Annotated in this window: 44 protein-coding genes; 15 read left to right on the top strand and 29 right to left on the bottom strand. The window is 40.3% G+C overall.

From position 1 onward, the window contains the following. The first annotated feature begins 203 nt into the window (after window positions 1-203). The 3 genes from HWQ37_RS21095 (at window position 204) to HWQ37_RS21105 (ending at window position 2,242) form a co-directional block, all read left to right on the top strand. Window positions 204-1,322, top strand: coding sequence for a phosphotransferase enzyme family protein (locus HWQ37_RS21095; protein WP_292750511.1), 1,119 nt, complete (start codon window positions 204-206; stop codon window positions 1,320-1,322). Continuing rightward, window positions 1,319-1,858: a DOMON-like domain-containing protein gene (locus HWQ37_RS21100; RefSeq protein ID WP_292750513.1), complete on the top strand. Its 540-nt coding sequence runs from the start codon at window positions 1,319-1,321 to the stop codon at window positions 1,856-1,858. Before HWQ37_RS21095 ends, HWQ37_RS21100 begins: the two co-directional genes overlap by 4 nt. 198 nt (window positions 1,859-2,056) lie before the next feature. Further along, on the top strand, window positions 2,057-2,242 hold the full coding sequence (locus HWQ37_RS21105) for a DUF1902 domain-containing protein (protein ID WP_292750515.1): 186 nt from the start codon (window positions 2,057-2,059) through the stop codon (window positions 2,240-2,242). Between the two features lie 352 nt (window positions 2,243-2,594). On the opposite strand, the gene HWQ37_RS21110 is transcribed toward HWQ37_RS21105, so the two are convergent. The 22 genes from HWQ37_RS21110 to HWQ37_RS21215 form a co-directional block, all read right to left on the bottom strand. Further along, entirely contained in the window at window positions 2,595-4,244 is a 1,650-nt protein-coding gene (locus tag HWQ37_RS21110) for a GMC oxidoreductase (protein ID WP_292750516.1), read from the bottom strand. Window positions 4,245-4,427: 183 nt separating this feature from the next. Further along, on the bottom strand, window positions 4,428-5,561 hold the full coding sequence (locus HWQ37_RS21115) for a glycosyltransferase family 4 protein (protein ID WP_292750517.1): 1,134 nt from the start codon (window positions 5,559-5,561) through the stop codon (window positions 4,428-4,430). 144 nt (window positions 5,562-5,705) lie between these two features. Then, complete coding sequence (locus HWQ37_RS21120) at window positions 5,706-7,187, bottom strand: O-antigen ligase domain-containing protein (RefSeq protein WP_292750518.1); 1,482 nt, start codon at window positions 7,185-7,187, stop codon at window positions 5,706-5,708. Between the two features lie 80 nt (window positions 7,188-7,267). Continuing rightward, window positions 7,268-8,200, bottom strand: coding sequence for a glycosyltransferase family 2 protein (locus HWQ37_RS21125; protein ID WP_292750520.1), 933 nt, complete (start codon window positions 8,198-8,200; stop codon window positions 7,268-7,270). Continuing rightward, the gene (locus HWQ37_RS21130; protein WP_292750522.1) at window positions 8,118-9,320 is read right to left on the bottom strand and encodes a glycosyltransferase family 4 protein; all 1,203 of its coding nucleotides are present in this window, start codon (window positions 9,318-9,320) and stop codon (window positions 8,118-8,120) included. The genes HWQ37_RS21125 and HWQ37_RS21130 overlap by 83 nt, the downstream gene beginning before the upstream one ends. Before the next feature lie 301 nt (window positions 9,321-9,621). Further along, window positions 9,622-10,614: a glycosyltransferase family 2 protein gene (locus HWQ37_RS21135; RefSeq protein WP_292750524.1), complete on the bottom strand. Its 993-nt coding sequence runs from the start codon at window positions 10,612-10,614 to the stop codon at window positions 9,622-9,624. A 42-nt stretch (window positions 10,615-10,656) separates the two neighbouring features. Beyond that, the gene (locus tag HWQ37_RS21140) at window positions 10,657-11,817 is read right to left on the bottom strand and encodes a glycosyltransferase family 4 protein (protein ID WP_292750526.1); all 1,161 of its coding nucleotides are present in this window, start codon (window positions 11,815-11,817) and stop codon (window positions 10,657-10,659) included. 252 nt (window positions 11,818-12,069) lie between these two features. Beyond that, on the bottom strand, window positions 12,070-13,920 hold the full coding sequence (gene hepA, locus HWQ37_RS21145) for a heterocyst formation ABC transporter subunit HepA (protein WP_292750528.1): 1,851 nt from the start codon (window positions 13,918-13,920) through the stop codon (window positions 12,070-12,072). A gap of 127 nt (window positions 13,921-14,047) precedes the next feature. Next, window positions 14,048-14,752 (bottom strand): heterocyst development glycosyltransferase HepC, encoded by a 705-nt coding sequence (hepC, locus tag HWQ37_RS21150; protein ID WP_363318166.1) that lies wholly within the window; start codon window positions 14,750-14,752, stop codon window positions 14,048-14,050. A 940-nt stretch (window positions 14,753-15,692) separates the two neighbouring features. Then, complete coding sequence (locus tag HWQ37_RS21155) at window positions 15,693-17,924, bottom strand: GumC family protein (protein WP_292750530.1); 2,232 nt, start codon at window positions 17,922-17,924, stop codon at window positions 15,693-15,695. 123 nt (window positions 17,925-18,047) lie between these two features. Then, window positions 18,048-19,148 carry a glycosyltransferase gene (locus HWQ37_RS21160; RefSeq protein ID WP_292750532.1) on the bottom strand — a complete coding sequence of 367 codons (1,101 nt, stop codon included), beginning with the start codon at window positions 19,146-19,148 and terminating at the stop codon, window positions 18,048-18,050. A 192-nt stretch (window positions 19,149-19,340) separates the two neighbouring features. Next, the gene (locus tag HWQ37_RS21165; RefSeq protein WP_292750534.1) at window positions 19,341-20,654 is read right to left on the bottom strand and encodes an NAD(P)H-dependent oxidoreductase; all 1,314 of its coding nucleotides are present in this window, start codon (window positions 20,652-20,654) and stop codon (window positions 19,341-19,343) included. A 175-nt stretch (window positions 20,655-20,829) separates the two neighbouring features. Beyond that, on the bottom strand, window positions 20,830-21,387 hold the full coding sequence (rfbC, locus tag HWQ37_RS21170; RefSeq protein ID WP_196519716.1) for a dTDP-4-dehydrorhamnose 3,5-epimerase: 558 nt from the start codon (window positions 21,385-21,387) through the stop codon (window positions 20,830-20,832). Between the two features lie 209 nt (window positions 21,388-21,596). After that, complete coding sequence (locus HWQ37_RS21175) at window positions 21,597-22,469, bottom strand: phytanoyl-CoA dioxygenase family protein (protein WP_292750538.1); 873 nt, start codon at window positions 22,467-22,469, stop codon at window positions 21,597-21,599. Window positions 22,470-22,519: 50 nt separating this feature from the next. Continuing rightward, on the bottom strand, window positions 22,520-23,527 hold the full coding sequence (locus HWQ37_RS21180; RefSeq protein WP_292750540.1) for a glycosyltransferase family 2 protein: 1,008 nt from the start codon (window positions 23,525-23,527) through the stop codon (window positions 22,520-22,522). 211 nt (window positions 23,528-23,738) lie between these two features. Beyond that, the gene (locus HWQ37_RS21185) at window positions 23,739-24,692 is read right to left on the bottom strand and encodes a glycosyltransferase family 2 protein (protein ID WP_292750542.1); all 954 of its coding nucleotides are present in this window, start codon (window positions 24,690-24,692) and stop codon (window positions 23,739-23,741) included. Window positions 24,693-24,917: 225 nt separating this feature from the next. Beyond that, entirely contained in the window at window positions 24,918-25,946 is a 1,029-nt protein-coding gene (locus tag HWQ37_RS21190; protein ID WP_292750543.1) for an NAD-dependent epimerase/dehydratase family protein, read from the bottom strand. 284 nt (window positions 25,947-26,230) lie between these two features. Beyond that, a complete protein-coding gene (gene lhgO / locus HWQ37_RS21195; protein WP_292750545.1) occupies window positions 26,231-27,445 on the bottom strand; it encodes an L-2-hydroxyglutarate oxidase in 1,215 nt (404 codons plus the stop codon). 119 nt (window positions 27,446-27,564) lie between these two features. Then, on the bottom strand, window positions 27,565-28,338 hold the full coding sequence (gene rfbF / locus HWQ37_RS21200; protein WP_292750547.1) for a glucose-1-phosphate cytidylyltransferase: 774 nt from the start codon (window positions 28,336-28,338) through the stop codon (window positions 27,565-27,567). 326 nt (window positions 28,339-28,664) lie between these two features. Next, window positions 28,665-30,833: a tetratricopeptide repeat protein gene (locus HWQ37_RS21205; RefSeq protein ID WP_292750549.1), complete on the bottom strand. Its 2,169-nt coding sequence runs from the start codon at window positions 30,831-30,833 to the stop codon at window positions 28,665-28,667. Window positions 30,834-30,889: 56 nt separating this feature from the next. After that, the gene (locus HWQ37_RS21210) at window positions 30,890-31,672 is read right to left on the bottom strand and encodes a PP2C family serine/threonine-protein phosphatase (RefSeq protein ID WP_292750550.1); all 783 of its coding nucleotides are present in this window, start codon (window positions 31,670-31,672) and stop codon (window positions 30,890-30,892) included. Window positions 31,673-32,118: 446 nt separating this feature from the next. After that, the gene (locus tag HWQ37_RS21215) at window positions 32,119-32,793 is read right to left on the bottom strand and encodes a vWA domain-containing protein (RefSeq protein ID WP_292750552.1); all 675 of its coding nucleotides are present in this window, start codon (window positions 32,791-32,793) and stop codon (window positions 32,119-32,121) included. A 746-nt stretch (window positions 32,794-33,539) separates the two neighbouring features. Between HWQ37_RS21215 and HWQ37_RS21220 the strand changes: the two genes are divergently transcribed. Further along, window positions 33,540-34,946 (top strand): response regulator, encoded by a 1,407-nt coding sequence (locus HWQ37_RS21220; RefSeq protein WP_292750554.1) that lies wholly within the window; start codon window positions 33,540-33,542, stop codon window positions 34,944-34,946. A 42-nt stretch (window positions 34,947-34,988) separates the two neighbouring features. Here the strand turns inward: HWQ37_RS21220 and HWQ37_RS21225 are convergent, their stop codons facing one another. Continuing rightward, window positions 34,989-35,390 carry a type II toxin-antitoxin system VapC family toxin gene (locus tag HWQ37_RS21225; RefSeq protein ID WP_292750556.1) on the bottom strand — a complete coding sequence of 134 codons (402 nt, stop codon included), beginning with the start codon at window positions 35,388-35,390 and terminating at the stop codon, window positions 34,989-34,991. After that, window positions 35,387-35,626 carry a type II toxin-antitoxin system Phd/YefM family antitoxin gene (locus HWQ37_RS21230; protein ID WP_292750558.1) on the bottom strand — a complete coding sequence of 80 codons (240 nt, stop codon included), beginning with the start codon at window positions 35,624-35,626 and terminating at the stop codon, window positions 35,387-35,389. Before HWQ37_RS21230 ends, HWQ37_RS21225 begins: the two co-directional genes overlap by 4 nt. Before the next feature lie 419 nt (window positions 35,627-36,045). Between HWQ37_RS21230 and pheT the strand changes: the two genes are divergently transcribed. From pheT to mazE, 7 genes are all read left to right on the top strand, one after another. Beyond that, a complete protein-coding gene (pheT, locus tag HWQ37_RS21235) occupies window positions 36,046-38,496 on the top strand; it encodes a phenylalanine--tRNA ligase subunit beta (protein ID WP_292750560.1) in 2,451 nt (816 codons plus the stop codon). Window positions 38,497-38,869: 373 nt separating this feature from the next. Continuing rightward, on the top strand, window positions 38,870-40,435 hold the full coding sequence (locus HWQ37_RS21240) for an AAA family ATPase (protein WP_292750562.1): 1,566 nt from the start codon (window positions 38,870-38,872) through the stop codon (window positions 40,433-40,435). A 1-nt stretch (window position 40,436) separates the two neighbouring features. Then, window positions 40,437-42,311, top strand: coding sequence for a beta-propeller domain-containing protein (locus HWQ37_RS21245; RefSeq protein ID WP_292750564.1), 1,875 nt, complete (start codon window positions 40,437-40,439; stop codon window positions 42,309-42,311). Between the two features lie 4 nt (window positions 42,312-42,315). Continuing rightward, a complete protein-coding gene (locus tag HWQ37_RS21250) occupies window positions 42,316-43,446 on the top strand; it encodes an ATP-binding protein (protein ID WP_292750566.1) in 1,131 nt (376 codons plus the stop codon). Window positions 43,447-43,511: 65 nt separating this feature from the next. Beyond that, window positions 43,512-43,781 carry a YciI family protein gene (locus HWQ37_RS21255; RefSeq protein WP_229493914.1) on the top strand — a complete coding sequence of 90 codons (270 nt, stop codon included), beginning with the start codon at window positions 43,512-43,514 and terminating at the stop codon, window positions 43,779-43,781. Window positions 43,782-43,999: 218 nt separating this feature from the next. Further along, a complete protein-coding gene (locus tag HWQ37_RS21260) occupies window positions 44,000-44,794 on the top strand; it encodes a Tab2/Atab2 family RNA-binding protein (RefSeq protein ID WP_292750569.1) in 795 nt (264 codons plus the stop codon). 42 nt (window positions 44,795-44,836) lie between these two features. Then, the gene (gene mazE / locus HWQ37_RS21265) at window positions 44,837-45,067 is read left to right on the top strand and encodes a type II toxin-antitoxin system MazE family antitoxin (RefSeq protein ID WP_292750571.1); all 231 of its coding nucleotides are present in this window, start codon (window positions 44,837-44,839) and stop codon (window positions 45,065-45,067) included. A 1-nt stretch (window position 45,068) separates the two neighbouring features. On the opposite strand, the gene dcm is transcribed toward mazE, so the two are convergent. Beyond that, window positions 45,069-46,388, bottom strand: a complete 1,320-nt coding sequence (gene dcm, locus HWQ37_RS21270) for a DNA (cytosine-5-)-methyltransferase (RefSeq protein ID WP_292750573.1) — start codon at window positions 46,386-46,388, stop codon at window positions 45,069-45,071. A 57-nt stretch (window positions 46,389-46,445) separates the two neighbouring features. Continuing rightward, a complete protein-coding gene (locus HWQ37_RS21275; RefSeq protein WP_292750575.1) occupies window positions 46,446-47,480 on the bottom strand; it encodes a restriction endonuclease in 1,035 nt (344 codons plus the stop codon). 537 nt (window positions 47,481-48,017) lie between these two features. Between HWQ37_RS21275 and HWQ37_RS21280 the strand changes: the two genes are divergently transcribed. Beyond that, the gene (locus HWQ37_RS21280; RefSeq protein WP_292750577.1) at window positions 48,018-48,773 is read left to right on the top strand and encodes a metallophosphoesterase family protein; all 756 of its coding nucleotides are present in this window, start codon (window positions 48,018-48,020) and stop codon (window positions 48,771-48,773) included. A 160-nt stretch (window positions 48,774-48,933) separates the two neighbouring features. Here the strand turns inward: HWQ37_RS21280 and HWQ37_RS21285 are convergent, their stop codons facing one another. Continuing rightward, window positions 48,934-49,797: a M48 family metallopeptidase gene (locus tag HWQ37_RS21285; RefSeq protein ID WP_292750579.1), complete on the bottom strand. Its 864-nt coding sequence runs from the start codon at window positions 49,795-49,797 to the stop codon at window positions 48,934-48,936. A 499-nt stretch (window positions 49,798-50,296) separates the two neighbouring features. On the opposite strand from HWQ37_RS21285, the gene HWQ37_RS21290 reads away from it, so the two are divergent. Then, window positions 50,297-50,830: a DUF4330 domain-containing protein gene (locus tag HWQ37_RS21290; RefSeq protein ID WP_292750581.1), complete on the top strand. Its 534-nt coding sequence runs from the start codon at window positions 50,297-50,299 to the stop codon at window positions 50,828-50,830. An 85-nt stretch (window positions 50,831-50,915) separates the two neighbouring features. On the opposite strand, the gene HWQ37_RS21295 is transcribed toward HWQ37_RS21290, so the two are convergent. Then, entirely contained in the window at window positions 50,916-51,812 is an 897-nt protein-coding gene (locus HWQ37_RS21295; protein WP_292750583.1) for an alpha/beta fold hydrolase, read from the bottom strand. Window positions 51,813-52,198: 386 nt separating this feature from the next. Here HWQ37_RS21295 and HWQ37_RS21300 point away from each other — a divergent pair, with 386 nt between their 5' ends. Continuing rightward, window positions 52,199-52,783 carry a hypothetical protein gene (locus tag HWQ37_RS21300; protein WP_292750585.1) on the top strand — a complete coding sequence of 195 codons (585 nt, stop codon included), beginning with the start codon at window positions 52,199-52,201 and terminating at the stop codon, window positions 52,781-52,783. A gap of 185 nt (window positions 52,784-52,968) precedes the next feature. Beyond that, entirely contained in the window at window positions 52,969-53,742 is a 774-nt protein-coding gene (locus tag HWQ37_RS21305; RefSeq protein WP_292750587.1) for an armadillo-type fold-containing protein, read from the top strand. Window positions 53,743-53,875: 133 nt separating this feature from the next. Here HWQ37_RS21305 and ftsE read toward each other — a convergent pair whose 3' ends face one another. Further along, entirely contained in the window at window positions 53,876-54,622 is a 747-nt protein-coding gene (gene ftsE / locus HWQ37_RS21310; RefSeq protein ID WP_292750589.1) for a cell division ATP-binding protein FtsE, read from the bottom strand. Window positions 54,623-55,189 lie beyond the last annotated feature (567 nt).

The following is a 55,189-nucleotide window of genomic DNA, read 5'->3' on the forward strand; positions in this document are numbered from 1 at the left end:
GATAGCGATGAGATTTCCTAACTGTTGAATTGCAACCCGCAGATCCCCGACTTCTCAAAGAAGTCGGGGATCTTGTTTTTCATATCTACCAATTACGAATTACGAATTACGAATTACGAATTACGAATTATATTAATAGTTGCGCTACGATATCCCCTATTGCTTTCATGCAATGTACGTGAGGAGTAGTGCAGGTTAAACAGATGATAGAAGAATTCAATACACAGGATGCTGAGAATCTGGTGGCGATCGCTAACCAATTTGCCCAACAAGGGAAGGTTACAGGCGTTAAAGCATTTGGCAGTGGTAATATAAATGACACCTTTTTAGTAACTCTAGATTCCTCAAAAGAACAACGTTTTGTCCTGCAACGCATCAACACGCAAGTTTTTCGTCAGCCAAAACTAATTATGCAGAATATGCGTACCTTCACTGATCATGTTCGCAATCGGTTGCAGGATACACCCCTTAATCGTCGCTGGGAAGTTCCCCGCGTACTATTGACCAAAGATGCTCAAGACCACTGTAGGGGTCTAGATGGCTCCTTTTGGCGGGCAATCAGCTTTATTGAAGGCTCCCAGTCATTTGATACAATGGGCGATCGCTCACACGCCAAAGAAATCGGTTATGCGTTGGGAATGTTCCACAATCTAATCAGCGATTTGCCACCAGAAAAACTTGCTGACACCCTCGCAGGGTTCCATATTACACCGCTTTATCTCCAGCATTATGAGGAAGTTTTGCCAAAAACTAGTGTGCGTAAATCTGCTGAAGTTAATTATTGCTTACAATTTGTTAGCGATCGCCAAGCCTTTGCACATATCCTAGAAAATGCCAAATCGGAAGGCAAGCTACCTCTACGTCTGATGCACGGCGATCCAAAGATCAATAACGTGATGTTTGATATTGTTACCCAGCAAGCCGTCAGCGTCATCGACCTCGACACCGTAAAACCTGGTTTGGTACATTACGATATTGGTGATTGTCTGCGATCGGGTTGCAATCCTGCTGGTGAAGAAACCGAGAATTGGGAAAGTATTTATTTCGATACCGATCTGTGTCAAGAAATCCTACAAGGTTATCTCGCTGTGGCTAAGGCATTTCTGACTGAGAATGATTATGCATATATATATGATGCCATCCGTCTAATTACTTTTGAACTAGGGCTAAGATTTTTTGCTGATTATTTAGCAGGGAATGTCTACTTCAAAGTTAAACACCCAGAACATAATCTTACCAGAGCGATCGTTCAGTTTAAACTTACAGAAAGTATTGAATCTCAAGAGACGCAGATTCGCAAAATTATCCAAGATATGAAATGAACAACCAGACATTTTCCCTGCAACCTTTCCCTTCTAGCGAGTCCTTTGGTAATTTTAAAATTACAGGCAATATCTCCCGAAATTCTAATCAACTTACCATCTGCTACAACCTGGGAGGCGACTTAAAAGAAATTGCAATTCCTCCACCATTAAATTTACCATCACGCAAGTACGAATTATGGGAAGACACTTGCTTTGAGTTCTTCCTTGGTATCAAAGATTCTCAACGATATTGGGAATTTAACCTCTCTCCCGCCGAACATTGGAATGTCTATCGCTTTAATGGGTATCGTCAAGGAATGCAAGAGGAAACAGCTTTTGAAAAGCTACCGTTTAGCGTTCAGAATCAAGCCGATGCTTTGGTACTTGTGTTAGATGTCGATTTGGATAAAATTATTTCGGCAAACCAAGCCATTGAAGTTAGCATTACTACTGTTATTAAATATAAAAACGGTGAGGTGACTTACTGGGCGTTAACTCATCAAGGTGCAGAGGCTGACTTTCATCTGCGAGATAGTTTTATTGTTAAGTTGTGAGTTATATCTTACTGAAATTTGGATTGGAAAAATTACGCAATCTACACAATCATTATGAAGTAAGGCGATTGGTTATACTTCATGGAATGAGCCTGTTCAACTGAGTTTATTTGACAGAAGCTAGAGGAACGTCTTTGAATGGCAGTTTATTGCTTTAAACTTGAATTACCGTCGTAAATTTGTGTGTAGCGATCGCTCATGACACAAAACACATTAAAGGTTGATGCATTTTGGGATAAAGATGCAGAAGTTTGGGTAGCAACTAGTGAAGACATACCGGGATTGGTAACAGAAGCTTCTACGATTCAGTCTCTTACAGAAAAACTCAGAGAAATGATTCCAGAACTCCTTATTCTGAATCAAATTGTGCCATTCGACAATTGAGCGATCGCAATCCTATCTGAGTTGTGAAAATTAAAACTTAGGAACGTGAATTAAATAAAATGCAAAACTTTATCTTGTATCTAGCTTCCCTCTCCTTTATAAGGCTACCGTGTATACACAAGTCTTGAAATAGCTGATTAACCAAGGTTTTACCCCACCCTAACCCTCCCCTTGCAAAGGGGAGGGAACTAGATTTTCTTGTTTCCCCCCTTTACAAGGGGGGATTAAGGGGGGTAAAACCCGGATCTCAAAGTAACTCCGATTTGTGTATACATGGTAGCCTTTATAAGGAGAGGGATTGAGGGTGAGGTAAGCCAGGGACATAAATTGTATGTTATTTAATTCTTATTCCTTAGTGAGACAATTGTGCTTTCAGATGGTCTGCCAATCGGATTGCCAAAGCGATAATAGTGAGCGTAGGATTAGCATAGCCTCCTGTAGGGAAAACAGAGCTACCTGCCATGAATAAATTAGAGATGCCGTGAACTTGACAATTTGCATTTACTACTCCTTGTTTTGGGTCATGATGCATACGTGTTGTTCCCATATTATGATGGGTACTAAGAGAAGCAACAGGACGATCTTGATCCAATTCAATCTGCAACTCACCCAGACCGGCATTAGCAAATTCTTGTGCAAATACTAACTGCGATCGCTTCACACTGCAAATATCTATTTCGCCCCAATGATTAGTTAATTTTGCTTGAGGACAACCAAGCTTATCTAGTTGATTACTGAGTGTTACCCGATTATCTGGATTTGGAGTTTGTTCAGTTTGGCTAAGAACTTCAAACTTGGTATATTTCTGTTCATTACCTTCATGTTCAGACCATCCTCCATGACTCAAATCAGGAAACAAATATTCTTTTTTGACATTATACTTATACCAATCAGCTACTAAATCATCAATATTCGTAATAACATTTTGTAAATGTTGAAAAACATTCTTAGGTAACTGTTTCTGTTTAACTGAAGAGAATAAAATTTTTGCAGAAGCCTTTGCTGGCGATCTAAATCTTTCATCTCTGGGATATAACAACGCAGTCATATTTAGCAATTTATCGCGGCGCATCACTTGTTCTGTCAGGGCAAATTTCCCCATCACTGTGACATTATTCACCCGGCGTAAGTCATACAAAGCCATCGAATTAAATATTTTGCGATTTTGCGGAATAAGCATACCACAACGAATAAAAGGATGATCCATAAAGAACCTACCCACTAAATCATGTTGATTGCCTAATCCATTCTTTTGAATTCGGTTTGATAGCAACAATAAACGTGCATTTTCAATACCACCTGTGGCTAAAATAAATACTTTTGCAGCTACCCAAAATTTATTCCCAGATAAACAAGCAACTTGTACACGTTTTACTGTCTGAGCTACTTCATCGGCCTCAATTTCTACCACGTTGGCGTTAAGGAATGTGGTAATATTAGGAGATTGATTAATTTGATGCCGATATTCATTGGTGAAAATATCGCGCGGGCCAAACTGAAACATACTGGTAGTAACTCGGTCACTTGTGAAATGTGTGCGCGGAGATTGAGCATTTTCCCAAGCCTCAGCTTCATAAGCAAAGGAACCGAGTTTACAGACTGCTTGAGCGCGCTGATAAAATGGATTCAGGTGAGATTTACTAAAAGGCCAGCCACTATATGGTATCCAATCTCTTTTTTCAAAATCTATTTCATCTAACGGCACGTGCCTCAAACCAAGTTGATTTTTATTAATTTCAATATTCCAGACATTAGCCATTCCACCAAATTGACGATGACGCATATCTTGAAGTCGTGGAAAAGGATCTCCAACCGTTTCACCTTCACCAAGAGAAGCAGTCTCTTGATTAAATTCAATGTCACCACTTTCTAGTAAGCAAACTCGAAAATCTTGCCCAATTAGTTCTCGTGCAAGTGTAATTCCTGCTGGGCCAGCACCAACTATACAAACTTCGGTATTGATAATTTCATCTATTGGTACTTTGCGACTATCAATCAACATTAATTTAGTTCCTTTTGTATAAATATTTTTTTACCCCACCCTAACCCTCCCCTTATAAAGGGGAGGGAACTGGATTTTCTAGTTTCCCCCCAATACATCGGGGGGATTAAGGGGGGTGATTAAAATCACAGTCAAACACTTTTCAAACATCCTCTAAGCACTAAAGTGCTTACTACAAACCTCTCAAAACTTTTGCGATAGACTACTAGGCATTGCAGAACGAATTGTATTGATAAAATTTTGGGCGTAATTCTGCGTTGAGAAATCGAGGGCGCGTTGTCTAGCAGCCATTCCCGCACTTTGGGCAAATTCTTGCTCGTCAAGATAACGGAGAATTGCGATCGCTAATTTATCCGCATCGCCGTAAGGTGTTAATAGTCCATTCATGCCATCGGTAATAATCTCTGTCGGACCACCCGCACTGCCGGCAATTACAGGTTTACCCAGCGCCATCGCCTCAATAATCACAATCCCAAAGGGTTCTTTATCTGATGCATGAACGAATACATCCATTGCCTGTACCCACTCCGGGATATTACGCTGTAGCCCAGCCATAATTACTTGGTCTTTTAAGCCTAAAGCGGTGATTTCTGCTTTTAAGAAGTCTTCATAATCTGGTTCCAAATCGTGCTTACCGCCAACCACCACACAATGAGCATCGGGATACTTCTGTAAAATTTTGGGCATCGCTTGCACCAATACGTGCATTCCCTTCCATCGTTGCAATCGTCCGACAATTCCAATCAAGGGCCCGTGTAAAGGTAAGCCCAGTTTCCGCCGTGCTTCTTCTGGAGTTGGTAAGGCATTTGGCTCAAATCGGTCTAATGCGACACCAGGATAAACCAGAGGTGTTGGTCTGTGAGGCCAAATCTCTGCCTGTGCTTGCTTACCATCCTGCGAAAGAGTGATAATTGCCCGTGCTGGGATTAAAGTAGCAATTCGCACCAACCAAGTTTTATCGCTAGGTACTTCTAGTTGATACCATACAGCAGGTAAGCCCGCCAGCATCGCCGCCAAACCTCCAGATATATGTGTGATCCACATCCAATTGACAATTATATCTGCACGTTCGCGGCGTGCGATCGCAGCTATCCGAAAAACAGCGCCAATAAAACGGTGGATTTGGCGTAAACGTCCACTTTCCACAACTCGCGCATCAATACCAAGGGATTTCACTTGTTCTACCATCGGGCCGGATTCTAAAAATATCACCAGCCACTCGACACCAGCATTACGCCCTTGCTGCACCAAATCCCAAAGCATCATTTCACCGCCGCCTCGTTGCTCGGCCAGTGGCATTACAATAATTACTTTCATAATCTATAAGAGTCCTATTTAAGTTGTAAGATTTATCAGATTCTCGACTTCTTAGGAACTTCCAAATAAAAAAATACTCAAAAAACTGGCGAAAAAACTCTCTCCTCCTTATTCCTCTGTGTTCTCTGTGTCTCTGTGGTTCGTTTATTTGGATAATTTATTTCTTGGAAGTCCCTTAGAGAAGTTAGGAATGTTGGAGAGCATCTGAGGATTGCTATAGTATTTATGTCCTGCCATCGCCATCGCTAAAAATCCCCAAAGAATCATCCCGGCGACACTCAACATACCGCTACCAATAACTAGCTGTGAAGCGGAACTGATCCCAATGGCGCGGGCAGCACTGATAAAACTATCAAAACGACCTTCGCCATAGCTACTAACACTAACAATTAACAAAATTAATCCACCCATATAAAAGATGGCTCCAAACCAACCAAGGGTGAAAAACATATCTAAGATGCCACTATCAATTACTACTACTTCAATTTGACCAGTTTTTTCGTTAACTTTCCAAATATTTCCTAAACCGTTACCTAGACCATTAGAAAGGGCTAAACCAAGGTTTTTGTCATAACTTCCCGATCTATCTTTAAAGCTGCCATCTTCTTGAAGATTAGAAAAAGTTTCCAAACGGGTTGCTACCACGCCAGCAATTGGCTCGATAGTTGTCAATGGCACAACACAAATTGCCATAACTACAATTATGGTAATTAAACGCATTTGAATTTTAGCTTTGACTGAACCCATAATCATAATTATTCCAAATAACCAGCCTCCCCAATTAGTACGTGCTTGTGTCAATAGAAAAGATAAGTAACCAACAGCTGAAGCCGGAAAAATTAAGTTACCTGAACTAGTAAATAACAACAGTAACCCAGCTTGCATAACAGAACCAAAGGGTCCGACTGAGTGTAATGTACTCCAGACCCGCATCCCGAAAGGTACAGGATTTCCCGAACTCATGAATAATTTTGATTGTATTAGCCAGTACCTATCCCACTCAGGAGCTACCACAAATTGATATACGCCATAACTTCCTAAAATCAACACACACCAGAGAAATGTTCGCTGAATGTTCTGGCGATAGCTGGGATAATCTCGCCAGTTGATAAATAAATGAAAAGCGAAAATGATTGGACTGAGCCAATCCATCAATCCGCGAGCTACAGGGATAGGTGGGTTGTAAATTAGACCAATGAGAAAGCCATAGAACACCCCAATAAAAGCCAAAACAAACGGCAAACCCCCTTGGCGAGAAGCGCGGGGAAAATGTCGCAAGAATGTTGCTATAGTTACAAATACCACCAAGTAGGGTGCGATGAGCATTTGACGGCTAGGGTCCCAACCCACCCGATAGTCAACTAAGCGAGTAGCTAAGGGTGTGAGAAACCAAATCCACCAGGTAAAGCTGATATACAGAATGGGATGCCGCAAGTATAAAAATACAGCTACTGCTAAAGCTGTCACCGGATAAATTAGGCGCAATCCGGCAGTAACACCAGCAAAATAGCAAACTACAGTTAGTAATATAAAACCTGCGATCGCCATCCAACCCTGTAGCGATCGCTCTTCAGGAGAATAGTTTTCTTGTAAAAAACTATTGAAAAGTATCTGCTTAGAATTCATTCAATTTTAGATGTACATATAAATAAGTTCAACTCGTTCCCAGGCTCTCGCCTGGGAATGAAATCATTCGAGGCTCTGCCTCATTCTGAATTCTGAATTCTGAATTCTTGATATCCCTGCCAACGTCCCCGCCAAGATGCTAATAACTTTTTCCCCGCCAACTGCCCTTGGCTAGGTAAAAATCTCAGCCATTGTACCAAGCCCAAACTATCGCAAGTACCCACAAATACTGCCCAGAATAAAAATACAATCCGGCGGATAAATGGCAAATGCTCTAATAAAACTAAAGTTTCATTATGGACTAAATTAATAAAGGCAATTTCATTAAAGTTATTTCGCTGATCTTCATCAAAACGTTGTGCTGGATAATGATCTACAGCAACGTGAGGATCGTAAATTATCTTCCAACCAGCCCGCTTTAATGCCAGAGTAAACGCCATTTCAAAATGTACCTGCGCTCCAGTACCGCGCATCCGCTCGTCAAAGCGCAATTGTTCGATAGCTTGGGTACGAAAACTCATGTTCACCCCCTTGAGAATATCGACTTCGCGGGGTTCTCCCACTCCCAGGTGATGGTTGCCAATAACTCGCCCAAACCACTGCAACTGTCCAACTACTGGGCGGGATTCGTCTTCTAATTTGCTGCCGTGGCGTATCCAATCACGCCCTCCCAGACCGCCGAGGCGATTATCACTGGTAAAGTAAGCCGCAATCCGCTCTAACCAATCGGGATGGGGTGCGGCATCATCATCAGTAATGGAAACAATATCGCCCTCCACTGCTGCTAGTCCGGCGTTGAGGGCTGCAACTACCCCCGGTTGTGTGACTTTCACGGTATGCAGTGGCAAGTTGTGCGTGTTTAATTGCGCCAGAAATTCCCAAGTTTCTGCATCCGTATCACGGACAACCACGATCGCTTGATCAACTGGTTTAGTTTGCTCCTGTAGCGCCAAAAGGCAGCGTAAGAGGTCTTGTGGACGGCGATAAGTCGGTATCAGAACGGTGTTCCGCATTCTTGCTTAACTCCTCGAATAAATCCACATAAGTTTGTGCCATACTAGTCCAGCTGTGTTGTTCTGCCACAGAACGAGCAGCTTGACTCATTTGCTGCATTAGCATATCTCCACTTACCAAAGACATCATCGCCACAGCCAAAGCATCGACATCATTTGAGTCGGTTAAAACGATGCCACATTCTGGTGTCACCAACTCTGCACCTCCGGTAGCTGTGGCAGTAATTACTGGTAGTCCTGAAGAAAGTGCTTCTAACAATACGAGGCTACAAGCTTCATATCGGGAAGGAAAAATAAATAAATCTACTGACCGCATAATTTCGGGGATATCACGGCGAAATCCCACAAAATGAACGCGATCGCTTAACCCCAAAAATGCTGCTAGTTGAGGGAAGGGACTACCTTCGATATGACCTACCACCGCCAAATGTAAATTGGGAACTTTCACTAAGGCGTGTAGGACTGTATCTAAATTCTTTCTGGGTGTACGGATGTCTCCAGCGAACAGGGCTAGGGTGACATTTTCCGGTAAACCTAATTTTTGGCGATTGCTTTCACCAGGGGTAAACTCTTCTAGGTCTACGCCATTGACAATTACTTTAATCCGAGAACGCGGTACACCAATGTTGACTAATTCTTGGGCTACCTTTTCCGATACAGCCACCACAACCTGCGCTTTTTGGAAAGCTTGTTTTTCCCAACGGGCATTAAAAGCCGTAAACAGCCATTGGTAAAAACCATATAAATCGCGGCGATCGCGGGAAATATGAACAGGCGATCGCAACCATGAACTGTGGACAAAATGTACAGCATTCACATCAGCCGCAGCCAGATTAATTGCTCCATTGACTTTAACTAAATCAATTTCAGAGCGATGTTTACGTAACCAATCTGCACTTTTTTGGGCAAATATGAAATTACGTACAAATTCTGTAGGATAGCCTTTGACTGGAATTTTAATCCAATTAACTTGGCTATTTTCTTCTAATTCTGGTGCGACTTCACTAGCTAATAATGTCAGTTCATGACCACGACGAATTGCTTCATTAGCAACCTCATAGTTTACCCGTCCCTGACCATCACCTTTTTTGATTTTATGAGTAACAATACAAAGTTTCATCCACTATCTTCCTTAAGGATAAAAAGCTTGAATCACCCCTCCCCAACCCTCCGGCTACCGTGTATACACAAGTCGAATTTACCCCCCTTAATCCCCCCTTGGAAAGGGGGGAAACCGGAAAATCTAGTTCCCTCCCCTTTCCAAGGGGAGGGTTAGGGAGGGGTAAAACCCTGGTTAATCAGCTATTTCAGACTTGTGTATACACCGTAGCCTTTATAAGGGGGGATTAAGGGGGGTCTATTCAACTTATGCAAGAGGTTTCTTTAACAAATAAATTCCCAAACTCAGATATATTGATATATTATTTCGATATTCCTATTAACTTACTTGTCAAAATTTGTGGCGTAAAACTAAGACCAAGTGCTGCCAGATTTCGCACATTAAATCTTTGTTTATTCAGCACTTGCCAAAAATGAGAACGTGCTGCTGCTATCTCTTCACTTCGTAGCAAACCAATTCCCAAAGTAGTATTAGCTTCTAACCATTTTTGTTGAAAATGAGTTCTAAATTCTTGTAAAAGAGGGTCTTCCATAAAGACTTGATAACAAAACATTTCGCTTTTAGCTTTGCGAATTTTTGCTTGCACATCTCGACTACCACTGAGCATAGTCTCAGTTTGCTCATGGGCGCGATATCGCGTCAATCTTTCTGGACAATAGTAAGCGCCACAACCAGATATACAGAACAGATAGGTTAAATATAAATCCCACATCCCGCCAACTTCTGACGGAATACTATACCAATCCACCAAATTATTACGAATTACGCAAGATGCAGCAGTAGGTATACTTTTATCTACTAACCCAATTTTATAAAAAGGTTGATGAATTCCTTTTGCTAGTTTATCTCGCTTATAACCGCGTGTATTTTCTTCAGTTCCAACCTCATTAATTTTGCCATTAGCATCTATAATATATTGGTCGCAAAAAGCGAGAATTAAATCAGAATTTGCTTCTAGTGGTGGTACAAGCTTTGCTAAAAAATCTTCATGCCAAATATCATCGTCATGGAGACTAGCAACATATTTACCTCGCGCTAAATTGAAGCCATACTGCTGATTAGCCAACATACCCACATTTTGCGGATGCTGCCAAAATTTGATGCGTGAATCACCAAAAGATGCGACAATTGCTTGGGGATTTTCGGAACTACAATTATCAGAAATAATAATTTCAATATTTTGATAAGTTTGTTTTATAGCACTAGCGATCGCTTGCTTGAGATAGTCTGGTCGATTATAGGTGGGGATAATAACGCTGACTAAAGGTTGTTGAGATTCTTGATGCAATGACATATTTTTCTCCCTTGATATTTTCTAACTAAAAGATGCGTTATCTTATTTCGTTTGAGAGATGCTATATAGCTTTTTAGCTTTAGAAGGAAATTCAGCTATTGTTCTTGCATAAATTGTTCGGAGATTATTTACATGAGCAGCCATTGTAAATTCCTTCATCAATAAAGCATGACCTTGTTCACCCATATATCGGCTTTTTTCACGATCTATATACAACTCATTAATGGCATCAGCTAGCTTTTGAATATTATTACCCGGAACAAGAATACCTGTTTCTCCATCTCGTAAATGTTCTGGAATCCCCCCGACTGCACTACCAATTACAGGTCGATAACGAGAGTATGCTTCCAGAGTTACAAGACCGGCAGGTTCAGGCCAAACACTGGGAAAGATGACTGCAAAACACTGTTGATAAAGTTTATCTAATTTATCCGAATCGCACCAACCATGCCAAGTGATTCGCTTATTCAATCCGAGTGTGCTTGCTAACTTTTCTAACCGTGGCCGTTCCCAACCTTCGCCGGCAATATCAAGTTGAATTTTCGGATTTGTATGTATTAAGGTTTTGAGTAACCATTCCAGACCTTTATCAGAAACAATCCGTCCAGCAAACAAAATTCTATGATTTTGATGGACTTCTAAACTTAGGGGTAAATTTGCTGTTTGTGGTATAGATATCCCACAGTGTAGCGTTACAGTTTGTTCGGGAGGTACACCGGTTTTAATTAACTCTTGTCGGACATATTCGCTATTAGCAAGAAAAGTAATTTTTAGCCTTTTTAAGACATCTAAAAACTGATGAGTGGTTTGAAGTTCTCTAAGAGTTCTTAAAGGTCTGCGGCTACCACATTTATCTACTAGTCTACCCCAGCTACATCCTAAGTAAGAGAAGTTGCGATCGCAGATTGTCCGTTGCCCTGCTAAATATTTTGTGCCGCTAGGACAGTAGAATGAGTGATTATGAACGCTGAAGATAGCAGGACATTCGCCTGTAAGCTGCAATAGCAAATCTGGGCTGTGGATATGCAGCAGTTTGAATTGACTTTGATCGATATTTTTAAGTGATTTTATCACGCGATCGCTAACATCAGGTGGTCGATGTTCAAATAGAGAAGCTAAATAAGTTTCAACACCTCCGCCCCCACCGACATCAAAATTTGAGCATTGATAAATTAGGTCTTTGTCAAAGATTTGTTCAGACATTTCTTCTATTATTAAGTATCCAGGACTAGTTTTAATAGCTTATTTGTAGAGATAATCAGCCTTAAACACTCTACTTCAATACGCTTGGGTTATTTTTTTACTAACCGCAGAGGCGCAGAGGACGCAGAGAAAAGAAAGAGAAGGAAAAAATTGCTTAACTGAACTGTATTGATCCATAGTTAGGGGTTTACGGCTGTAGAGATGTACAGCCGATTAATATGTTGTAAGTATTTGGGTAATTGGATATTGTTTCTAATCTGGCTGCCTTATTTCATACTGCATTTGATGATATTTCCAAAGCTTGCCTTTTAGTTCCAATAGTTCTTGATACTTACCTTGTTCTACTATTCGTCCCTGTTCTAAAACTACAACTTTATCTGCTTTAGAAATAGTAGAAAGACGGTGAGCGATCGCAATTACTGTTTTACCAACAGATAGCTTTTCTAATGAATCTTGAATTAGGCGCTCAGATAGCGAATCTAAGGCACTAGTTGCTTCATCCAAAATCAAAATTTCTGGGTTCCGCAGTAAAGCGCGTGCAATAGCAATTCGCTGCCTTTGTCCTCCAGATAACCTAACACCCCGATCTCCTAATTGAGTATCAAAACCTTCGGGCATTTCTAAAATAAATTCTAGTGCATTCGCTAGTTTAGCAGCTTCTTGAATTTGCTCATTCGTCGCCTCTGGAGTCCCGTAAGAAATATTCTGCCAAACATTAGTATTGAAGATAAAAGTATCTTGACTGACGACAGCTATTTTGCGGCGTAGAGAGTTAATTTCAAACTGCCGGATATCCATTTCATCAATGTAAAGATATCCATCCGTAGCATTATAAAATCGGGGAATTAAATCAGCAAGGGTTGTTTTCCCAGCACCAGAGGCTCCGACTAATGCTGTCATTTTTCCCTTTTCAATTGTCAGGGTAATATTATGCAACACTAGATTTTTATCATCATAACCAAAATCTACAGATACTAAATCTATTGACCTGTTTAATCCCTTAAATTCAACTCTGCCATTTTTAAAGTAATATTTTTCATCACTTGTCAACAGGTTTTTAATATTATCTGCTGAACCATGTAAAGTGCTAAGATACGCTCTCGTGCCATTAATATCTTGAACAAATGGGATAAAGCGAAATAGTACAAAGAAAAAGGTTAGTAAAGAAGCAACTTGTAGCGTTCCATTAGTCACAAGACTAGTGAATGCCAAAATAATCATTCCGATCAATACCGTAGTCGCTACCCCTTCGGCAATTGGCTTTACAAGTGTCCAGGTAAACACAACCTTTGTTGTACTACTTATTACCTTATCGCTAGCTTGATAATAACGCTGACGCTCAAATTCTTGAGTACCACAAGAATGAACAGTGCGAATGCCATTAATAAATTCTATAGCTGTTGATGTAAAATTAGCATTAGCAGCTGTCATCCCAAAACTTGATTCTCTGACTCTAGCATTCAGATTTGACAACCCTACACCTAAAAGTGTAAATAGTAATGCTGAGATTAACGTCAGTTGCCATGAGATCAAAAACATTGATATTAAGTAGACAAAGGTTGTCAGCCCTCTAGTTACTAAAAAAGCTCCGCCACTAAAACCTTGTCTGATCCTTTCAATCTCTGTAGTAATTGTGTTAATTAGTTCACCAGAACGAGTTTTACCAAAGTAACTTAACGATAAGGATTGTAACTGTTCAAAAATTTGCTTACGTAAGCGATCGGCAAGATGTAATTGAGATAATTCAGTATAGACTTGAGAAAAATAATTGAAGGTAGCACGTAACCAAGTACTTAATAAAATCAGCAAAGATACGCGATATAAACGATTAATCGCTGATGTTTTAGCTCCCAAAATCCAAAGATCAAACCATTCTATTCCTGTTTGGACAGGTTGAGCATTGGGGCTAGTTAAACTTTGCAAGAATGAAAGTAAGAAACCAATACTTACACCTTCAAAGGTTGCTGCCAAAATTGAGAATATCAGAGCTAAAATTGCAATTTTGCGAAAGTGTTTAAATTCTCGCAATATCAAATAGTTATCCTGCCAAAAGCTGCTGGCTTTGAGCAGATTACTGAGTGGTTGAGGAAGCTGAAAATTCATGGATTTTATCATAATAGTTTGGCAAGGTAGATAGACCGCTATAGATGCTACATAAACAATTTTTGTTTAAGCTTCAGTACGGTAGATGAAATCATCAATTACCGCACAGATAAATTACAGAGTTTGGCTATCCAGATGTAACAGGTGAAACTGTGCCTCTTTCCCATGAAGCTGAAATTTCTGGTAGTTTATTTAGCTGTACTGCATCTTCTAAAGTCCAACAACGAGATCCGGTTAAACTCATATCACCCCGTAGCACGTTAAATAATTGTGGCAGATTGTCGAGATTGTATTTACTCATCCAACGCCCTAGTGGTGTGATATTGTGCGTGCAAAAGCTCATTGCTTGAAAGAGTTTACCTCGTTCTCCAACACGCCATTCACGACAAAAAAGTGACCCTGGCGAGTAAACTTGCATTAATACAATCAATCCCAACATGATTGGACTTACTAATAGCAGCAATAGGAAAGCAGCAATCCAATCAATTAGTCGCTGCAATTGTTTGAAGGGTTGGTTAGGTACTTTATTGCTAGCGGGTATGTTTAGAAATATTGGTTTTTGAGCTTCTTCACATGCATCAGCCCAAAATTTGAGCAAAGCTTCACCCAATTTTGGATCTATACTTACCAAATTTACTGGAGAATGTTGTAAGCATTCTACTAGCGATCGCTTACTATCTAATGAAGCTAGATATGGTTGTTTAACTCCTCCAAGTGGCTTCACCAACAGCTTACCCCGTCGCCACAGTAGTGTGCAGTACCCACGATTATCTTGCTGTGACTGGGTTACATCATATAAATTCTCTAGAGTTGGAATTATTGAAGTTGTCATAATGTCTTTGGGTTTATACAGGAGTGAATTACTGAGGCGTTATCAAAGGCTATTAATGCCAAAGACCCAAATCCGAATCTTGTTGTAAGTCCAAAAAGTTGGAGAGAATTGAGGGCAAAAATATGCTATAGTATTTGCCACTCAGCCAAGCATATATTTTGCAGAATTCTGCTGGTGTAGAGATGTAAAAACTGGACAGATACTAATTAGATAGGTAGCAATCACCGCTACTATTAACATTCATGGGCAAATCTTGATTTTCCGGAAACTACTGACAGTAGAGAAGTGTAGAGGGAAATTACCCATGAATCTATATTTACGTTTAATTACGCTGAGGTGTTCATTCTGTCGATAGAGTTAACAAACCCAGTCTGCTCTTGTCTTCTAACCTTTTTGGAACTACTTTAATCTCTAGAATATAAGACTATATAGAAATAGCGATCGCTCAAATAAATTCTTTATCTGCTCTTTAAACAGTCCGTAATTTCTCTGAAAAACTGTGAATATAGCATAAAAATACTGAATTTATCCCGATCGCAATAAAATTCAATTTTGGTTATTACCTCGTTCCCAGTCTCCGACTGGGAATGCCCCTCATTGAGGCTCCGCCTCCCTGACTCGCGGCAGAGCCGCTTTTGATTTGCATTTCCAGCCAGAGGCTAGAAACGAGAAAGATCCCCGACTTCTCTAGAAAGTCGGGGATCTTTCATCTAGTGGTACTAGTACAGCGCAGCTTATAATAAGCCAAACATTTTAAATGCCTAAAACCCTAACAGAACAGTAGACCTCTTGCATAAGTCGAATAGACCCCCTTAATCCCCCCTTATAAAGGGGGGAAACTTGAAATCTTGCGCCCTCCCCTTCACAAGGGGAGGGTTGGGGAGGGGTGATTCAAGGATTTTTGCAAGAGGTCTAGTAATTACGAATTACGAATTACGAATTACTTTTCCACAGCTTGACGTAGAGCCAATTGCTGTTGTTTGATATTGGGTACGTAATTACTACTAGAGTTTGATACCCCATTAGCTACAACCCCAATCAGATTTAACTTACTCAGCATAGCTGTCGCTTGATTAAGCTGACTTCGCGTCACAATCCCAATGCTTGCCACCATAACCACGCTACGACAAGATGATGCGGTAAGCATGGCATCAACCAAGCCGAGAACTGGGGGAGCATCTATCAGTACCAAATCGTAATTTTCCTCAAATGCTGCCATTAATTGCATCATCCGAGGGGAACTCAACAGATTAGCTGGGTCGGCAGGTTTGGGGCCAGCAGTCAAAATATCGATGTAGGCAGAACCTGAGTATTGCAGACTAATTTGATTGGGTAGAGTTGTATCACTCGCCAATAAAGTTGAAAGCCCCTGCTCATTAGGAAGATTTAGTTGGTGGTGCAAACTGGGATCGCGTAAGTTGGCATCAATCAGCAGTACCCTTTTATGTAAACGAGCAGCACTCATTGCCAAACCCAACGCCAAAGCTGATTTACCCTCATCGGCTAAAGCCGAAGTAATCATCAAAGATTTTAAATTAGTAACAGTATTTAAAAGTTCAATGTTTTTGTAAATCAGATCCAGCGATTCCCAACGCGGTGGAGATTGCAATACCTGAATTGTCCAGGGAGCGAGAACTTCTGGCTTGCCAAAAGGCAACTTTATCATTGATTCTCTGGGTTTGGCTGGCGGTAATTTCGGGGTTGTTCCTAACAACGGCATGGCCATTTGCTTCTCTAATTCAGCAGTGGTGTGAACTGCATCATCAGCCGATTCCCGAATAAAGGCAGCAATTCCTCCTAACATTAACCCAACTACAGCACCTAACAGCAAGTTCTGTTGGAGATTGGGGCCTAATTGTGCGCCTTTTTGCGGATCTTCTACCACTTCCCAATTAAATCCACCCTTGGAAAGTTCTTGCCGTAATTGTTGTTCTGCTCTTAAAAGCTGCTCTAATCTTTCACGACTAAATTGCAGCTGTGGTAGCATCCGATTGTAATAAGCCAACAGAGGCGGGAAGCGTTTGATTTCAAAACGCAACTCGTTTTCTTTTTGAGCCAAACTTTGATCGCGAGCAGTTAAAGCAACTATGGTTGTCTGCGTTTCTACTAACTGACCAGCAAGGCTGAGATCGATTTGGCCAAGCTGTCCTTTTTCGAGAAGAGAGTCTCCAGAAGTGAATGCACCAGCAGACTTTCCGCCTAAAGTTCTTCCTACTTCTTGTTGCAATAATTCCTTCTGGCCTTGAAGCTGTTCTCTAAGCTTTTGTACACTCGGAGTTTGATCTGTAAAGCGTAAGCGTTCTTGTGCTAGTGCCAATTCGCTTTTTTGGATTTCGTTTAATAAGCCTTGATAGCGAGTAGACTGACTCAAACGAGAAGCAACTAGAGCATTTTGAGGAGAACGGTTAAGTTGTTCTTCTAAAGATTTTTGGCGTGCTAAAGCTTCCCCATATTGAGCGCGAGTTGTCTGTCTTTCTTGGGAAAGATTGTTCAAAGCTGTTTCAATGGCTTTCGCCTGTGACTCTGGATCGATTAAGTTCTGATTTCTGCGAAATCTTTGTAAATTTGTCTCAGCCGCGTTTACTTCTTCACTGGCTTTACTTAACTGTTCCCTAATGATTTGCAGACCTTTTTGTAAACGCGAACTCTGTTGTTGTTTGTTATATTCCAGATAAACTTGTCGAATTGCATCCAAAACTTTTTGGGTCTTTTCAGGATCTCCAGCAGTATATTCAACTTGAAAGATTTTCGTAGCGACATTATCTTCTTTGCTCCTGATTTGAGTTAAGACCAAAGAAGCTTTAATTTCAGCTGAAGTTATATCTGGATAATTAGACTGAAGTTTATCAACTGCTTTTTGGATGAGTCCCGAACTTTGCATCAAGTTAAGTTGGGTAGCAGTATCTATGACCACATTAGAGTCAGTAAATTGGTTGTCTACCCCAGCACCACCTTCCGTTTTACCTTGATAGTTAGGTTCTACTAGCAGTTGCATAGAACTTTTATAAGTAGGCTTTGTCTTTACAGTTACTATGCTGGCAATAGCAATAGAACAAATTAATACTGCTAAGAACCAAGGAAATCTCCGCACAAATACGGCAAACATTTGTCCGTAACTTGGTTCACTTTCCGAAGCTGGACTTATTTGAGGATTTAGACTAGTTTGAACCACTTTTATATCCTTGTCTTCAAGACTTACGCTAAGAGAGATTCCGAAGAATACCTATTTCTTTTAACAATCCGTCAAGGACGAGAAAATAAATAGGTAATTTTATAGTGGAAAGAGATTCAGAAATCAAATGAATAATTGATGCACACCACAAGCTTGGTTAATAATTTGCTCAACCTTACCAAAAAAGGCATTTTCTGAAAAATTTGCTACTGCATGATTACGGATGCGATCGTAATCCCAAGAAATGCCATTGGCTTCGAGTAATGCAAGTTGTAATGATTCGGGTGTTTGTCTTTTGAAAAAGACTCCTGTTTCACCTGGAATTTGAGTATCTAATACTCCACCTGCTCCATAAGCGATGACTGGTGTGCCACTTGCATTAGCCTCTACTGGCACTAATCCGTAGTCTTCTAAGGCTGCGACAATAATAGACTTGGCTTTGGAAAACAAGTCTTTGCGGGTTCTATCACTTACGTGTCCCAAGAACACAATATTTTGTAATGCTTTGGATTTTAACCTTGCTAGTTCTGGCCCATCACCAGATATTAATAGCCGCCACCCTAACCAATTAAAAGCTTCGACTATTATATCAAGTCGCTTATAACTGATCATCCGGGCGGAGGCCAGATAATACTCATCTTTTGTATCTGAAAAAACAAATTTACTAGTATCAATTGGATAGTTTACCATCATTGCCTTTTTGCCATAAATATTTTCAATACGGCGGGCAACAACACTAGAATTAGCTATGTAAAGGTCAGGCTCCTGGGCATATTTCAGGTCTACCTTTCTCATTATTTGAAATACTTGCTCAATTATAGGAGCAAAATATCTATAGTCTCCGTATTCTCTTAAATAAGTTGCTGTATCCCATAAGAAACGGGTAACATTATGGCAAAAACAAATGTGGCGGGCTTTGGGGTTTTTTCGTACTGCCTTAGCGAAGCTGGTGCTACTACTAATAATTAAATCGTAGTCTTGCAGATCCAAGGCACGAAAGGCAGGAAAATATAGAGGAGCCATTGACCGGAAATATTTTGCTGCCCCTGGAATCTTTTGTAAGAAAGTTGTATTAACGATGCGATCGCCTAGATCGATAGTTTTTTGGGGATCGTACAAAGATGTGAAAATATCTGCTTCGGGATAGCGCTTACAAAGCAGTTCAAACACACGCTCTGCCCCACCTCGCTGGGTTAAATAGTCATGGACTAGAGCAATTTTCATGAAATTTGACCTAAAGTTTCGATCGGGTTTGTTTAAAGGCTCCCCAGCAAGTTAATATCAACAACTTTAGTGTCCCGCAGTATAACTTCTTATCCTCTTCACTAAATTATTTATTGCGACAAACATATAGGGGCGTACAGCTGTACACCCCTACAGCTAATTCATTTGTGGCAAATGTTTCTTGAACCGATATTATCCAACTGCTACTAAGATTTTTTGTGGAGCGAAATAAGTGTTTTGCTCAGCTCGTAGTTGGTCGCAAAGTCTGCCTTCAGGTAATTCTACATCCTCATAAGTGAGGACTTGATCTTTAGAAATATCTCGTTTGAGGCGACACCCTTCAGCTAGACCGATTGGTAGAAGATTTTGCTGTTGGACGATATCGGAATTTTCACATTGTCCGTAGGTCATGTAGTAGCCGATGCCATCTAAGGTTTCTCCTGCTTTCAGGTCAATTTTGGCAGTGGTGACAACATCTACTAGCGGGCCTGCTAGTGGAGACATAACGGCATCACCGAACAGTACAGCACGCGCTACAGACAAGGGAACTTCAAAATGACAGAGGTGATAAGGAGTATAGAAGCTGTAAAGTGGGCCTTCGCCTAATTTGTATAAGTTGAGATAGTGCTGTTGCTTGGGGTCGTCGTGAGTGGCAAATACATATACGCCTGGGCCTGGTTTTGCTCCAACTACATAATCGACAATGCCGCCCAGTTCTTTGAGTTGTTCAACATCATATAACTGAGTCATTTCATCGACATGACCGTTGAAGTCATATCCCAACATTCCCCGTTTGGCGACTTTCATGCCTGTGGCATTGGCAACGATCGCTTGCTCGAAGGAAATTTTGCTTCCGTCAGCAAAGCTAGCCACCATATGGGGCTTTTGACCCCAACGTTTAGCAAATCCTTCCTGGGTGGTGGGATTGCGATAGGGGTCTTGGAGTCCTTTAATGTTACCGCACAATAAGGGAGTTAAACCAATGCTTTTTACAAAGCGATAAAGGTTCATTTGTACCCCTGGCTGATCGCCATCACAGGCGCTGAGTATGACACCTGCTTTGTCGGCATAGACTTTTAGGATGGGGCCAATAGTGCCGTCGAGTTCGGCATTCATCATGATCACATGCTTGCAATGAGCGATCGCTTCCATGACGATCACAGCGCCAAATTCCACTGCACCTGTGACTTCGATTAAGGCATCAATGCCCTCAGCCCGACACAGTAACTTAGCGTCTTCTGTGACTGCATATTTACCGGTTGCGATCGCATCTTCTAGTTCGCTGACAGTTGCAACAACTTGAATATCTTCAATTCCTGCTTCCGAATAAGCTTGTTTGGCTGCACCAATCTTGCGATTGGAGATAGCAACTAACTCCATTCCTGGCACTGAATTGACGATTTGGTTGGCAATTCCTCGACCCATAAAACCAGCACCGATCATTCCCACCTTGATAGGATTTCCTGCTGCTGCACGGGCTTGTAAGGCGCGATCGATAATAATCATGAACTAAACTCCTTTTTAGAACTGTTTGTTGTGTTACAAATTCTCGATAATTTTGCACTTAATAATTTATTACAACTAAATAATAAGTACATTTTCAGAGGTAATCAAGATTAGTGATAGTTACTAACCAGTTGTTTGCTAGATATCTGTTTTTTCTGGTTGTGAGAGTTGAAATCTATCTGGAAGCTGTACCGCCTACAGTCATCATTCTCAACAAAGGCCAATTTAAATCTTTCTCGGAGATTTCAGTCACATCTAAAGGCCAATCAATGTTAAAAAATGGGTCGTCATAGCGTAAACCTCTTTCATATCCTGGGGTGTAAAATTCACCCACTTGATATACAACTTCCGTCTCATCTGTGAGGGCTTGATAGCCATGAGCAAACATTTCTGGAACATACAAAGCGCGGCGATTTTCTGGGGTTAGCTCTACACCAATATGTGATAAAAAGGTGGGAGATTCGGGACGCATATCAATAATTACGTCGTAAATAGCGCCTTTAGTACAACGAATTAATTTCGTTTCTGCTGCTGGCAGAACTTGATAATGCATTCCCCGGATAGTGCCTTTTTTGTAATTAAAAGACAGGTTGCATTGAGCAACTGTTGGCTTTAATCCGTGTGCTTCAAATTCTTGAGCGCAGAAAGACCGAGCGAAAAAACCACGGTGGTCGGGCTTTTCTTCTAAGTCAATAATGAATGCGTCTTTCAGTGCGGTTTCGGTGAAAATCATGATGATTCCTTTGAGGTGAATGTTGAGTAAAGAAAATATTTACTAACTGCTTAGTATTTGCGCCAGAAAATAAACTAACCACAGAGGCGCAGAGGGCGCGGAGATATTAAAGTTTGAGAGATATTTTGTATCAGTCCTAAACCTATAAATTTCATCGGGTGCAACCCTTTTCTTCTCTGACTCTGTGTTCTCTGCGCCTCTGCGGTTAATTAAGTCGAAGCTTTAATTGCATCTGAAGGAGAACGTAACTCTGCTCTGGGATAAGTATCATCCCAATATTGGGTGCAGAGGTCTGGTCTTTCAGGAGGATTGGCGGTGTAACAAAAGAATAGTGTTGACCGTTCTTCTGTGCGGACTGTGCCGTGATGCAAAGCATTTTTCGTATCTACAAGAATGACAGTACCGGCTGGACCTGGGCAAGATTTCCAAGCTGATTTGGGGATGACTGGTTTTACTTCTTCATCATCAATGCCCATATAGCCTGACTTCCAAAGTTTGTAGAAAAGCTGAATATAATTCCAACTAAACAAGGGAGTTAAAGAGCGGGGAATGTATTCAAAAGGCCCAGTTTTTTCTTCTACATCACTCAAGTAAATAAAGATTTTGATAATCCGACGGTCTTCGGCATCGCTATGCCATAAAAGCGTCCCAAACTGATGTTTGCTAGGGAAATCTTTACGTAAATGTACACCATGAAAAGCAATAGGAAGACCAATATAATTTTCGATGATGTTGAGAAGTCTTTTCTCCATTCCCCAGGCATAAAATTCTGGTAAACCTGTAACTGTGTAAATTTGTGGTAATTTTTCGTCTAGATGGTGATTGTTGGGATTTTCCATTTGAGACAATTGATGGTAAGCAGCTTTGAGCAGTTCTGAGTTAGAAGTTAACCCTAAATCTGCTAGGGTTGTGACACAAACGCCATCTTTTTTGAGAGCATTAAGGATTTTGCGTAGGCGTAGCCCGTCGCAGACATCGCGCCCTTCCAATGCTGGCAGATTTCTGCTATGCTTCCAACGTGCTACGTAATATTCCAAGTCGGAAGATAGTGTAGATATTTTGCGTTTAATTACACTAAACATGGTGTCAATTCCTTCTAGTTTCGATGTAGATTTATCAGCAATTTAGTAGCTTATGGTTTATAACTCTGCACTTCTTGAGTAGATATTTCACTGGATTCTGCTAACCTGAACTCTTTAGAAACCATCACGTCAAAAGCACACAAACCCACTAAAGCCAAAAATGGAACTACTGTTTTAATGGCGGACATAGGCCATCTTCTTAAAGCACCCAAGAAAACTTTCAAGTTGACTTCTTTACCGTTTTGTAAAAGCATCCGCCGACAAAACTGCTTAGAATATCCACTTTGCTCCAATTTCAAAATCACTTCGGGGATGTGTTTGTATTGCATTAACAGCGCAGATTTTGGTTCTTTCTGCCAATAACTCACACCAACAATACATTCCAAATAAGTTTCTTTCGTGACAATTACACGACCATTAGCAGCACAATACCCGGCTAAATATGCTAAGGATATCCAGTTATTCTCAGCATCTTGCCAATTTTGGAGAGCGCGTTTCACTAAATCAGTCCGGTAGATTGTAGCAGTCAGAAAAATTACTGCACCGACACTTTTTGAGAAACAATGCTCAAATATAGCTTTACCATCACCATCACCATCTTCACTATCTATATCAAACCAGCGATTACCAACAATTTTTGGTGGATGAACTGGTTCACCAGTAATTTGATTCCGACCAGAAAAGTTGAGAAACAATAATGATAAATCCTCATAGCGCTTAAGTTTACTAATCACATAAGCAATGGCTCTATCCTGAATTGGATCGTCATCACCAATTGTCCAAACATATTTTGTTGTTGTAGAATTTAGGCAATACATAATATTTTTGACAACGCCTAAATTAGTAGGATTTCTATTTGATTTAAATGTGATGTTGCTAAGTACCATTTGCCATTTTCTGATCGTATCCTGAGTATTGTCGGTTGAACAATTATCAGAAACTAAAATTTCACAATCATCTTCAAAACCTTTGATAGCTTGAGCAAGCCATCCTAACTGTTTATCAAGTAATTCAGCACGATTATAAGTGGGTATAGCAATGGTCAGTAATTTCTGCATGGTAAGAAATAGGAGTTATTAACAATTCAAAATTCAAAATTCAAAATTCAAAATTAAAGACATTTTCAGACGGGGATTTAAACCCCGACTGAAAATGATGCTACCTGTAGAGGTAGGGGTCTTAAACCCTTTGATTTACGATAAAATTGATATATGAGTGAGTATTGCCAAGAAATAGTGTTAATAATAACTTGGCAATTAACACACTAAGTTACAGGCTATTCTCTAGCTGTTTGGGTGGAAAAAGAATTGCCCAAGCTGATATACTTAATAAACGCAGGTAAGGAATAAATATCTTAATTGTCAAGAAAGGCCAACGTTTTAAAGCACCTAATAAAATTTTTAAGTCAGTTTTTTGTTGGAAGTTCTGCCAAATCATTTCCTGACAAAATTTATGAGGATATCCTACCTTTAATAGTTTTATATAAACTTCAGGTATGTACGCATATCGCATTCTAAAGTTCCATGTTGGGTCAAGATCCAAAAGACTCGCGCCCATTGTACATTCTAAATAAGTGTCTTTAGTAATAATGACACTTCCATGAGCAGCACAAAAAGCAGTCCAATATGCTTGAGATGCCCAATTACTAGTAGCAGCCGGCCATTTTTGTAGAGCGCGTTGTACTAAATCTGTGCGATAAATTGCTGCTGATATAAAAAGTACACCACCAAAATTTTCGTTCAGATAACTTTGAAATACAGCTTTACCATCAACTTTTATATCGTCATTATCACTATTCAACCAGCGTTCTACAACCAGTTGACCTGTTCGTTTTTGACGACCAGAGAAGTTTAAAAATATTAATGCTAATTCTGAATGTTCTTTTAGTGTTGTTAACACACGTTCTAAGGTTCTTTCCTGAATTGGATCGTCATCACCAATTGTCCAAATATATTTACTAGTTGGAGCTTTTAAACAACAAGCAATGTTGCCCATTACCCCAATATTTTCACTATTTCTATTTGATGTAAAATTAACATTACTGAGAATTAGTTGCCATTTTTTAATTATTTCTTGGGTATTATCTGTAGAACAATTATCAGAAATAAAAACTTCACACTCAGACTCGAACCCTTTAATAGATTTGGCTAACCAAGTAAGTTGTTTATCTAAAAGCTGGGCGCGATTGAATGTAGGAATGGCGATAGTAAGCAGTTTATTCATATAGCGATTTGCAAATAATTTGATGGATGAAATAAGCCCGAATCAAATAGTGTTGATTCGGAAGCTTAGATTATTTATCCGTTGCTAATAGACCAATACGGTTCAGTTAAGGCTTAACTATTTTCAAATTCAATTTTTTAACGAACCGCAAAGGACGCAAAGAGCGCAAAGGAAGAGAAGGAAGAAATGCTTAACTGAACTGTATTGGCTAATAGACGACTTTAGCTACTTTTTATTCCAGAAGAAATCTTTGTCAATTTGCTCTGTCCGAATCAGATACTCTAGCTGTTTTAAGCGAGTAAATCCTCTAAACAAGAAAGTATCTTCAGCCATGTGTATTTGACTGAATAAATCAAATAGCTGCTGGGCACCAAGTCGGGCATTCCAATCACACTTAAATCCGGGTAGGATTGTATTGATTTTCTCGAAGGATACGCGATAGCTGCGGTTATCTGCGCCGTTGTCACCAAAGGACAATTTACAATCGGGGAAAACATCAGCAATAATTTCCGCGATTTCTTTAACGCGATAATTGTTTGCTGTATCTCCCACGTTGAAGATTTGGTTATGTACAATGTCTCGTGGTGCTTCTAAGGTGCAGACTATTGCTTTGCAAATATCCAGTGCGTGGACTAATGGCCGCCAAGGTGTACCATCACTAATCATTTTGATTTCTTTGCTAGTCCATGCCAACCCTGCTAAGTTATTTAAAACAATATCAAAGCGCATTCTGGGAGACGCACCAAAGGCTGTAGCATTCCGCATAAAGGTGGGTGAGAAGTCATCGTCAGCGAGTGGTCTGACATCTCTTTCTACAAGAGTTTTGCATTCTGCGTAGGCTGTTTGAGGATTAACTGATGATTGTTCTGTGACATCACCTGCGGTAGCAACACCATAGACACTGCACGAAGACATATATACGAAGCGACGCACACCCATAGCCTTAGCCAAACTAGCTAGACGAACTGAACCCACATGATTAATTTCGTAGGTAATATTTGGTGCCAATTGTCCGGCGGGGTCGTTGGAGAGTTCCGCCATGTGAACTATGGCTTCAATACCTTCCAAATCATCAGGGGTGATGTTGCGGATATCTTTGTTGAGGGTTTTAGGTGTTACTCCACTAGGGTTGTATAGCCAACCAACTTTATAGAAGCCGGTATCTAAACCAATAACTTCATGTCCTCGTTCGATTAACAGAGGCGGTAATAATGAACCTAAATAGCCTTCTGTTCCAGTTACTAATATTTTCATTGTGGTTAATTCCTTTGTATTGATGAGTTAAATTCTTCGTTTAGTATGGACGCACAGATGTACGCCCTACAGCGTGTTGCATCTAGAAGGGAAGCGCTATATTTTTCGTTTGTATGCAATAACTAGACGCGATTCATCGCGTCTCTACAAATGGTGTATTTGTCGCATTCTTTTTTCCAATTGGTATTACCCGTCCCTTGTATTTCCAGACAGGTGAAGAAAAGATGCCTACTATACAAGATTCATCGTTTTATTCAGCAGCCCGGAAATAACAACTATGATATCTATGCAGTGACTACACTATCTAGATGCGAAAGCTGGGGAATTTCTGCTACAAGCGCTTTGCCAATTTCTAGAGAAGATGTGGCCGCAGGAGAAGGAGCATTGCAAACATGAATGGAGTTTTGACCGGAAACAATCAAAAAGTCGTCTACAAGCTTGCCATCGTTCATTAAGGCTTGAGCGCGGACTCCTGCATGGGTGGGAACTAAGTCTTCTGCTTGAACTTCGGGAATTAGTTTTTGTAAACTTCTGGTGAAGGCTGCTTTGCTAAAAGAACGAATGATTTCTTGAATGCCTTCAGGCGCGTGTTTAGCTGCCAACTTCCAGAAACCGGGATAGGTGATGACTTCTAGGAAATCCCGTAAGTCAAAGTCGGTTTTTTTGTAACCTTCGCGTTTGAGGGATAGAACCGCGTTTGGCCCTGCATGGACGCTACCATCAATCATCCGGGTAAAGTGGACACCCAGGAAGGGGAAATCTGGATTGGGTACTGGGTAAATTAGTGTTTTGACCAGATAGCGTTTTTCTGGGGTGAGTTCGTAGTATTCTCCCCGGAATGGGACAATTTTTGCTTGGGGTTCAACTTGACCTAGTTTTGCGGTGCGATCGCTATGCAATCCAGTACAATTAATTACAAAGCGGGTTTCAAAGTTACCTTTGTTTGTTTGCAGTACCTGATTTTTACCACTTGGAGAGATTTTCAGGACTTTTGTATTCAGGTGCAAATCTCCACCCTGCTGTTGAATTAGCTGGGCATATTTCAAACAAACTTGCTTGTAATTAACAATCCCAGTTGACGATACCCGAATTCCACCTACACATCTGACGTGAGGTTCAATTTCCTTGACTTCTTCGGGGCTGATTCTCTGGACTTCTATGCCATTGTCTAAGCCGCGTTGGTAGAGATTTTCTAAGCGTGGTAGTTCTTGTTCTTCAGTTGCAACAATCACCTTACCACAAACTTCATGGTCAATTCCATGCTCTTGGCAGAATTCTACCATTGAACGAGAACCATCACGACAAAATTTAGCTTTGAAACTCCCTGGCTTGTAGTAAATACCAGAATGAATCACCCCGCTATTATTACCGGTTTGGTGAAATGCCCATTGGCTCTCTTTTTCTAGTACTAAAATACGCGCATTGGGATAGCGTTTTCCTAAAGCCAACGCTGTCGAAAGCCCAACTATTCCCCCACCTATAATCGCAAAATCATACATTAGTATTATCGCACTTCAAATTACAGTAAATCTATAAAGTCATTGGGCATTGGGCATTGGGCATTGGGCATTGGGCATTGGGCAAATGGGAAAACTCTGCTCCCTGCTCCCTGCTCCCCTTACCATACCTTCCAAGGAGCCTGATTATTTTTCCACAGCCCATCGAGATAGTTTTTGTCGCGTAAAGTATCCATTGGTTGCCAAAATCCATCATGTCTGAAAGCAGATAGCTGTTCCATATCAGCTAGCTTTTCTAATGGCTCTTGCTCCCACACGGTAGAATCATCAGCAATTAAGTTGATTACTTCTGGTTCTAACACAAAATAACCGCCATTAATCCAAGCTCCATCGCCTTCGGGTTTTTCCCGAAAGCTGGTAATTTTGGTTTGCTCATATCCTAAAGAAATGGCACCAAAACGTCCGGCTGGTTGAACGGCTGTGAGTGTTCCTAAGCTATTTTGTTCTTTGTGAAACTTCACTAGCTCGGTGATATTAATATTACTTACACCATCACCATAAGTAAAGCAAAAAGTTTCATTACCAAGATGTTCGCTGATTCGCTTTAGGCGACCGCCTGTCATTGTATTATCACCCGTATTTACTAAGGTGACGCGCCAGGGTTCGGCATAACCAGAATGTACGTTCATCTGGTTAAAGCGCATATCAAAGGTAACATCTGACATGTGTAAGAAGTAGTTAGCAAAATACTCTTTAATTATGTAGCCTTTGTAACCACAACAAATGATGAAGTCATTAATGCCGTGGGCAGAGTAAGTTTTCATTATGTGCCAGAGAATTGGCTTACCACCAATCTCAACCATCGGCTTAGGTCTGATACTAGTTTCTTCACTGAGGCGTGTACCAAGACCTCCAGCCAAAATCACCGCTTTCATGCAATTACCTCGAAGATTTGTAGGGATATGATTATTTGACTTTTTCGAGATGAAGAGGATGCACTTAAAGGGAGAGAAATGTATTTCTGATTTCTGTTTCTCCGTCAATAATCTAACTGTAATTTCCGGTGAAATTATAAAGGGAATATAAATTAAAATCTTTTCTATATAAAAGCTCTATGAATATCTATAAATACAGAAATCAATTACTCAATAAAATAAAAATATCACCTAAAAAATAACTAGGGTTAGCTGGCGCTAATCCTAGTCAGGCTTGATTTTTCAATCAAAACCAATAATATGTTAGTAACAAAACTTACTTGTTTCTAGTTAGTTTTCTCCACATTACTTGAGCCTTGGAATAAAGGGTCACATTTGTTTTCGATGACTACACACATATTACTGAGTGCTTGCTGATAATTATCCATGTCATCTTGCTCAAGAAAAATTTTGGCAGATGCCTGTATATCTTCGACAGCTTTTGTCTGGTTTTTGTTAGATTCACTACCGCCATATTGTGCCAGTTCATAGCGAACCATGCCTCGTTTGAGATATGCTTTTGCTAGTCTGGGACTTAAGGTTAATGCTTCGTTAAAGTCAGCGATCGCTTGGTTATATTCTTGCTGATAATTGCTGCTATATTGAGCAATTTGATAATAGACTACACCCCGTTGGAAGTAAGCTTCGGCTTTAGAAACATTAAGTTTTATTGCCTGAGTAAAATCTGCGATCGCCTTTTTGTAAACTTGTTGAGATTCACCGCTATATTTAGCCATTTGAGCGCGGACAATCCCCCGTCTGATATAAGCTTCAATTTCATTATTATCCAGACCGATGGCTCGATTATAGTCTGCGATCGCTTGGTTATATTGTTGATCGGGATCGTTGCTATATTCAGCGAGCATATAGCGGGCATTGCCCCGATTTACCAGAGCTTTAACTTGATTGGGATTGATTTTCAGAGCTTGACTATAATCTGTAACTGCTCCTTCGTAATCTTTCAAGTTATAGCGGGCATTTCCACGATTTACAATCGCTCTAGCGTGTGTCGGTTCTTGTTCAATTGCTTGGCTAAAGTTGACAATTGCTTTCTCATAGTCTCGCTCTTTGTAAGCCGTATAACCTTGCTGATAGGAATCAGCGAAACTGAGTTTGTTATTTGACTGGGGAGACTTGATTGTTTGTTGGGTGTAAGCATTTTGGGAAACCAACGGCTGAGTAAATTTAATCATTACGTCTGCATATCCCAATAAACCAAAACCGAGCAAGCAACAAATAACCGGGTACAACTTTGACCTTTTGGAAGGTTTATAATATGAACCGCTCGGAGTCATTACTGGCTGCCAGTAATTAGCTACCTGCGGTGACATGGCTCGCTGGGGAAAATGCGGTGTCTGATTGTAGCGCTTTCTGGCTTTGACTCGCGGTTGGAGATGTTCTCTAGCTTCTATAGCCCGATGTGATGGGAAGGGGTCACGTCCGCCTAATCGCACGGTACGTTCACACCACGGACAACTACGCATGTGGTTGTTGTAGCGATGCTGGGGATTTGTCGTGCAGGTAATTAGGGATTCTTCGGCTTCAGCAATTGCCGAGAGCCAAGTCTGGGCGCTGGGGCGTAGTTGTGGATTATTATGACCCTCTTCAAAACAACGGACAAATAATTCCTGTAAGCTGGGATGAAGAATTTCCCAAGGGGGAGCAATGGGTGTCGGTAGGTAGGGTACGTAACGCTTTTCGCTGTAGGTAAAATGACCTGATGCAATGCGGGCTTCGTAGGGTGGTGGCTCAATCGCACCTTGAAAAATCCCCGAAAATGGGTGAGTGCCTTCCATCAAGAGTTGAAATACTAGCACCCCTAACCCAAATAAATCGTGAGAGATTTGGCGATCGTGCTGGGCAAAAGTTTTATTCTGTAGTTCTGGTGGCGTAAACTCTGGTTTACCGACTGGACAGCGATAAACGACATTGTTATGTGGGTCGGTTACTTGGAAAGAGTCTGTGTCTATCAATGTCACCAGTGCCGTATCACTGACAAGGATATTAGACTCGTTCACATCACCAATGCAATATCCACTGGCGTGCAAAGCGGCAAAAGCTGCTGCCAAGTTACGAGCCGTGCGGAGCAGGTACTGATAGTTGAATAGGGGGCAGTGTTGCCGACGGGTTCTGGGGTTGTAAAAGTCGATGATTGGACGCATCCCCTGAATACGTGGCATCAAAAAGCCCAGGATGCTATTTTTGCCATCTGCCGCCCGTAATAAATCCTCTGGCCAAGCGATAGAGATATGCCCTAAACTCGCCGTAGGGTTTTCTGGCGGGTTGGCAAGCATCGCCTGGAGTTTATCGGCATGGGCAGTGGTTGGCTTGTGGTAAATCTTCGCCACCAAATTGTTATCGGATGGGAGTGCATAAACGCAAGCTTCACCGCCACGTCCCAAACTGACATTGAGACTGAGGATTTCTTTTCTGGGGGAACAACGTAGTACCTGCATAATGAATTACCGCTAACGGGAGTGATTGTAAGATGTGAAACCTGTAGATTGCTTGCTCATGAGTCGTTGAATGCGGCTATAATGAGTGTTAAATCATCATCAGTGCGTTGTGTAATCCGCTCAGAGCGTAAAAATTTTACCAATTGCTCCTTCGCTTCTGTCTTATCCTCGGTATTGGCGACAAATTCAAACAACGGAAAAAAGAACGGTTTGTGAGGTTCGCCAACAACCATATTCAAAGCCAGCATTTGTAACCCGTCGGTAATTATACCAACGTTTACTATGTCTGTGCGCCATAATCTCATTTGTGCTGTATCTAAGGCATGAGGCGAAGTTAAGAAAGTGGTTTCGTTAATGTATTCACCACTGTCTGGCATAGTCAGTGCCAGCAGGTTGCCCAGACGATCTTTTGCCACTGCCAAACCATCACCTATCTGCACCACAGCTACTACATCTGGTGTGGCAACTAGCATAATTAAGGTAGTTGCTAAATCTTGAGGCTGTTTGTCACAAGTAACTGCCTCAGCTTCCACAGCTTTTTTGGCGGCGAATATGGCATCATTTAAGAGCGATCGCACATCAGCATCATCAGTCAAACTTTTTCGGGTCAGCCCTTTGGTTGAAAGGTTTTCGATTGCTGTTTCCACAGCAACCATCGCTCCCACTTTCCCAAGGCTGGCAGAACCCGCCCCATCTGCGGCGGCAGCCACTAAAACATTATCTGACAATATCTGCCAATGATGAGCATCCTGACATAATTGATTGTTTTTTAAGTGACTTGTACCACATACAGATGCAGCCACAATCCGCCATTGAGCAATCTGTTTTGATATATTCATAAATTTTTTTCCAGCAGCTAGCTGTGTAAACATCAAGCTGCAATTTTTAACGTGTCGCGGAAGTCCCCACCTTCAATGTACTCATCAGGTGCGGATTGTAAGCGGGGGATGAGGATTACATCTGGAATTGATTTAAAACTCAAGTAAAAACAAATTCTGGATGTATGACGAATCCCTAGTACTTTCTGGTAAGATAGCTACTGTCTTGACCCTCCGGGTTCAAAATCGCTCTACTTGGGGAAACCCCAAGACCGCGTTTTTCACCATCAATGCCATAAGCGAAAACCAAGCTAATAGGTATATGTCGCAAGAGAAAGATTTGGGTCTTGGGAACCAGGACTCCTGCCCTTGGAGGGAATGTCAGACCAAAAAAACTAGGGAGTTTTTGAGGCTATTCCCGATGAATTGGGAAGCTCAGACTTCAGCATTAGGCAAGTCTGAGTAGTTCACACAGTCCCCCAACCAATGGGCGGTAGTGCTACCTGTTCGTCTACTTGTGAATGAGAAACAGCTGACATACTAGTTGACAGCCAGACAAACATCTCAATAAAATTTAATCCTTTAAGCTTTAGGGGAGTACGTACAGTTATCTGATTTAAACGCGTCATATTCGCATTTTCTACACCAACTGTAAAAAATGCTACGCGCTTATTCGCCTCGTCTCCCTGTAAGCGCTGGGATGCTTGCTCGACTATATGCTCTAACTCGCCTTGCGGTTCTCCATCGGTAATCATAAATACCCAAGGACGATAGTAAGCAATCCCATTGGCACGATACTGAGATTTCCGCTCTTGAATTATGTCCAAAGCTTTATGAATGCCCGCACCCATTGTAGTCAAGCCCTGTGCTGTCAAAATCGGCGGGTTGAATTGATCGGCAGTCACAAAATCTTGAACTACATTGATATTACTATCAAAAGTCACGATCGCCACTTCCACCCGTCTGGCAGCTAAGGAATTTTTGACTAATTCATCCTTTAAGCTTAGTAAACCTTGATTTAAAGCCTCAATTGGCTCTCCTTGCATCGACCCAGATGTGTCTAATAAAAGTACACAAGGACAACGTGGTTCTGGGTTCTCAGCAAATTCTACTACTTCATCAAGTCTTAATGTATCATGCATAACTTTTTGTGTTATGTTAAAGTTCAAAGCTTTATTTTCCCTTTCTCAGAGTATATAATTTCCATCGTCTCGGCGACTATAGAATATAGTATCTAGTGGTAGATGCTCTAATCTTTATTAAACAAATTATTTTCATGAAGTTCTCTATATATTTAAGATGAACTTGAGTACAGCTTAGTTTAGCAAAAAAGAGTTTATCAAAACCCAGCATTACCTGTTGTAATGTATCTACCAAAAAGTTATATCCATTAAACCTACAGTACAATAAATACGTAAACTTTCCTAGATAAGTTTTTAAAGATTTTATGTAGAATAATGGTTTCTTTAGGGAAAAATAATTAACCATAATTAAGCTCGTTAACTCTAGAAGTATACCAGTGTAACTGTGCGAACTTGGAATCAAATTTGCCTCTTAAAGTGAGTGGGCATAAATAAACGTCATTATTCAGGTCTTTACTCAAGAGTTATCAGTAGTTAGTAAAATCCAGAATTAACCAACATCTACTGATAATCTAGCTATGATGGATGCTTACCTTTATTCATACCTACTTGCTTTTTGAGATAGATTAAGTAAGGTGTGCTAAATGTAACAAGAGAGCTAGAAAGCTTACAATTTTTAATATATGTACATATTTTCAAACAAATAATTTTTTGGTAGAAAAATATTACAAAGAAAAAATACTTTATAGCTCATATTTTCAATCTACAAATGTTCGGTTGTTGATTCCGCAAAAAACTTGAAAAATATGAATCACTCAGGTACATTCACCAAACTACGTCCTCTAAGTTTGTTAAGACAATTATCCAATTGTTCCGACAGTACTTGTTTACAAGTATTGAGTAACTCAGTTGCTTGGTCGATTTACTTAGAACAGGGCAAAATAACTTACGCTACTCATTCCGTGGAACCTTTTGATCGATTAGAACGCCATTTGCGACGCTTCAGCCAACAAATTCCACTCCTGACTAATGAGGTTCGCACTCAAGTAAGACTGATGTTTGAACCTGATTCACACAGTCAGTTAATCAAGGATGACAGTAATTCGAGAAGTCACCCTCCTGAGTATGAGGCTATATCCTGGCTTGTTAGTCAGCAACATCTAAATTCTACACAAGCAGCAGTGCTGGTTCAAGAATTAGTTAAAGAGGTAATTGAATCATTTTTGCTCATCAAAGAAGGTACTTATGAATTAACAGAACCAGTTGAGAGAATGCCAAAAATTTGCAGGATAGGTGTAGAAAAAATTCTCGATCATTGCCAAGTAAGATTACAGAATTGGCAGACTTTTGTACCTAAAATTTCTTCTCCATATCAACGTCCTTATCTGTTGATGAACAGCAAGTTTGATGACCAAGATTTACCAAATTTACAGTCAGATTTAATTAACTGGATGAAGGGTTTTAGCTTGTGTCATCTGGCTGTAATTTTGAATCAAGATGAAATCCAACTAGCTCGTAATTTATACCCTTACATCCTTAAGGGTGCGATTATCCTCCATGAACCCGATCCACCTTATGATAAATTACCAAAGATTTTTGAGGAGGGATATCTACGACAAGCTACACCTACGCTTTTCTCAAAATTGATTTCCGGGTTAGTTGATACCAAACAAGAACTAAGTAACAATGTCAATTCTTACCCAAATATTCCTGAAGAGAAAATAGTTCCTGTTGAGCGATTACCACAGATTTCTACTCCTTCAAAAGAGAACTTTCAAGAACCAACAATATCAAATAACATAAATCCTGCATCCCAAAGAGTAACAGCTGCTACTGTAACGGCACAAAAAGTTCACAAAATCGTTTCTGTAGATGATAGCCCTACAATTCTTAAAGAAATCAGTTATTTCTTAGAAAGTGAAAATTTTTCTGTAGTGACTATTAACGATCCAGTGAAAGCCGTTTTGTCAATTATAAGGCACAAACCGGACTTAATTTTGTTGGATTTAAATATGCTAGGAATTGATGGCTATGAGTTGTGCCGAATTATACGAAATAATTCACTATTTAAAAACACTCCGATTATCTTTGTCACTGGCAGTAAAGGAATTGTAGACAAAGTAAAAGCGAAATTAGTCGGGGCATCTGGATATCTGACTAAACCGTTTACTCGCGCCGAATTACTGAAAATAGTCTTTATGCATTTGACTTAAATTAACTACACATTGCTTCAATGCTAGGTTTAGGCATATTTATTAACTGATTCCGAAATCACCAGAAAATAATGGCACATCATAAAATTTAAATATCTGGTCTATAGAAATCAGCCTTAAACCTTCTACTAAAGCTTGAGAAATTAGCATTCGGTCAAAGGGATCTTTATGATGTAGAGGTAAAGTATTTAAATTTAGAACATAGGCAGGGATAACTGACAAAAAAGAGATCCCATTTTTATTTTGGCTGTAGTAGATGTCTTCTAAGGATTGACTAAGCGTGAGCTTCCCTAGCTGACTCTTAATTTGTATTTCCCACAAACTAACAACACTGACATATAGTTTTGTATCCGTTCGTTGTAGCAAACTTAAAATATTTGGTGATAACTTCTCAGGCTCACTGTCCCACCAAATAAAAATATGAGTATCTAATAAAACCTTCATAAACCACAAAAAGAATCTGGCAAAGGATCATCAAAATCATCACTCATTACCATAGAGCCACGATTTAAACCCGCTTTAGGAACTACAGGCTGTTCTTGGGGTTGAGACAAAGGCAAAACCCTTGCCCAAGGGACACCCTGCCGAGTTAGCGTCACTTCAACATGATTTTGGATATCTGACAATAAATCAGCTAAATTATCCGATAAGTCAGCAATATCGAAAGTTTTTGATGACATTTTTATTTATGCCCTACTCATTACCAGCATTATAATAGGAGTCCTAAATCAATTGCTCACAGCAAAAAACTGGGCTTGTTGAGAACAGAGAAAAAACAAGCCCATGTTATATCGTTACCTTGTATATAGCTCTACGGTATTTCTAAGGGGGTTGGGGGATCTCAGTGCGTAAGTCCTGTACTAGTGTTGGCTGATATTGCAAAAGCGATTGCTTGGTATAGAGCCAATCTCAAACATATCTCCCACATTGACAGAAGCCAAGCACAACAAGAAAAGATTAGCATGAGAGTTTGTTCCGCCAGTCTAACGTAGTAGGATTGTTCAAGTAAAAGGTGTGCCTTGCGGGACGAGTAGCCATCGATCGCTAGTAAACACCCTAAAATGAGAACAAAAGACGATTCCTAAAACAAGCACACTCCATGCGTATTTCTCTAAATTGGCTGCGCGAACTAGTAGAGATAAAACTTAGTCCAGAAGAATTAGCCGAAACTCTGACAATGGCGGGGTTTGAGGTAGAAGAAATTGAAGATCGCCGCACTTGGGCAAATGGCGTGGTTGTTGGGAAAGTTATTGAGCGTCAACCCCATCCCAACGCCGATAAATTGAGTGTTTGCCAAGTGGATATCGGTGCAGATGAGATTTTAAATATTGTCTGTGGCGCTGCGAATGTGAAAGCAGATATCTATGTGCCAGTGGCAACTACGGGTACTTACTTACCCAACATCGATTTAAAAATTAAACCTGCAAAACTGCGTGGTGTCCCATCTCAGGGCATGATTTGTTCTTTAAAGGAACTCGGTTTGCCCACTGATGTAGACGGAATTCATATTTTTACCCAGGAAAATTTATCATTGGGTAGTGATGTGCGTCCGTTGTTGGGTTTAGATGATGTAATTTTAGACCTCACGGCAACTGCTAATCGCGCTGATGCTCTAAGTATGGTAGGCGTAGCACGGGAAGTAGCAGCTTTAACTGGTGGAAAGTTGAGCATTGTTGAACCTGGTGAAGTCTCTATTCCCAAAAATACAGGAAATTTAACTTTAAAAATTGCCGATACCCAAGCTTGTCCTGCATACATTGGTACGGTAATTCAACAGGTAAAAATTGCTCCATCTCCCGAATGGTTGCAACAGCGTTTAAGGGCTGCTGGGGTACGTCCCATAAGTAATGTTGTGGACATTACTAACTACGTTTTGTTGGAATGGGGACAACCATTGCACGCCTTTGATTGCGATCGCATACAATCTGTGGCAAGTAGCCAAAATTTAACCATCGGCGTTCGCTTCGCCAATCATGGAGAATCCCTCAAAACCCTGGATGGACAAACTCGCACCCTCTCAACCCAAAATTTGTTAATCACCGCTAACGAAAAACCCGTTGCACTGGCGGGAGTCATGGGTGGCGAAGAAACAGAAGTCCATGAAGGGACTCAAAGCCTAGTTTTAGAAGCAGCTTTATTTGATTCCGTGGCAATTCGCCGTTCTTCCCGCAGTGTCGGGTTAAGAAGTGAAGCTTCTGGCAGATACGAACGGGGAGTTAACCGCGCTGAGTTGGAAATAGCTAATCGCCGCGCCTTATCCTTAATTAGCGAATTAGCGAGTGGAATTATAGTCCAGCAAGAAATTGCCGACACCCGCCCCGATCCGTCTACTTGGAGTCATTCGATCGCACTACGTTTAGACCGAGTTAATCAGATATTGGGGCCGATAGATTTAGAAGAAGACACAGGTGAACTCCAAAAAGAAGATGTTGAGCGCATCCTGACTGCATTGGGATGTCAGTTAACTCCTTCAGGAGAAGATAGCAGCCATCAACCTACGTGGTCAGTTTCCGTACCACCCTATCGTTACCGCGACTTAGAGCGAGAAATTGATTTAATTGAAGAAATCGCCCGTCTCTATGGCTACAACAAATTCTGTGATACTTTACCAGAAAAAGCGGAAGCTGGTTATCTACCTTTAGATCAAGAACTAATTCGCAAATTACGAGCTTTTCTGCGGGCTGAAGGATTGACAGAATTAATCCACTATTCTTTAGTCAAACCAGGAGAAGACAGAAATATAGTCCTGTCAAACCCCTTATTTGTTGAATATTCAGCGCTGCGAACCGATTTGATATCTGGCTTAATTGATGCCTTTCAATACAATTTAGAGCAGGGTAATGGTGCGCTGAATGGTTTTGAAATCGGGCATATTTTCTGGCAAGAAGAAGACGGTTTGCAAGAAACAGAAGCGCTGGCGGGGATTATCGGAGGCGATCGCACTTTTGGCAAATGGTCAAAAAGTGGACGTGAAGAACCCATCACCTGGTTTGAAGCCAAAGGCATTTTAGAAAGTGTATTTCGGCAACTTAGCTTAGAAATCGAATTTCAACCCGATCGCCGCGACAATCGTTTACATCCAGGACGCACCGCTTCTCTGTGGATTCGGGGTAGCAGACTGGGGATTTTTGGGCAACTCCATCCCCAACTGCGACGAGAAAAAGGTTTACCAGATTCCGTTTATGTTTTTCAGTTGGATCTAAATGTAGTTTTAGATTCTCTAGAACAAGATGAAATTCTCACGCCGGCATTTCAGCCCTATTCTACCTATCCAGCTAGCGATCGCGACATCGCCTTTTTTGCACCCGTGAAAGTCTCAGTTGTCGAACTGGAAAAAGCAATTACCCAGGCTGGCAAAGATTTGCTCGAATCAGTGGAATTATTTGATGAATATCGTGGCGAAAATGTCCCGGAAGGACAGCGGAGTTTAGCATTTCGCTTAATTTATCGGGCAAGCGATCGCACTTTGACTGAGGCTGAAGTGGAACCAGTACACAATAAAGTCCGCGAAGCTTTGGTGGAAAAATTTGGCGTAAATCTCAGAAGTTAGGAGTAATTACCCCCCTTAATCCCCCCGATAGATTGGGGGGAAACAAGAAATCTAGTTCCTGCCTTTTATTGTTATAACGGCGATCGGATTTGTTACATCGGGTTTAGCGATCGCATCTAACAAAAGTAATCCCATTTGCTTGAATAAAGCAGTGTTACATCAGGGCAACCATGTTAAATTAGACACTTTGCACAGCGAGGATCGCAGTTGCAATCCCTTGCTTAGACTTTGCTCTAGCAGCACCAGTATGTTTTGGCAGATGTTTAAATACAACAACGTTACGTTATGCAACTATAATATTACTCAACAGTAGTAACTGTATAATTTGCTATAATTTTATTCGTAAAAAATAGTAAATTTTCGGTGATAAGCCATGATAGAATTTGCGGCCATAACTTCATTGATTAGTAGATATGCTCCTCAAGCTAGTCAACTAATTATCAAACAAGCTCAAAAAAACGAAGCTGTTAATAAAGTTTTACAGGAATTAGAACTCAATCCTACCCAAATTCCTGATGATGTTGATACTGTTTATGTTTACGCTCTGGTAAGGTATGGTGTATTTAAGCCGGAAGCAATTTTAAACCTGTTTAGAGAGAGAGTAATTAAAGATTATTTTTGGGATGCTTACAGTTCTAATACTCCCTTTCAGTTTGTAGATAATACCAAAAAATTTCTAAATAAAAATAGCGAACTAAAAACGCAGATAATCAATGCTAAAATTAGCTTTTTGGCTGAATTAGAAGAATTCGGCGAAGCCTTTATTGCGGTTGCTAAACAAACGAAAGCCTCTAAATATCAGCCTTATCCAGATTGGAATTTAGATGTTTATCCCAAAGAATTTAAAGCCTTAATCTTTGAAAAAACTCGCTTATTTTGTGGTCGTGATTTTGTTTTTAAGGCGATTCAAAAATTCTTTACAACTCAAACAAAGGGTTATTTTAGTGTGATTGGAGATGCAGGGATGGGTAAAAGTGCCATTGCTGCTAAATACGTTTTAGCTACTAAATTTCCTTGTTATTTTAATGTTTTTGCAGAAGGACGCAACAAACCAGAAAAGTTTTTAGCTAGTATTCGTCAACAATTAATTAAGCGTCATTCTCTCCAAAATGCAGACAACGCTGATTTAAGAACTTTCCTACAAAAAGCTAGTGAAGAACTAAAAGGACAAAAACTTGTCATTGTTGTTGATGCACTAGATGAAGTAGAACAAGAAGGAAATGGTAATCTTTTAGATTTACCACAAAATCTTCCCGATGGAGTCTATTTTTTACTGACTAGAAGACTTTATAATCAAGAAACCAAACGTTTAACTTTGTCTCCAGATACTCCTGTAGATGAATTAGATTTAACAAAGAGTGATTATACAGCTTTAAGCCGAGAAGATGTAAAGGAGTATATTCACTTATTTTTGAAGAATGATCATAAACTGAGAAGTTGGATTAATGATCGCAATATTTATGAGGATAATTTTACTCAGGAAATAGCTGTAAAGAGTGAAAATAATTTTATATATTTGCGCTATTTATTGCCGGGAATCTCTGAAGGTAAATACAATAATTTAACTTTAAAGGGATTACCACAAGGTCTTCAAGACTATTATACGACTCATTGGAATCGGATGGGAATGGATAATGAATCGAATGAAAAGAAGGTAAAAATACTGTATATATTGGTAGAAAGAGGTGAACCAATATCACTAAATATGATTGCGGAAATTCTTGATGAGGATGAATATGAGGTAAAATCGGTGTTAAATGATTGGGTTGAGTATGTAACACCGAAAGTAAATGAAGATGAACAAAAAACTTACTATAGTATTTATCATCGAAGTTTTCTGGAATTTCTCAAAGGACAAGACAAACTAGGTAAAGGTCGAAAACTGTTTAGAGAAGTTAATAAGAGTATGGCTAATTATATGGCAAAGGAGATGGCATAAAATGGGGGGGATTGCCACTAAATTAGCCTCAAAGTCAGTAGAATTTCAAAATTTGTTCCTGGGTCAATTTCCTGAACAACAATTAAAAGCGGGAAACTCGGAAAAGTATTATCAAACTCTCACAGATTTTGATTTTATTTATCTGAAAATTCAATATCCTCAATTTGGAATAGAAACCCTGATTAGAGATTATTATTTGATTGACGACCCAGAGATATTAGATAACTTAGAGGAAGAAGATAAACTAGACTCCGAACAAGTCAAAACACTCCAATTAATTCAACGTGCGCTACAGTTATCAGCCCATGTTTTGAATCAAGACCCCAATCAATTAGTAGGACAATTATGGGGAAGGTTGCAGAGTTTTACCCAGCCAGAAATTCAGAAGATTTTGGCAGATGCAGGAGAAAGTAAAAGTGAAATTCTTCGATTTCGTCCCATTACAGCTAGCTTAACCACTCCAGGCGGAAATCTGCTGCTTACCCTGACAGGTCATAACGGCTTGGTAAGAGCAGTAGCGATCGCTCCAGATGGTCAAAAAGCCGTTTCTGGTTCTTGGGATAAAACGCTGAAGTTGTGGGATTTAGAGACAGGAAAGGAAATCTCTACCCTAACAGGTCATAACGGCTTGGTAATGGCAGTAGCGATATCCCCAGATGGCAAAAAAGCCGTTTCTGCTTCTCGTGACAACACGCTGAAACTGTGGGATTTGCAGACAGTAACGGAAATCTTTACCCTGAGTGGTCATAACGACTCGGTAACAGCAGTAGCAATCGCCCCAGATGGCAAAAAAGCCGTTTCTGGTTCTTGGGACAACACCCTGAAGCTATGGGATTTGGAGACAGGAATGGAAATCTCGACCCTCAGAGGTCATAACTCCTCGGTATATGCAGTAGCGATCGCCCCAGATGGTCAAAAAGCGGTTTCTGGCTCAAATGACAACACGCTGAAACTGTGGGATTTGCAGACAGGAAAGGAAATCTCTACCCTGACAGGTCATAACGACTCGGTAATGACAATAGCGATCACACCAGATGGTCAAAAAGCGGTTTCTGGTTCTTGGGACAACACCCTGAAGCTATGGGATTTAGAGACAGGAAAGGAAATCTCGACCCTCAGAGGTCATAACTCCTCGGTATATGCAGTAGCGATCGCCCCAGATGGCAAAAAAGCCGTTTCTGGTTCAATTGACAGTACCTTGAAACTGTGGGATTTAGAGACAGGAAAGGAAATCTCGACCCTGACAGGTCATAACTCCTCGGTAATGGCAGTAGCAATATCCTCAGATGGTCAAAAAGCCGTTTCTGCTTCAAATGACCACACCCTGAAACTGTGGGATTTACAGACAGAAGGGGAAATCTCTACCTTGACACGTCATAACGACTCGGTAAATGCAGTAGCCATAACCCCAGATGGTAAAAAAGCCGTTTCTGCTTCTGATGACAAGACTCTGAAGCTGTGGGATTTGCAAACAGGAGCGGAAATCTCTACCCTGACAGGTCATAATGAATCGGTAAATGCAGTAGCGATCTACGCAGATGGTAAAAAAGCCGTTTCTGGTTCATCTGACAACACCCTGAAACTGTGGGATTTGCAGACAGAAAAGGAAATCTCTACCCTAACAGGTCATAACAGCCGAGTAGAAGCAGTAGCGATGCCTGCGGTGGGCGGAGCGATCGCCCTAGATGGTCAAAAAGCTATTTCTGGTTCATCTGATAACACGCTAAAACTGTGGGATTTGGAAACAGGAAAGGCAATCTCTACTTTTACTGGTGACAGTCCTATAAATTGTTGTGCTATTTCCCCAGATGGATTCACGATTGTAGCAGGAGACACATCAGGGCGTGTTCATTTCCTGCGGTTGGAAGGGGGTTAAGAAAATGAAAATAATTACTGAAAATCCAATCAATATTCCCAGCTATCCCCTAGAATTTGAGGAAATCATTACTGCCAAAAATCACAACTTTGTCGGTCGTGAATTTGTCTTTTCTGCTATCAACAACTTTCTCAATCAATATGACCGGGGCTACTTTACTATTATCGGTGATCCTGGTATCGGTAAAAGTGCCATCCTTGCCCATTATGTCATCCAAAATCCCGGCGTTGTCTATTACAATGTCGAAATTACAGGTAAAAATCGCGTTGAAGAATTTCTGACGACGATTTGCACTCAATTAATAGAAATAGCCCAACATCAAGGTAGTAAAAATCTTACCGCTAACTTTCCTGATTCTACCACAGAAGGCAGTGGTTTTTTATCGTTATTACTGCAACAAATCAGTGATAGATTGCATCCTGAGCAACGTTTAATTATTACTATAGATGGGTGTGATAGGATTGATATCAACAATCAACCACGCGGCTCAAATATATTCTATTTACCCCGCTATCTGCCAGAAAAAGTTTATTTTATCCTCACTCGTCGTCCTTTTTTGACAGATAAATCAGGTTTATTAGTTGAAAATCCAGCCGAATCTTTCGATTTATCAGCCTACTCGGAACAAAATCGCGCTGATATCCAAGAATATATTAAAAGTTATTTAAATGAATCATGTCATTCTGTAGACGCTTCTGCGGCTTCCCGCAGGGTGCATAGCATTAGCGAAGAGAAGAATCCCGGAGATGTTTCGCTCAACATGACAGAGCAAGGTTTTGATGATGATGAAACCAATTTTATGTATGTTAGGGAAATCTTAGCAGCTATTAATGAGGAAATTTACCCGCCAAATTTACAACTCTATTACCAAAATCACTTAGAGAAAATCAATTTAGTAACCAGTAAACAGCAACCAATGGCTTTACAGGTGTTAAATATCTTAGTTCAAGAGCAATCAATATCAATAGAAGCGATCGCAGAAAGATTAGATGAAGATGAATATGAAATCAAGGTAATTTTAGACAAGTGGCGAGAGTTTTTACATTTAGAATCAATAGCAGCAGAAATCCATTATAGTATTTATCATGCTAGTTTTCGTGATTGGTTGAGGCAAGAAATTGAGTCTAAAGTTTGAGTTAAAATGGCGTTTAGAATCCGCCAGAGTAATATCTTATTAACCAGTAGGAGTAACAAGCAATTATGCCTAAATATGTACTTTGGGGAACTTACTGCGAAGACGTTCTTGAAAAACGCGCCCCCCACCGTCAAGCTCATTTAGACGGATTAGCAAAACAGAAAGAATCCGGTGTACTGATTACTATTGGCCCCACCAAGGATGTTACAAAAGTTTTTGGGATTTACGAAGCCGAAGACGAAGCCACTGTCCGGGAATTAATTGAAAACGATCCCTATTGGAAAAATGGCATCTGGACTGAATATTCAGTCAAAGAATGGATTCAGGCTTTTTAAATTGATTATGGGGCATTGGTTATTAATTCTTCTCCCCCACTCCCTCATCTCCTAATACGGTTCGGTTAGGGTTTTTTGATGAAAATTCTCAATCACAAAGACGCGATAAATCGCCGTCTCTACAATAATCAATCCTTCGTTTTGTCGGTGATTTATCGCGTTTCTTGGCTTAACCGAACGTATTGTCTCATCTCCTTCATCTCCCCACTCCCCACATAATGAAAATTTGGCAAGCTGATTTTTATCGTCGTCCATCACCAGATGCATCTGGACAAGTTTTCTGGGAATTGTTTATTTGTGACGCAACTCGCAACTTTGAATATGAAGCTAGCTGTCTGCAATCAGCAGCAAATTCTAATTGGGTTGCGACTCAACTTGAATTCGCTGCTGGTGAAAAATTGCCGGATGTGATTCAGGTGTTTCGTCCCCAGTCACTAAGTTTAATTGAAGCGGCTGGACGCAATTTAAGTATTAATGTCGAACCGACTCGCCACACCTTGGCGTTGAAGCAGTGGTTAGAAGAAAAACAATATCCCTCAGCGCTGGATAAACCACCCCCAACGCCATTACCAGAAAACCTCTGGGGAGAACAATGGCGTTTTGCAAGTTTAGCTGCTAGTGATGTGGAAACAAGATTTAGCGATCGCCCCATTCCCATTTTGCACCTCCCAGAACATCTCAAACCAATAAATTTAGGTTTGGCATCAACAGTACCCGTCCCTGGTGTGGTAATTTATGGTGGACGGCAATCGATGCGTCTAGCGCGGTGGTTGCAGCAAGCCCGTCTCGTAAGCTTGAACTACATTTCTGGCGCACCGGATGGCTTAATATTAGAAGCCGGCTTGGTGGATAGATGGATTGTTGCCACTTTTGAAGATCCAGAAGTTACAACAGCAGCCCAAGCATTTGAACAACGCAAAAAGCATTGCCGAGGATTGCATTTTTTGTTAGTTCAACCTGATGATTCCGGTATGACTTATAGCGGCTTTTGGTTATTGCAGACAGAAAATTGATATTAATTACCAAAAATATAGTAATACTAAAAATTCATACAAATGCTCAAAGTCACAATTAGTTTAGAAGAAGACATCCTGCAATTTGTAGATCGGTATGCACAAGGAAATCGTAGTGCATACATTAATACATTACTAGCAGAACACCGCCGCCAAATTTTAGCCGCAAAAATGATTACAGCACTCAAGCAAGATGCTGAAGATGCAGAGTATAAAGCTGAAAATGGTGCTTGGGATAGCGTTGCTGGAGATGGCATAAATGCCAGGGAGTAATTTAACTATAATTCAAAGATTCAGCAAGTGTAAGCTTAGATTTAACTGTTCTTTCTTGAGTAGAATATAAGGTTTTTGTAATCACTTCCTGAGCCACAGCTTTAACTACATTAATACTCACAGAATTTCCTAGTTGATGGTAAGCCTTATCATCATTAGGATGAAGTATAAAACTATCAGGAAAACCTTGCAGCCTTGCAGCTTCTCGCGGAGTTAGTCGCCGCACTCTCTGATTATGATAAACCCCCAATCTATTAGCATCACTAGCAACCAGCGTTACCGAAATTTTATTTGGATCTACAAACTTATAAACTTCAAATGAAAAGTTACCCGATAGAGGTTTGTATTTATCATTAATCAGTTTTAGATATCTTTTTGTAACCAGCGAATTCAAAAGTTCTCCTAAATTGGGATGTTCAAAAAAGCTAGCTATTTGCTCTTGAGTTAATAGTTTACCATCTTGTTCTTTCCCAAATTCCTTATTCCGTCTCTTTAATATGAAACGGTTCATCAGTTGAATTTCTTCGGTACTACACTCGCCACGCAATCCTAAATCCCAGGAATGAATAGAGTTTCCACCCCGATAATCAATCAGCCTTATCCCATGTAAGCGATTTAAATCATGATTAAATATTCGTTCTAACGCATTGACAAACTTGGGTGAACAATCATATTTTTCATCTGGATTACTTTCCAAGATATCGGCGACAGTCACAGATTTTTTTCGTGGAGAAAACAAAGATAACTGCTGAGGATTATATGAATGAGAATCTTTTGGGCCTACGTCAGAAATTAACTCAAATGTAGGAGAAGCATTTAAAATTCCAACTAGATAAATGCGAACACGATTTTGCGGTAAGCCAAAGTTTGCACTATTGAGTAAAAAAGCATGAAAACTATAACCTCTTTTTTTAATTTCATGCTTAATTATTGCTAATGTTCGCCCTTGATCGTGACTATAAAGACCTCGGACATTTTCAAAAATAAAAGCTTGTGGTTTATAGTTATCAAGCAATCTTGTTATTTCAAAAAATAGCGTGCCCCGTGTATCAACAAACCCTTCTTTTTTCCCAGCATGAGAAAAAGATTGACAAGGAAATCCAGCTAATAAAAATTCATGTTCTGGTAGTTTATCAATTAATCGAATATCACCTAAAGATTTTTGAGCAAAGTTTTTTTCATAAACTAATTGAGCATCTGAATTGATTTCGCTGCTGAAAACGCATTCACTTTCTATATTTAAAGAATTAGCCGCCTGTTCAAAGGCTAATCTAATTCCCCCTATTCCTGAAAATAAATCCACAAACCGAATTTTATGCATAGACACTCAAGTTACTTTTATCCCAAATTTTAGTACATTACATAGGTTTTCTTGTTTTTATAAAAAATATTCTTTTAAAAAACTACAAAGCACATCAAGCTCTTTCAGAGAGAATGCCACTGTACAATGGCTATATGAACAAATTGTTTTCAGGGCATTTTCTCGTTGGAAGTTGCCAGCACCATCCAAGACATAACCTATTTTATATCCCAGTGTTTCAATTTGCTCAAAGCGAGATTTAGCTTGTCCTGCTTTACGTTCGATTACACTATTTGTAGTGACCTGAAAGCTGACTTCTATTCCTACATACTTATCTTCCTTAGAAGCTACAATATCAAACGTTGTTGGACGATCATTAGATTCGGTATGACTTATGCCTGGTAAATTACCATTTGCCTTAATATTAACACTAGGAATATCAAGGTTATCTTCTAAATATTTTTTAACCAAAGTTTGAGTAATTTGCCCTAAAGTATTTGATTGAGAGCCAGCAGTGATACGACTAACCCATATATATCTTTGCTTAATAAATTTTTGCAATTTATCTGCTTGACCAATGTAGTTTCCAATTTCGCACTTTGCTAGTATTTCTGCTGTTTTTTCATCAATAGAACTACCACTAAACAAAACTACGGCTATTATGTCTTTGTGTAATTCCGAAAGAGGTTGATTTTCTAGTAGTTTTTTGCCACTGATACCAAGTTTACTGTTATTGAGTTGACCTAGTACAGGCAAAACTCGAAAACTATAGTTATAATTTTGTGTATTCCATAAATAATCTAACTTTCCCAAAGGGAAAATTGAGTTAAATTGACTGTTTAACCTCTGAAGCATTTCACCGCCAAAGTCAGCTAACACTAGTAAATGTTTTAGAAAGAGATTTGCTGACATATTTGAAGAATTAACAATTTGAAATAACCCCTCTAAACTAGACACATCAACGCTTAAAATGGCAATAAATTGGTCTTGAGTTTCAATGAGTTTTGGAATTATACTAAGTTCTGCTTCTTGTCTAGATAATTCTGAAGGCCAAAACATAGAGGCTAACTTACGCAGTTCCTCAACGGTTCTCTGATAATTTTGATTCAACATAGTAAGTGTGTTATTCAATTGAGTAGCTGAGACAAAGACGCTAGCACTTCTTTCCATAAAACAATGAGTCAGCAATCGCTCATCAGTACGATTGCTTGAGAAAATCAAGATTGTCGCGCCATATTACAATACCCTATCATGACCTCAGTATAGCTACTTACTGAGATAAAATATAAGTAATATTTAAGACTATGAATAATTAGAGTTTTGAGAAAATCAATACGCAAAATAAGATTTGATCTAAGCTGAAGCGATTTCTACTTAGCTTTCACCCGCGCCTGTTTTACCATATGGCAAGAGCCTAAATTCTTGGCAATTAATTCAAAGTAGCAGAAAAAGCTAGGCTTACGCCACAGTTATTATAAGTTATATCTGAAAAACAATTGCCGTTGTATATATTTGATAAGTTAAGTTTATTACTCGTACAAAAATTAAATTAAAATAACCATTATCCAGTATTTTTACCTTTCATTGCGGAAAGCAGACAGCGTAAACTGTAGCAGAAGTATTAGCCAAAACTATTGCAGCTAAGAGATAATGAGCGAAATTAGCCCCAGACGAATTGTAATTGGGGATGTGCATGGACACTATGAAGGTTTAATGACATTGTTGGAGGCGATCGCCCCCACGTCAGAAGATCAAGTCTATTTTCTGGGAGACTTAATTGATCGCGGACCTCATAGCGCACAAGTAGTTAATTTTGTCAAGGGAAATAACTACTCATGTTTGTTGGGAAATCATGAGCAGATGTTACTAAACATTCTGACGAATGAAAGGACTTCCTCTTCAACGATGCAAGCATGGCTGTTTGGTGGAGGGCAAGCTACCGTGGCCAGTTACCAAGAAGCTCCAATTCCTGATGACCATCTGGATTGGTTAAAAGCTTTGCCTACATATCTTGACTTGGGCGATATTTGGTTAACTCATGCTGGTGTTGACCCTTCCAAGTCGGTGACAGAACAAACTACCGATGAATTGTGCTGGATACGAGAGGAATTTCACAGCATTGAAAAACCCTATTTCCCAGATAAGCAAATTATCATCGGTCATACCATTACCTTTACCCTGCCGGGTGTTTCTCCTGGTAAACTGGCACAAGGGCAGGGATGGCTAGACATAGATACTGGCGCTTATCATCCTCGGAGTGGCTGGTTGACTGGACTAGATGTCACAAATCAGTTGGTTTATCAAGTTAATATCTTTAAAAACTATATCCGTACCCTGCCTTTAGAAGAGGTTGTAATTACCGTTGATCCAGCCAAAATTAAAGTTGATCGCCGCAATAGGAATTGAGGAATATTTGGGATGAGGGGGATGAGGGGGATGAGGGAGACAAGGGAGATGAGGGAGACAAGGGGGACAAGGGGACAAGGAGATAAACAAAACTCCTAACTCTTAACTCTTAACTCCTAACTCAGCACTCCTAACTTAGCACTCCTAACGCTCAATTCCCTCAAGACCTCGCTAATGGTCGAATATTAGCTTTATAGCTAGCATTATCTAAGCCATATTTTCCATTACTAGGTTGAGAGTTAATTGCCCGTCTGAGGGCATCAATGCGATCGCTGGTTCCGGGGTGCGTACTCAAAAATGTTGGAGTAGAACCACCCTTTTTCAGCAGCTTTTGCATAAAAGAAACCATTGCGGACTGGGCATAACCAGTACGTGTCAAAGTTCGTAGTCCTCTTTGATCGGCTTCAAATTCATTTTTACGACTGCGTGGCAAATCTCGCGCTAACTGCACGCCAATTTGCACTGCGGAATTTCGATCTAAGCCAGCCGCCGTTAATAGACCACTTTCTAGGGCTTTTTGCTGCATCTGCTTGACTACGTGTTTTCCGCCAATGTGACCAATTTCGTGGGCGAGTACGCTTGCTAATTCTGCTTCATTGTCTGCGGTTTTCAGCAAACCAGTGTGTACATATACATAGCCGCCCAAAGTCGCAAAGGCGTTAATAGAGTCATCCTCAACTATTTGGAAAGTATAGGGGAGATCGGGGCGATCGCTATTCGCTGCTAAACGCCGACCAACTTGTTCTACATAATGATTAACTTCGGGATTGCGGTAAAGTCGGACTTGACTGCCGACCAATTCCTGATTAATCTGCTTACCAAGATCAACTTCTTGATTAGGGGATATATTAGAAAGCTGAAATGCCTGAACTCCTTGGAGTAGAAGAGGCAAGAAATCTAAAGTTCTTCCAGGCAAGGGTGTACTCAGGCACAGACTCAGGGCGACTACCACTGAAGTTAGGGGATAAAACCACCTACGCCGCCACACACGGTAATTTGCAGCAAAACCTTTCCAATTGAACATAATACGCTTTGAAGATTATTTTGGGAGAACATAAAATGAGGGGACAAATTATGAGACGGATTTAGAGTATTCTAAGTTGCATTCTTAACTCAAGATCAAAGGAGTTGTTATACAGATAATCTTGACGCAAATCTACCGAACTACGGGAGGCTAGTACCGCAAGGCGGAATTCAAAATTCAAAATTCAAAATTCAAAATGAATACAGCATAAGCGTTTGGTTAATCTGGAATGGGTGGTTTATTTACGCCGTGCTGTACTAGGGATTCTCTCTAGAGATAGGCTTAAACACTAGATTTTACTTTCTAGGTACGTCAGTATTAACAGGTAAGATTTTGAGGGTTAGCTACCACTCCTCGGAAATTACGAACTCGTGATAAACTGTCGCATAACCCCAACCCCGGATACTTTGAGTTATTACCAAATAGGGAAAATCGCCGTTTCCATCGAAAAATTTCTTGCTACAATCCATTACTTCGCTATTACCTCGGAAAACTTTTTATGGCTATTTTAGATTCAAAAGGTCGCTTGTTTGGCAAAATAAATCTCCTAGATTTAGGTGCTGCGCTGGTAATTCTGTTAGTTATCTTTGGCATCTTTGTTTTTCCTGGCACTTCTGGTTCTGTTGCCCAAGTCGGTGCAAAAACAGTACCCATAGAAGTAGACTTAGTAGTTCGTGGTTTGAATGTACGTGACCCGGAAAAATTAATCAACAATGGTTTAAAAAAAGGCGGGAAAACTAATGTGATTATCCGCAATCAACCCTACGGAGAGATTGAAATTAAATCGATTCAACAGCTACCTAGAACAGTCAATGTTTTCCAACCTGATGGCACTGTCAAAGAATTGCCAGATCCAAAGAGCAACAATTACAGTACAGATTTTCTTTTGACTTTAGATGGAAAAGCTCAAGTTACTGAAAGCGGGCCAGTTTTGGGTAACAGTAAAGTGAAAATTGGGATGCCATTTGAGTTAGAAGGCTTTAACTACAACTTCAATGCAACTGTCATTGATATCAGATTGAAAGACAAATAGTATTGTCAATCTTATAAAACATCTGCTGAAAAAGAATGTAGAGACGCGCTAGCACAGCCCAATCAAATTTCGCGTCTCTACGACGTTAATTAAGCAAAGATAAAAACTTGCGAATTAATCCAATTGTCACTGCTGGTAATTCCAACTGTGGTGTTAACCCAACATCTTCCAACTGTTGAAAAAATCGGATCGCTTGGGGATTGATTTCAGCAAGGCGGCGACCAATTGAAGGCCCTGTAAATTCTGACTTTTGTCCCCAAAGAATGGCGGTGGGAGTGGTCAATTGTTGAATGTAAAGGGATAAATCAAAGCACAAATCGCCACGGACAAAGGACAGTGCTGCATACTCAGCATTTGGCTGTTGGGCAGATTCGAGATAAGCATCGACAATTTCTTGGTAGACTCGATTGGATTTAGCAAATTGTCGTTGCTCTAAGAAGCCGCGAATACCACCACTAGTAGCAATTCCAGTACTGTAAAGTAAACGATCGACAATGGGAACGCTAACTAACTGAGCAAAAAAACTACGGGAGTAGTCTTCGCCAAAGTCAGAAAGTCCGGCGGGTGTGGTAAGAATTAAAGACTTGAATAAATTAGGACGTTCTGCTGCTACTCGAATTGTAAACGCTGCGGTCAAAGAAGAAGCGATCGCTGTTACTGGTCCAGTACAAGTCTGCTCGAAAAACTCCTCAATCGTGGTTAAATAATCCTCAATTTTATAACTCCGTGCTGGATGTTCAGACCTACCCCAACCGAGCAAATCTGGCGCAATCACCCGATATTCAGCCGCAAAAGCTGGATAAACTTTCGACCACTCATAAGCAGAAGATCCACCACCAAAGCCGTGCAGAAATACCAAGGTTTCCCGTTCGTCTTTGGCAGTCACATCATCCTGCCAAGGTACTCCAGCAGCAGTATAATATACCATTCTACCTAGTGAGGTATCTATAGAGCGTTGTTCAAATCCTAGTGGTTGAAACATAAGTATTTTTTTGTTGATTGTAGTGATTCATTGTTATTATCAGCGAACCAATCACTCTAAGACTTCCTGCCACCGCCAGATTAAGTAGATATAAAATTACTGAATTACTTGTAAAGATTTAGTGATTTTTTTCATAATAAAAAGTAACTTAACGTTGAAATTACTGTTTTATAAGGGTTTTTCATAGTAGCGAGGATCACTCCAACGTGAATACACCATAAGTTTTTATGGTAGTCTATCAAAAAAACCATAAATAATTTTGAGCGGCGACAATAGGGAAAACGCTCGTTTTTGTAAGTTGTTAATTCTACTTATACACGTAGAAAAATAGCTTTCAATGTATAACTAATCTGATTATTATCTAAGTAATGTTAAGGCAGAATGTCATGGTAAAGCAAGCTACTCTTCAATCAAATAAACTACCAACGATTGAAGACGCTAAATTTGCGCTTGACAACTTTAATATACAAAACGAAATTAAAGCTTCAATTCGGCGGGGTCAGGTCGAGCCAGTTCTTGACGCTGCGAGAATTACTGTACCTACTTGTATTTGTTTAGACTTAGAAGACTTGAAGTGTTTTGAAACAGTAGAGCGCCAATATGAACGTTGGGGAGTGATTTTTCACAATTCTCTAGCAATACAGCCATCAAATCCAGCATTTCCAACCCATTCAGGGCTAATAGTGTTAATGGGAGCGCCCAAAAGCGGGTTTTTAGAAGCTACTTTCTTGCGTCCAGTTAACTCGGTTAGTGCCTTTGTCACTAGTTCCCAAAGACTAGTGCTTTCCGCCTACGATCGCGATCGCCAATTACTCGCTCAAACTGCCCTACCAGGCTCTAATCTTGCCAATTCCGACTCACCAATTTCCCCCAATACCTTATTATCTATAAATGCGAATAACATTTACAGCGTTACCTTTTGTGCTTTTGATGGTCAATTTACCCTTGATAACTTTCGTTTTTGTCTTTAAGTAAGACTTACGTACAAAATGCCCTTGCTCTGAGCGAGTGAAAATGGTATCTTATTTGCGCTGTGCTGTATTAGTCTACTATCCGTCTATAAAATCGGGCATTTTGTGATTTGAGCCTTCATCCTTTCTTCATCCATAGTAAAACTTATACAATAGACAATTTCGTAATCAAGTAGGTAAACACTGTGTCACAGGCTTCGTCTTCTTGGCAGCAATTGATCAACCAAATCCCCAACTGGAACTGGTCGCTGACAAAATTCAAGACAAAGGGAGCCATAAAGCAGCAAACATTTAAACGTTTCTCTGGCCCTGGGGGCTTTCTTGGGTTCCTGACAATTATCATTGCCATGTTGTTGTGGAACTGGAAACTGCTATTGGCTCTCTTAATCGGCATTGGAGTAATGGTATTGGTTTACTCAATGCAGGAGTGGGACTGGCAATTACGCTGGTCTAAAATACGTAAGTTCTTAAATAGTTCCAATCGTCGGTTAGTTTTGGCAGTTATCAGTGGTGGTATTGCTACTGTCAGCACTTACATGGCGGCGGCAATATGGGTTGACTCTCACAGTCACTGGATTGCTGCTGGTGCGATCGCGCAAGGTGTAGGAACCCTGTTAACTTTAATTTTATTGGTATGGCAAATTGTCAACTTCTATGAAAATCGAGAAGAAGACCACCTCGATCGCTTGTTGATGAATTTAACAGAAAAAGATCCATTGAAGCGGTTGATAGCTCTCGGTCAACTAAGTAAATTCATCAGCCGTAAGCGAGTTGATTCTTCAGTACAGCAAGATATTGTCCAATGCTTGCAACTCCTACTCAGTCGAGAGGAAGAAGTTGTAGTGCGAGAGGCAGCTTTTAAGAGTTTACAAGCTTGCGATCGCCTACAAGTGCTACCCCCCAAAACAGCAGTACCTTTCGTACCCGTATCACCAAAAGTCAAGCACCACATTTATTAGTCATTTGTCCTTTGTCATTTGTCCGTTGTCATTTGTCCTTTGTCCGTTGTCAGTTACCAATAACTAATGACCAATGACCAATGACTAATGACCAATGACCAATGACTAATGACCAATGACCAATGACAAATAACTATTTTCGAGACAGCCTTCCATTACAAACTTGGACTACCGGATGATTGCACCGCCGTACCAATTGTTCATCGTGGGTGGTAACAATTACTGTAGCCCCAAAGGAATTTAACTTCTGGAGAATCTGGATTACTTGCCAGGAATTATCTGGATCGAGATTTCCTGTAGGCTCATCGGCCAGTAGTAGGGGTGGTGTACCAACGATCGCACGGGCAATACTTACACGCTGTTGCTCTCCCCCAGAGAGTTGATCTGGAAAGCAGTCAGCTTTACTTAGCAAACCTACCAGCTTTAAGGTTGGTTCTAAACGTCGTTGAATTTCTTTACGGGTATACCCTTGAGCTTGCAGTACAAAAGTGACATTTTCTGCTACTGTTCGTTGAGTAATTAGTTTGTAGTCTTGAAACACAATACCAATTCGTCGCCGCAATAATGACAAGCGATCGCCCCGCAAATCCGCTACATTACATTCATCAATAATTACTTCTCCCTGTGTAGGCAACTCCTGGCCATACAGCAGTTTTAAGAGCGTTGATTTACCAGAACCACTTGGCCCCGTGATAAACAGAAATTCTCCCTTTTTTACCTCAAGGTTTGCATTCAATAAGGCGTGAGTGCCGTTAGTATAAGTCTTCGTTACAGATTGCAATTGTACCTTTGTAGTGGTACTGCTACCGTGCTGTTGAGTTTCAGTGTTCTCTCCACGAACAGAAAAGTCTTTCTTAACTTGAGTTGTTAATACTGGCATCGTTAAATTTTCCTCATACCCATAACCAAACAGTTTGTCTGCTTAAATGCGACATTCTCCCCAAAATAAGGATTCCCAGGTTTTGCCTGGGAATTTAAACTTCAACAAAGAAAATTTAAAATTTTTTCAAGACTTTTATACTAACTAAGTAAGAACACTCGAATTCAACACTCAGCACGGGCTAAACGCCCCGCTAACGCTAACAAAACTCAGCACTCTTAGGAACATGGATTAAATAAGATGCAAAACTTCATCCTGTCTCTAGCTTCCCTCTCCTTTATAAGGCTACGGTGTACACACAAGTCGTCTTACCCCCCTCAATCCCCCCGATGCATTGGGGGGAAGCCGGAAATCTAGTTCCCTCTCCTTTGCAAGGGGAGGGTTAGGGTGGGGTAATTCAACAGACTGATTGTGATTCGATAACTTGTGTATACACGGTAGCCTTTATAAGGAGAGGGATTGAGGGTGAGGTAAACCAGGGACATAAATTGTATATTATTTAATTCTTATTCCTTAACTAATTGCACCCCTTGCTGTCAAACGATAAACAAACGCTTTCACCGCAAA

This window comes from Nostoc sp. NMS4 (genome assembly GCF_017115095.1).
Classification (GTDB): domain Bacteria; phylum Cyanobacteriota; class Cyanobacteriia; order Cyanobacteriales; family Nostocaceae; genus Nostoc.

Excerpts from the sequence above, each read along its gene's own strand:
- HWQ37_RS21095 (WP_292750511.1), top strand. The coding sequence starts at position 204 with ATGATAGAAGAATTCAATACACAGGATGCTGAGAATCTGGTGGCGATC.
- HWQ37_RS21100 (WP_292750513.1), top strand. The coding sequence starts at position 1,319 with ATGAACAACCAGACATTTTCCCTGCAACCTTTCCCTTCTAGCGAGTCC.
- HWQ37_RS21105 (WP_292750515.1), top strand. The coding sequence starts at position 2,057 with ATGACACAAAACACATTAAAGGTTGATGCATTTTGGGATAAAGATGCA.
- HWQ37_RS21110 (WP_292750516.1), bottom strand. The coding sequence starts at position 4,244 with ATGTTGATTGATAGTCGCAAAGTACCAATAGATGAAATTATCAATACC.
- HWQ37_RS21115 (WP_292750517.1), bottom strand. The coding sequence starts at position 5,561 with ATGAAAGTAATTATTGTAATGCCACTGGCCGAGCAACGAGGCGGCGGT.
- HWQ37_RS21120 (WP_292750518.1), bottom strand. The coding sequence starts at position 7,187 with ATGAATTCTAAGCAGATACTTTTCAATAGTTTTTTACAAGAAAACTAT.
- HWQ37_RS21125 (WP_292750520.1), bottom strand. The coding sequence starts at position 8,200 with ATGCGGAACACCGTTCTGATACCGACTTATCGCCGTCCACAAGACCTC.
- HWQ37_RS21130 (WP_292750522.1), bottom strand. The coding sequence starts at position 9,320 with ATGAAACTTTGTATTGTTACTCATAAAATCAAAAAAGGTGATGGTCAG.
- HWQ37_RS21135 (WP_292750524.1), bottom strand. The coding sequence starts at position 10,614 with ATGTCATTGCATCAAGAATCTCAACAACCTTTAGTCAGCGTTATTATC.
- HWQ37_RS21140 (WP_292750526.1), bottom strand. The coding sequence starts at position 11,817 with ATGTCTGAACAAATCTTTGACAAAGACCTAATTTATCAATGCTCAAAT.
- hepA (WP_292750528.1), bottom strand. The coding sequence starts at position 13,920 with ATGAATTTTCAGCTTCCTCAACCACTCAGTAATCTGCTCAAAGCCAGC.
- hepC (WP_363318166.1), bottom strand. The coding sequence starts at position 14,752 with ATGACAACTTCAATAATTCCAACTCTAGAGAATTTATATGATGTAACC.
- HWQ37_RS21160 (WP_292750532.1), bottom strand. The coding sequence starts at position 19,148 with ATGAAAATTGCTCTAGTCCATGACTATTTAACCCAGCGAGGTGGGGCA.
- HWQ37_RS21165 (WP_292750534.1), bottom strand. The coding sequence starts at position 20,654 with ATGATTATTATCGATCGCGCCTTACAAGCCCGTGCAGCAGCAGGAAAT.
- rfbC (WP_196519716.1), bottom strand. The coding sequence starts at position 21,387 with ATGATTTTCACCGAAACCGCACTGAAAGACGCATTCATTATTGACTTA.
- HWQ37_RS21175 (WP_292750538.1), bottom strand. The coding sequence starts at position 22,469 with ATGTTTAGTGTAATTAAACGCAAAATATCTACACTATCTTCCGACTTG.
- HWQ37_RS21180 (WP_292750540.1), bottom strand. The coding sequence starts at position 23,527 with ATGCAGAAATTACTGACCATTGCTATACCCACTTATAATCGTGCTGAA.
- HWQ37_RS21185 (WP_292750542.1), bottom strand. The coding sequence starts at position 24,692 with ATGAATAAACTGCTTACTATCGCCATTCCTACATTCAATCGCGCCCAG.
- HWQ37_RS21190 (WP_292750543.1), bottom strand. The coding sequence starts at position 25,946 with ATGAAAATATTAGTAACTGGAACAGAAGGCTATTTAGGTTCATTATTA.
- lhgO (WP_292750545.1), bottom strand. The coding sequence starts at position 27,445 with ATGTATGATTTTGCGATTATAGGTGGGGGAATAGTTGGGCTTTCGACA.
- rfbF (WP_292750547.1), bottom strand. The coding sequence starts at position 28,338 with ATGAAAGCGGTGATTTTGGCTGGAGGTCTTGGTACACGCCTCAGTGAA.
- HWQ37_RS21205 (WP_292750549.1), bottom strand. The coding sequence starts at position 30,833 with ATGCAGGTACTACGTTGTTCCCCCAGAAAAGAAATCCTCAGTCTCAAT.
- HWQ37_RS21210 (WP_292750550.1), bottom strand. The coding sequence starts at position 31,672 with ATGAATATATCAAAACAGATTGCTCAATGGCGGATTGTGGCTGCATCT.
- HWQ37_RS21215 (WP_292750552.1), bottom strand. The coding sequence starts at position 32,793 with ATGCATGATACATTAAGACTTGATGAAGTAGTAGAATTTGCTGAGAAC.
- HWQ37_RS21220 (WP_292750554.1), top strand. The coding sequence starts at position 33,540 with ATGAATCACTCAGGTACATTCACCAAACTACGTCCTCTAAGTTTGTTA.
- HWQ37_RS21225 (WP_292750556.1), bottom strand. The coding sequence starts at position 35,390 with ATGAAGGTTTTATTAGATACTCATATTTTTATTTGGTGGGACAGTGAG.
- HWQ37_RS21230 (WP_292750558.1), bottom strand. The coding sequence starts at position 35,626 with ATGTCATCAAAAACTTTCGATATTGCTGACTTATCGGATAATTTAGCT.
- pheT (WP_292750560.1), top strand. The coding sequence starts at position 36,046 with ATGCGTATTTCTCTAAATTGGCTGCGCGAACTAGTAGAGATAAAACTT.
- HWQ37_RS21240 (WP_292750562.1), top strand. The coding sequence starts at position 38,870 with ATGATAGAATTTGCGGCCATAACTTCATTGATTAGTAGATATGCTCCT.
- HWQ37_RS21245 (WP_292750564.1), top strand. The coding sequence starts at position 40,437 with ATGGGGGGGATTGCCACTAAATTAGCCTCAAAGTCAGTAGAATTTCAA.
- HWQ37_RS21250 (WP_292750566.1), top strand. The coding sequence starts at position 42,316 with ATGAAAATAATTACTGAAAATCCAATCAATATTCCCAGCTATCCCCTA.
- HWQ37_RS21255 (WP_229493914.1), top strand. The coding sequence starts at position 43,512 with ATGCCTAAATATGTACTTTGGGGAACTTACTGCGAAGACGTTCTTGAA.
- HWQ37_RS21260 (WP_292750569.1), top strand. The coding sequence starts at position 44,000 with ATGAAAATTTGGCAAGCTGATTTTTATCGTCGTCCATCACCAGATGCA.
- mazE (WP_292750571.1), top strand. The coding sequence starts at position 44,837 with ATGCTCAAAGTCACAATTAGTTTAGAAGAAGACATCCTGCAATTTGTA.
- dcm (WP_292750573.1), bottom strand. The coding sequence starts at position 46,388 with ATGCATAAAATTCGGTTTGTGGATTTATTTTCAGGAATAGGGGGAATT.
- HWQ37_RS21275 (WP_292750575.1), bottom strand. The coding sequence starts at position 47,480 with ATGTTGAATCAAAATTATCAGAGAACCGTTGAGGAACTGCGTAAGTTA.
- HWQ37_RS21280 (WP_292750577.1), top strand. The coding sequence starts at position 48,018 with ATGAGCGAAATTAGCCCCAGACGAATTGTAATTGGGGATGTGCATGGA.
- HWQ37_RS21285 (WP_292750579.1), bottom strand. The coding sequence starts at position 49,797 with ATGTTCAATTGGAAAGGTTTTGCTGCAAATTACCGTGTGTGGCGGCGT.
- HWQ37_RS21290 (WP_292750581.1), top strand. The coding sequence starts at position 50,297 with ATGGCTATTTTAGATTCAAAAGGTCGCTTGTTTGGCAAAATAAATCTC.
- HWQ37_RS21295 (WP_292750583.1), bottom strand. The coding sequence starts at position 51,812 with ATGTTTCAACCACTAGGATTTGAACAACGCTCTATAGATACCTCACTA.
- HWQ37_RS21300 (WP_292750585.1), top strand. The coding sequence starts at position 52,199 with ATGGTAAAGCAAGCTACTCTTCAATCAAATAAACTACCAACGATTGAA.
- ftsE (WP_292750589.1), bottom strand. The coding sequence starts at position 54,622 with ATGCCAGTATTAACAACTCAAGTTAAGAAAGACTTTTCTGTTCGTGGA.